This is a genomic window from Luteimonas sp. Soil_N_1 (assembly GCF_057656255.1).
On record NZ_JBDGKS010000001.1, the window covers coordinates 2,889,146 to 2,945,546 of the forward strand.

General features: G+C 68.3%; 51 protein-coding genes (2 of these 51 cut by a window edge). 18 read left to right on the plus strand and 33 right to left on the minus strand.

The features are described 5' to 3' along the window. Both yajC and tgt read right to left on the minus strand, forming a co-directional pair. A protein-coding gene (gene yajC, locus AC3A4E_RS13405) for a preprotein translocase subunit YajC (protein WP_332078594.1) crosses the window boundary here: on the minus strand, positions 1-191 show its 5' portion. It extends 148 nt beyond the left edge of the window; 191 of the gene's 339 nt are visible here — the first part of the coding sequence; the start codon lies at positions 189-191; its stop codon lies off the left edge, out of view. Positions 192-308: 117 nt separating this feature from the next. Continuing rightward, positions 309-1,445: a tRNA guanosine(34) transglycosylase Tgt gene (gene tgt / locus AC3A4E_RS13410; RefSeq protein ID WP_487631912.1), complete on the minus strand. Its 1,137-nt coding sequence runs from the start codon at positions 1,443-1,445 to the stop codon at positions 309-311. Between the two features lie 50 nt (positions 1,446-1,495). On the opposite strand from tgt, the gene AC3A4E_RS13415 reads away from it, so the two are divergent. After that, entirely contained in the window at positions 1,496-2,503 is a 1,008-nt protein-coding gene (locus AC3A4E_RS13415) for a lysozyme inhibitor LprI family protein (RefSeq protein WP_487631913.1), read from the plus strand. 30 nt (positions 2,504-2,533) lie between these two features. Here AC3A4E_RS13415 and queA read toward each other — a convergent pair whose 3' ends face one another. Next, positions 2,534-3,565, minus strand: a complete 1,032-nt coding sequence (gene queA / locus AC3A4E_RS13420; RefSeq protein WP_487631914.1) for a tRNA preQ1(34) S-adenosylmethionine ribosyltransferase-isomerase QueA — start codon at positions 3,563-3,565, stop codon at positions 2,534-2,536. A 161-nt stretch (positions 3,566-3,726) separates the two neighbouring features. Here queA and AC3A4E_RS13425 point away from each other — a divergent pair, with 161 nt between their 5' ends. Together AC3A4E_RS13425 and AC3A4E_RS13430 are read left to right on the plus strand one after the other, a co-directional pair. Next, positions 3,727-5,274: a DNA-3-methyladenine glycosylase 2 family protein gene (locus AC3A4E_RS13425; RefSeq protein ID WP_487631915.1), complete on the plus strand. Its 1,548-nt coding sequence runs from the start codon at positions 3,727-3,729 to the stop codon at positions 5,272-5,274. After that, positions 5,271-5,786: a methylated-DNA--[protein]-cysteine S-methyltransferase gene (locus AC3A4E_RS13430; RefSeq protein WP_487631916.1), complete on the plus strand. Its 516-nt coding sequence runs from the start codon at positions 5,271-5,273 to the stop codon at positions 5,784-5,786. Before AC3A4E_RS13425 ends, AC3A4E_RS13430 begins: the two co-directional genes overlap by 4 nt. Before the next feature lies 1 nt (position 5,787). Here the strand turns inward: AC3A4E_RS13430 and ubiM are convergent, their stop codons facing one another. From ubiM to AC3A4E_RS13455, 5 genes are all read right to left on the minus strand, one after another. Further along, positions 5,788-6,960, minus strand: coding sequence for a 5-demethoxyubiquinol-8 5-hydroxylase UbiM (gene ubiM, locus AC3A4E_RS13435; protein ID WP_487631917.1), 1,173 nt, complete (start codon positions 6,958-6,960; stop codon positions 5,788-5,790). A 91-nt stretch (positions 6,961-7,051) separates the two neighbouring features. Continuing rightward, positions 7,052-7,819, minus strand: a complete 768-nt coding sequence (locus tag AC3A4E_RS13440) for a LytR/AlgR family response regulator transcription factor (protein ID WP_487631918.1) — start codon at positions 7,817-7,819, stop codon at positions 7,052-7,054. Continuing rightward, positions 7,816-9,045, minus strand: a complete 1,230-nt coding sequence (locus tag AC3A4E_RS13445; protein ID WP_487631919.1) for a sensor histidine kinase — start codon at positions 9,043-9,045, stop codon at positions 7,816-7,818. Before AC3A4E_RS13445 ends, AC3A4E_RS13440 begins: the two co-directional genes overlap by 4 nt. Positions 9,046-9,055: 10 nt before the next feature. Next, positions 9,056-10,699 (minus strand): serine hydrolase, encoded by a 1,644-nt coding sequence (locus AC3A4E_RS13450; protein ID WP_487631920.1) that lies wholly within the window; start codon positions 10,697-10,699, stop codon positions 9,056-9,058. Positions 10,700-10,845: 146 nt separating this feature from the next. Continuing rightward, complete coding sequence (locus AC3A4E_RS13455; protein WP_487631921.1) at positions 10,846-12,093, minus strand: formimidoylglutamate deiminase; 1,248 nt, start codon at positions 12,091-12,093, stop codon at positions 10,846-10,848. Between the two features lie 61 nt (positions 12,094-12,154). On the opposite strand from AC3A4E_RS13455, the gene AC3A4E_RS13460 reads away from it, so the two are divergent. Then, positions 12,155-12,370, plus strand: coding sequence for a hypothetical protein (locus AC3A4E_RS13460; RefSeq protein WP_487631922.1), 216 nt, complete (start codon positions 12,155-12,157; stop codon positions 12,368-12,370). Next, the gene (gene hutI, locus AC3A4E_RS13465; protein ID WP_487632081.1) at positions 12,348-13,580 is read left to right on the plus strand and encodes an imidazolonepropionase; all 1,233 of its coding nucleotides are present in this window, start codon (positions 12,348-12,350) and stop codon (positions 13,578-13,580) included. The genes AC3A4E_RS13460 and hutI overlap by 23 nt, the downstream gene beginning before the upstream one ends. A gap of 69 nt (positions 13,581-13,649) precedes the next feature. Here the strand turns inward: hutI and AC3A4E_RS13470 are convergent, their stop codons facing one another. Together AC3A4E_RS13470 and AC3A4E_RS13475 are read right to left on the minus strand one after the other, a co-directional pair. Next, positions 13,650-13,832 (minus strand): 30S ribosomal protein THX, encoded by a 183-nt coding sequence (locus tag AC3A4E_RS13470; protein ID WP_232134518.1) that lies wholly within the window; start codon positions 13,830-13,832, stop codon positions 13,650-13,652. Positions 13,833-13,939: 107 nt separating this feature from the next. Further along, positions 13,940-14,335: a MerC domain-containing protein gene (locus AC3A4E_RS13475; protein WP_232134517.1), complete on the minus strand. Its 396-nt coding sequence runs from the start codon at positions 14,333-14,335 to the stop codon at positions 13,940-13,942. Positions 14,336-14,409: 74 nt separating this feature from the next. On the opposite strand from AC3A4E_RS13475, the gene AC3A4E_RS13480 reads away from it, so the two are divergent. The 3 genes from AC3A4E_RS13480 to AC3A4E_RS13490 all read left to right on the plus strand — a co-directional run bounded on the left by AC3A4E_RS13480 (position 14,410) and on the right by AC3A4E_RS13490 (position 18,469). Then, entirely contained in the window at positions 14,410-16,617 is a 2,208-nt protein-coding gene (locus tag AC3A4E_RS13480; protein ID WP_487631923.1) for a TonB-dependent receptor, read from the plus strand. Positions 16,618-16,790: 173 nt separating this feature from the next. After that, positions 16,791-17,240 (plus strand): MarR family winged helix-turn-helix transcriptional regulator, encoded by a 450-nt coding sequence (locus tag AC3A4E_RS13485; RefSeq protein WP_487631924.1) that lies wholly within the window; start codon positions 16,791-16,793, stop codon positions 17,238-17,240. Continuing rightward, positions 17,237-18,469 carry an MFS transporter gene (locus AC3A4E_RS13490; protein ID WP_487631925.1) on the plus strand — a complete coding sequence of 411 codons (1,233 nt, stop codon included), beginning with the start codon at positions 17,237-17,239 and terminating at the stop codon, positions 18,467-18,469. The genes AC3A4E_RS13485 and AC3A4E_RS13490 overlap by 4 nt, the downstream gene beginning before the upstream one ends. Positions 18,470-18,473: 4 nt before the next feature. Here the strand turns inward: AC3A4E_RS13490 and AC3A4E_RS13495 are convergent, their stop codons facing one another. Next, on the minus strand, positions 18,474-19,388 hold the full coding sequence (locus AC3A4E_RS13495; protein WP_487631926.1) for a LysR family transcriptional regulator: 915 nt from the start codon (positions 19,386-19,388) through the stop codon (positions 18,474-18,476). A 244-nt stretch (positions 19,389-19,632) separates the two neighbouring features. Between AC3A4E_RS13495 and AC3A4E_RS13500 the strand changes: the two genes are divergently transcribed. Beyond that, positions 19,633-20,823 (plus strand): MFS transporter, encoded by a 1,191-nt coding sequence (locus AC3A4E_RS13500; protein WP_487631927.1) that lies wholly within the window; start codon positions 19,633-19,635, stop codon positions 20,821-20,823. 42 nt (positions 20,824-20,865) lie between these two features. Here the strand turns inward: AC3A4E_RS13500 and AC3A4E_RS13505 are convergent, their stop codons facing one another. From AC3A4E_RS13505 to gltX, 3 genes are read right to left on the minus strand one after another with little or no spacing between them, the layout of a single operon-like run. Next, the gene (locus AC3A4E_RS13505; RefSeq protein ID WP_487631928.1) at positions 20,866-21,357 is read right to left on the minus strand and encodes a transcriptional repressor; all 492 of its coding nucleotides are present in this window, start codon (positions 21,355-21,357) and stop codon (positions 20,866-20,868) included. Between the two features lie 31 nt (positions 21,358-21,388). After that, positions 21,389-21,898 carry a P-loop nucleotide/nucleoside kinase family protein gene (locus AC3A4E_RS13510; RefSeq protein ID WP_487631929.1) on the minus strand — a complete coding sequence of 170 codons (510 nt, stop codon included), beginning with the start codon at positions 21,896-21,898 and terminating at the stop codon, positions 21,389-21,391. Positions 21,899-21,916: 18 nt separating this feature from the next. Beyond that, positions 21,917-23,317 carry a glutamate--tRNA ligase gene (gene gltX, locus AC3A4E_RS13515; protein WP_487631930.1) on the minus strand — a complete coding sequence of 467 codons (1,401 nt, stop codon included), beginning with the start codon at positions 23,315-23,317 and terminating at the stop codon, positions 21,917-21,919. A gap of 80 nt (positions 23,318-23,397) precedes the next feature. On the opposite strand from gltX, the gene lpxH reads away from it, so the two are divergent. Next, positions 23,398-24,144: a UDP-2,3-diacylglucosamine diphosphatase gene (gene lpxH / locus AC3A4E_RS13520; protein ID WP_487631931.1), complete on the plus strand. Its 747-nt coding sequence runs from the start codon at positions 23,398-23,400 to the stop codon at positions 24,142-24,144. 27 nt (positions 24,145-24,171) lie between these two features. Here the strand turns inward: lpxH and AC3A4E_RS13525 are convergent, their stop codons facing one another. The 6 genes from AC3A4E_RS13525 to AC3A4E_RS13550 form a co-directional block, all read right to left on the minus strand. Beyond that, complete coding sequence (locus AC3A4E_RS13525; protein WP_487631932.1) at positions 24,172-25,002, minus strand: ferritin-like domain-containing protein; 831 nt, start codon at positions 25,000-25,002, stop codon at positions 24,172-24,174. Then, on the minus strand, positions 24,999-26,465 hold the full coding sequence (gene purF / locus AC3A4E_RS13530; protein WP_232134509.1) for an amidophosphoribosyltransferase: 1,467 nt from the start codon (positions 26,463-26,465) through the stop codon (positions 24,999-25,001). The genes AC3A4E_RS13525 and purF overlap by 4 nt, the downstream gene beginning before the upstream one ends. A 75-nt stretch (positions 26,466-26,540) precedes the next feature. Beyond that, a complete protein-coding gene (locus tag AC3A4E_RS13535; RefSeq protein WP_487631933.1) occupies positions 26,541-27,566 on the minus strand; it encodes an SPOR domain-containing protein in 1,026 nt (341 codons plus the stop codon). A gap of 57 nt (positions 27,567-27,623) precedes the next feature. Beyond that, on the minus strand, positions 27,624-28,889 hold the full coding sequence (gene folC / locus AC3A4E_RS13540) for a bifunctional tetrahydrofolate synthase/dihydrofolate synthase (protein WP_487631934.1): 1,266 nt from the start codon (positions 28,887-28,889) through the stop codon (positions 27,624-27,626). Then, complete coding sequence (locus AC3A4E_RS13545) at positions 28,886-29,530, minus strand: histidine phosphatase family protein (RefSeq protein WP_487631935.1); 645 nt, start codon at positions 29,528-29,530, stop codon at positions 28,886-28,888. The genes folC and AC3A4E_RS13545 overlap by 4 nt, the downstream gene beginning before the upstream one ends. 167 nt (positions 29,531-29,697) lie before the next feature. Beyond that, positions 29,698-31,785 (minus strand): S46 family peptidase, encoded by a 2,088-nt coding sequence (locus AC3A4E_RS13550; protein WP_487632082.1) that lies wholly within the window; start codon positions 31,783-31,785, stop codon positions 29,698-29,700. Between the two features lie 236 nt (positions 31,786-32,021). On the opposite strand from AC3A4E_RS13550, the gene tdh reads away from it, so the two are divergent. The 3 genes from tdh (at position 32,022) to AC3A4E_RS13565 (ending at position 35,292) form a co-directional block, all read left to right on the plus strand. Then, entirely contained in the window at positions 32,022-33,056 is a 1,035-nt protein-coding gene (gene tdh / locus AC3A4E_RS13555; RefSeq protein WP_487631936.1) for an L-threonine 3-dehydrogenase, read from the plus strand. 634 nt (positions 33,057-33,690) lie between these two features. Then, positions 33,691-34,893 carry a glycine C-acetyltransferase gene (kbl, locus tag AC3A4E_RS13560; RefSeq protein ID WP_487631937.1) on the plus strand — a complete coding sequence of 401 codons (1,203 nt, stop codon included), beginning with the start codon at positions 33,691-33,693 and terminating at the stop codon, positions 34,891-34,893. Positions 34,894-34,896: 3 nt separating this feature from the next. Continuing rightward, positions 34,897-35,292: an HNH endonuclease gene (locus AC3A4E_RS13565; RefSeq protein ID WP_487631938.1), complete on the plus strand. Its 396-nt coding sequence runs from the start codon at positions 34,897-34,899 to the stop codon at positions 35,290-35,292. Here AC3A4E_RS13565 and AC3A4E_RS13570 read toward each other — a convergent pair. From AC3A4E_RS13570 to AC3A4E_RS13585, 4 genes are all read right to left on the minus strand, one after another. Next, positions 35,252-36,022 (minus strand): pseudouridine synthase, encoded by a 771-nt coding sequence (locus tag AC3A4E_RS13570; protein WP_487631939.1) that lies wholly within the window; start codon positions 36,020-36,022, stop codon positions 35,252-35,254. The genes AC3A4E_RS13565 and AC3A4E_RS13570 overlap by 41 nt on opposite strands. Before the next feature lie 58 nt (positions 36,023-36,080). Then, positions 36,081-36,581: a hypothetical protein gene (locus AC3A4E_RS13575; protein WP_487631940.1), complete on the minus strand. Its 501-nt coding sequence runs from the start codon at positions 36,579-36,581 to the stop codon at positions 36,081-36,083. 271 nt (positions 36,582-36,852) lie between these two features. Then, positions 36,853-37,926: an OmpA family protein gene (locus tag AC3A4E_RS13580; RefSeq protein WP_487631941.1), complete on the minus strand. Its 1,074-nt coding sequence runs from the start codon at positions 37,924-37,926 to the stop codon at positions 36,853-36,855. A 318-nt stretch (positions 37,927-38,244) separates the two neighbouring features. Further along, positions 38,245-39,156, minus strand: coding sequence for a LysR family transcriptional regulator (locus AC3A4E_RS13585; RefSeq protein WP_487631942.1), 912 nt, complete (start codon positions 39,154-39,156; stop codon positions 38,245-38,247). A 104-nt stretch (positions 39,157-39,260) separates the two neighbouring features. On the opposite strand from AC3A4E_RS13585, the gene AC3A4E_RS13590 reads away from it, so the two are divergent. Together AC3A4E_RS13590 and yczE are read left to right on the plus strand one after the other, a co-directional pair. Beyond that, on the plus strand, positions 39,261-40,280 hold the full coding sequence (locus AC3A4E_RS13590) for a zinc-binding alcohol dehydrogenase family protein (RefSeq protein ID WP_487631943.1): 1,020 nt from the start codon (positions 39,261-39,263) through the stop codon (positions 40,278-40,280). A 95-nt stretch (positions 40,281-40,375) separates the two neighbouring features. Beyond that, entirely contained in the window at positions 40,376-40,996 is a 621-nt protein-coding gene (gene yczE / locus AC3A4E_RS13595) for a membrane protein YczE (RefSeq protein WP_487631944.1), read from the plus strand. 117 nt (positions 40,997-41,113) lie between these two features. On the opposite strand, the gene AC3A4E_RS13600 is transcribed toward yczE, so the two are convergent. From AC3A4E_RS13600 to AC3A4E_RS13610, 3 genes are read right to left on the minus strand one after another with little or no spacing between them, the layout of a single operon-like run. Next, positions 41,114-43,924: an AAA family ATPase gene (locus AC3A4E_RS13600; RefSeq protein ID WP_487631945.1), complete on the minus strand. Its 2,811-nt coding sequence runs from the start codon at positions 43,922-43,924 to the stop codon at positions 41,114-41,116. Further along, positions 43,917-44,639 carry a hypothetical protein gene (locus AC3A4E_RS13605; protein ID WP_487631946.1) on the minus strand — a complete coding sequence of 241 codons (723 nt, stop codon included), beginning with the start codon at positions 44,637-44,639 and terminating at the stop codon, positions 43,917-43,919. The genes AC3A4E_RS13600 and AC3A4E_RS13605 overlap by 8 nt, the downstream gene beginning before the upstream one ends. Next, entirely contained in the window at positions 44,636-46,093 is a 1,458-nt protein-coding gene (locus AC3A4E_RS13610; protein WP_487631947.1) for a hypothetical protein, read from the minus strand. The genes AC3A4E_RS13605 and AC3A4E_RS13610 overlap by 4 nt, the downstream gene beginning before the upstream one ends. Before the next feature lie 126 nt (positions 46,094-46,219). Between AC3A4E_RS13610 and AC3A4E_RS13615 the strand changes: the two genes are divergently transcribed. The 3 genes from AC3A4E_RS13615 to AC3A4E_RS13625 all read left to right on the plus strand — a co-directional run bounded on the left by AC3A4E_RS13615 (position 46,220) and on the right by AC3A4E_RS13625 (position 49,805). Further along, the gene (locus tag AC3A4E_RS13615; protein ID WP_487631948.1) at positions 46,220-48,265 is read left to right on the plus strand and encodes an oxidoreductase; all 2,046 of its coding nucleotides are present in this window, start codon (positions 46,220-46,222) and stop codon (positions 48,263-48,265) included. Between the two features lie 372 nt (positions 48,266-48,637). Continuing rightward, positions 48,638-49,117 carry a cell wall hydrolase gene (locus AC3A4E_RS13620; RefSeq protein WP_232134491.1) on the plus strand — a complete coding sequence of 160 codons (480 nt, stop codon included), beginning with the start codon at positions 48,638-48,640 and terminating at the stop codon, positions 49,115-49,117. 73 nt (positions 49,118-49,190) lie between these two features. Beyond that, the gene (locus tag AC3A4E_RS13625; protein WP_487631949.1) at positions 49,191-49,805 is read left to right on the plus strand and encodes a glutathione S-transferase family protein; all 615 of its coding nucleotides are present in this window, start codon (positions 49,191-49,193) and stop codon (positions 49,803-49,805) included. A 67-nt stretch (positions 49,806-49,872) separates the two neighbouring features. Here the strand turns inward: AC3A4E_RS13625 and AC3A4E_RS13630 are convergent, their stop codons facing one another. The 6 genes from AC3A4E_RS13630 to prpB all read right to left on the minus strand — a co-directional run. Further along, positions 49,873-50,388 (minus strand): hypothetical protein, encoded by a 516-nt coding sequence (locus tag AC3A4E_RS13630; RefSeq protein WP_487631950.1) that lies wholly within the window; start codon positions 50,386-50,388, stop codon positions 49,873-49,875. Positions 50,389-50,538: 150 nt separating this feature from the next. Continuing rightward, a complete protein-coding gene (prpF, locus tag AC3A4E_RS13635) occupies positions 50,539-51,735 on the minus strand; it encodes a 2-methylaconitate cis-trans isomerase PrpF (protein ID WP_487631951.1) in 1,197 nt (398 codons plus the stop codon). 13 nt (positions 51,736-51,748) lie between these two features. Beyond that, positions 51,749-52,318 (minus strand): 2'-5' RNA ligase family protein, encoded by a 570-nt coding sequence (locus AC3A4E_RS13640; protein ID WP_487631952.1) that lies wholly within the window; start codon positions 52,316-52,318, stop codon positions 51,749-51,751. Positions 52,319-52,322: 4 nt separating this feature from the next. Continuing rightward, positions 52,323-54,920, minus strand: a complete 2,598-nt coding sequence (gene acnD / locus AC3A4E_RS13645) for a Fe/S-dependent 2-methylisocitrate dehydratase AcnD (RefSeq protein WP_487631953.1) — start codon at positions 54,918-54,920, stop codon at positions 52,323-52,325. Positions 54,921-54,993: 73 nt separating this feature from the next. Further along, positions 54,994-56,154, minus strand: coding sequence for a bifunctional 2-methylcitrate synthase/citrate synthase (prpC, locus tag AC3A4E_RS13650; RefSeq protein ID WP_487631954.1), 1,161 nt, complete (start codon positions 56,152-56,154; stop codon positions 54,994-54,996). 51 nt (positions 56,155-56,205) lie between these two features. After that, positions 56,206-56,401 carry the 3' portion of a methylisocitrate lyase gene (gene prpB, locus AC3A4E_RS13655; protein WP_487631955.1) on the minus strand. The gene runs 692 nt beyond the window's last position, so the window shows 196 of its 888 coding nt (coding positions 693-888); the start codon falls outside the window, past its right edge; its stop codon occupies positions 56,206-56,208.

Genomic DNA, 56,401 nt, shown 5'->3' on the forward strand with positions numbered 1-56,401 from the left:
TCGTCGCCGACCGACAGCTTCTCCAGCATCGCGCGGTGTTCCTTGGTGCGCTTCATCTGCGGGCGGATCATCAGGAAGTACATGATCGCGATCAGGATGATCGGGAAGGCCAGCGTCGACAGCATGCTGGGGCCGGCAGGTGCGGCGGCAGCGGCGTGGGCGGGGGCGATCACAAGGTCCAGCAGATTCATCGGGGCATCCATGGGTCGAAAACAGACAGCGGGCGATTATGGCACGGCCGGGCGCGGACGCAGGCCGGAGGGCGGGTGAATGGGTGGTGATGGGGCCTGAAACGCCCCGGGGGCGGATCAGGCGCCCGGGTTCCCCGTCCGGGCGCTGTAGAAAGACTCCCGGAATGCGGCAAAGGTTCCCGAGGCGATCGCGGCGCGCATGTCGGCCATCAGCTTCTGGTAGTACCAGAGGTTGTGCAGCGTGCCGAGCATCGGGCCGAGCATCTCGCCGCAGCGGTCCAGATGCCGGAGATAGGCGCGGGTGAAGCCGCCGCTGCAGGCCTCGCAGCCGCAGCCCTCTTCGATCGGCCGCAGGTCCTTCTCGAACTTCGCATTGCGGATGCGGATCACCCCGGTCGAGGTGAAGAAATGCCCGTTTCGCGCGTTGCGGGTGGGCATCACGCAATCGAACATGTCGACGCCACGCGCGACGGCTTCGACCAGGTCTTCCGGCCGGCCCACGCCCATCAGGTAACGCGGGCGGTCTTCGGGCAGCTGCGGCGCGGTGTGGTCGAGCATCGCGTTGCGCTCGTCCTCCGTCTCACCGACCGCGAGGCCTCCGATCGCGTAGCCGTCGAAGCCGATGTCCTTCAGACCCTCGGCCGAGCGCGTACGCAGATCGTGGTGCACGCCGCCCTGCACGATGCCGAACAGCGCGGCGTCGTTGCCCTCGTGTGCGCGCTTCGAACGCCCGGCCCAGCGCAGCGAGAGTTCCATCGATTTCTCGATGACGCGCGGATGCACCGGCTTGCCGTCGATCTGCACCGGCGGGCACTCGTCGAAGATCATCACGATGTCCGAATCGAGCACCTTCTGGATGCGCATGCTCTCCTCAGGGCCGAGGAACACCTTCGCGCCATCGGTCGGCGCGGCGAATGTCACGCCTTCCTCGGTGATCTTGCGCTTGTGCGCCAGCGAGAACACCTGGAAACCGCCGGAATCGGTGAGGATGGGCTTGTCCCAGCGCGCGAAGCCGTGCAGACCGCCATGCGCCTCGATGACGTCGAGACCCGGCCGCAGATACAGATGGAAGGTGTTGCCGAGAATGATCTCGGCGCCCAGCGCGCGTACCTGCTCGGGCAGCACGCCCTTGACGGTGCCGTAGGTGCCGACCGGCATGAAGGCCGGCGTCTCGATGGTGCCGCGCGGAAAGGTGATGCGGCCGCGGCGCGCTGCGCCATCGCGGCCGAGCAGTTCGAAGGTCATTCTGGACATCGGGATAGTATGACCGACCCTCCCTGCCCGCCGGCTCTCCTGGAGTCTCCATGCGTCGATTCGGAACGGTCTTCTGGATGCTGGGCCTGCTGCCCGCCGCAGTGGCGGCCACCGACGCGCCGCCGCGCGACGCGGTGTGCAATGCGTCGCTCGAAGTACCGCTGCCCGCCGCCGACACGGGCCGTGCGGCGGCGGACTGCAATGCGGCCAGGCTCTACTACGGCGCGGATGGCACGGGCGGCGACCCGGTTGCCGCGCGCCACTGCGCGTACCGGGAACGCGCCGAGGACCGTGCGGGCCCGCTGGGCGGCAGCGGTGTCCTGATGATGGTCTACGCCAATGGCCAGGGCGTGCCGCAGGACATCGCCCTCGCCCGCCGTTTCGCCTGCGAGTTCGACGGCGCGCCAGCGGAGATCGGTGCCCGGCTGGCGCATCTGCAACGCATCGCCGACGGCCACGACACCGCGCCGATGGACATCTGCGACGACATCACCAGCGGCCTGATGCAGGGCGTCTGCGCCAGTCGCGACGCCGGGTTCGCCAGCGTGGTGCGCGACCGTCACTGGCAGACGCTGCAGTCCGGCTGGACGCCGGCGCAACGCGACGCCTGGCAGGCGCTGCGCAAGGCGGCGGACGGCTACTTCGGACATGTCGGCAGCGACGAGATCGACCTCAGCGGGACGGGACGCGGTGCGTTCACCGCGCAGGCCCGCGAGACGCTGGAGATCCAGCTGATGGAGGACGTCCAGCGCTTCGAACGCGGCGCCCGCCCGGCGCAGACGGCCGCAGCGCTCATGCCTGCGGACCGGGCGCTCAATGCGACCTATCGCAGGGTGCGTGCCGAGTTGCAGGCCGGCGCAGCGATCCATCCCTACAGCCTCGCCGGCACCGTCAACGCGGATGGCGTGCGCGACACCCAGCGCGCGTGGCTGCGCTACCGCGATGCCTGGGTGGCGTTCGCCGCCACGCGCTGGCCCGATACCGCAGGCGATGCATGGCGGGCATGGCTCACGGAGACCCGCACGGCCGCGCTGGACGCGATCACCGGCGGGCCCTGAGGGGCGACCGCGCGGCGCAGTCGGCGCCCTTCAGCCGGGCTGCCCCCACAGCAGCATCGCGTCGCCATACGAGAAGAACCGGTATTCGGACTGCACCGCATGGTCGTAGGCCGCGAATACGCGGTCCTTGCCGGCAAACGCCGACACCAGCATCAGCAGCGTGGATTCGGAGAGGTGGAAATTGGTCACCATCGCGTCGACGCTGCGGATGCGGTAGCCGGGAAAGATGAAGATCTGCGTTTCGCCGGCAAACGGATGCAACTCGCCGTCGACGCTGGCGCTCTCGAGCGCACGCACGACCGTGGTCCCGACGGCGATCACGCGACCGCCGGCCTCGCGCGTGCGACGGATCTGCGCGACGAGTTCGGCGCCGACGTTGATCCACTCGCTGTGCATGCGGTGCTCGCGGACATCCTCGACCCGCATCGGCAGGAACGTGCCGGCCCCGACGTGCAGCGTGACGTGACCGAACTCGACCCCGCGCGTGCGCAGGCGCGTCAGCAGCGCATCGTCGAAGTGCAGGCCGGCGGTGGGCGCTGCGACCGCGCCGATCTCGCGCGCGAACACGGTCTGGTAGCGCTCGGCGTCGTCCTGGCCGGGCTCGCGGCGGATGTAGGGCGGCAGCGGCATGCGCCCCGCCTTGAGCAACCAGGACTCCAGCGTGTCGTCGAGTTCGAAACGCAGGTGATAGAAGCCCTCGTCGCGTGACAGCACCTCGGCACTGCCGCCGCCATCGAGCTGGATCCGCCCGCCCGGCTTCGGCGACTTGCTGGCGCCGATCTGCGCGCGCGCCTCGTTGCCCGGCAGCAGCCGCTCGATCAGGATCTCCACCCGGCCGCCGCTGTCCTTCTGCCCGAACAGACGCGCCGGAATCACCCGCGTGTCGTTGAAGATCAGCAGGTCACCCGCTTGCAGAAGATCCGGCAGATCGCGGACATGGCGGTCATCGAACGCAGCGGTGCCGGGCGGCACGACCAGCAGCCGGCTGGCGGACCGTTCGGCCAGGGGCGCCTGGGCGATCAGGGATTCGGGCAGATCGAAGTGGAAATCCGACTTTTTCAAGGCGAGGGACAGGTCGAGGGAGGCCGGTAGTGTAGTGAACCCGGCGGTCCAGACCGTCGCCCCGGCAAGCCGGCGCAGGTCGGCAGCCGGGTGTGGCGGCGCCCCACATCGATGTCCGAAACCGGCCAGTCCGGCCGGATCGCCGGTGCTAGCCTGCCCCCATGTCACCCGCGCCCGCCCTGCCCGACACCGCCACCTGCGAGCAGGCACGCCTGAGTCGGGACGCACGTTTCGACGGCCTGTTCTTCACCGCGGTGCGCACGACCGGCATCTACTGCCGCCCGGTCTGTCCTGCGCCCGCGCCGAAGCCGGCCAACGTCGACTACTACCCGACGGCGGCCGCGGCCGAGGCGGCGGGCTTCCGGCCCTGCCTGCGCTGCCGGCCGGAACTGTCGCCGGGCGACGGCCAATGGCACCGTGGCGACGACATCGTCGCCCGCGCGCTCGCGCTGATCGAAGCCGGGGCGCTCGACGCGCAGCCCCTGTCCGCCCTGGCCGGGCGCCTGCACATCGGTGAGCGCCAGCTGCGGCGGCTGTTCGTCGAGCGTCTGGGCGCTGCGCCGATCGGCGTCCACGGCACGCGCCGGCTGCTGTTCGCCAAGCAGTTGCTGACCGAGACCGCGCTGCCGATCACCGAGGTCGCGATGGCGGCCGGGTTCAACAGCCTGCGGCGCTTCAACGCGGTGTTCCAGGACGCCTACCGCATGCCGCCGCGCGATCTGCGCAAAGCGCCGCGCGAGGCATCCGGCGATGCGCTGACGCTGCGCCTCGGCTACCGGCCGCCCTATGACCTGACGTCGATGCTCGACTTCCTGCGCGGACGCGCCTTGCCCGGCATCGAAGTGGTCGACGACACCGCGTACACCCGCCTGATCGGCGATGCGGACCTGCCCGGCTGGGTCCGGGTCGACGCATGGCCGGGGACGCGCGGCGATCCGCAGCCCTCAGCGCTGCGACTGCAGGTGCACGGCTGTCCGCCGTCGCGCCTGCAGGACACGGTGCAGCGCGTACGCCGCATGTTCGATCTCGATGCGGATCCGGACACGATCGCCGCGCACCTCGCCCAGGACGCACGGCTGGCGCCGCTGCTGCGCACACGCCCCGGCCTGCGTCTGCCCAGCGGCTGGGACGGTTTCGAGATCGCCGTGCGCGCGGTCATCGGCCAGCAGGTCAGCGTCGCCGCCGCGCGTACGCTGACCGCACGGTTGTCGCAGCGCTTCGGTACGCCATTGCCGGAGACCTTCGCCGCGCAGGGCTTCGCCCATCTGTTTCCGACGCCGGACGCACTCGTCGACGCCGACTTCGACGGCCTCGGCCTGATCGGCAGCCGTATCGCGACGATCCGCGGTATCGCTGCCGCGCTGCTCGATGGCCGCGTGGACTTCGATCGCGCACGCACGCTCGACGACTTCGTCGAACGCTGGGTCGCCCTGCCCGGCATCGGTCCATGGACCGCGCAATACATCGCGCTGCGTGCGCTCGGTCATCCCGATGCGTTTCCCGCCGAGGATCTCGTGCTGCAGAAGATGCTGCCAACCGATGGCACACGTATGACCGCCAAAGCGCTGCGTGCGCACGCGGACGCTTGGCGTCCATGGCGCGGCTACGCAGTCTTCCATCTGTGGCGCGAATCTTCGGCGTCGACGCCCGCACGCATCGCGACACCAACGCGCCCGCGCGCCCGTTCCACCCGGAGTCCATCGCCATGAGCCCAGACACGACCACGGTCTTCACCCGCACCATCGACAGCCCGGTCGGCCCGCTGTTCCTCGCCGCATCCGACGCCGGGCTGCACGCCGTCGAATTCGCCGAACACCGGCATCCGGTGCCGCGCGGTGACGACTGGCGCGATGGTGCGCATCCCGTGCTCGATGCGACCGCGGAGCAGCTTGCCGAATATTTCACTGGCAAGCGCCAGACCTTCGACCTGCCGTTCGCCGCGCGCGGCACGCCATTCCAGAAACAGGTCTGGCAGGCATTGACGCGCATCCCGTACGGACACACCGCCAGCTACGTCGAACTCGCCAGCATGGTCGACAAGCCGGGCGCGAGCCGCGCGGTCGGCGCTGCGAACGGGCGCAATCCCCTGTCGATCGTGGTGCCCTGCCATCGCGTCATCGGCGCCAGCGGCGCGCTCACCGGCTTCGGCGGCGGCCTGCCGACCAAGGAATTCCTGCTGACGCTGGAAGGCGCATGGCCACGCGCGGATCGGCTTCTGTAGCTCAGCGCGCCTGGGTGAGATGTCCGGCGATCAGGCGCCGGAATGGCGCGATGCGCTGGGCGATGCGGAGCGTCGCACCCCGCAGCAATCGTGCCGGCGCGCGGTCGTCGGTGTAGAGGCTCGCGACGAGGCCGGTCGCCGTATACATCGGCCAGCTCGCCGCGCGATGTGTCCGCGCCCAGCGCTCCAGAAGTCCGGCACCGGCGATGTCGCGGCCGGCCGCATGCGCGTCGCGGAACGCCTGCGCCAACCGGTCGGCACCCTGCAGGCCCAGATTGAATCCGTGCGCGGTGACCGGATGCATGCCGACGGCGGCATCGCCCAGCAGTGCCCCGCGACCGGCGACGAAACGATCCGCGTAGACGCCGACCAGCGGATAGACATGCCGCGTGCCGATCGTCGTCATCGTGCCGAGCCGGTCGCGGAAACGGCGCTGCATGTCGGCGGCGAACGCGGCATCGTCGAGCGCTTCCACTTCGGCCATCTGCTGCGGCGGCAGCGTCAGTACGACCGAGGCGCGATTCCCATTGAGCGGCAGCAGGGCCAGCGTCTGTCCCTGATCGAACCACTCCCAGGCCGCGTGATGGTGCGGCTGCGTGTGCGCCACGCGGCACACCAGCATGCGCATGCCGAAATCGCGCGTCCGCGCGCCGATGCCGAGCATGCGTCGTACGGCCGAGAACCGGCTGTCGGCCGCGATCAGCAGACGCGTTTCGACGCGCGTGCCGTCCTCCAGTGCGAGCGTCACGCCATCGGCGCGCTGGACGACGTCGCGCACCGATGACGCACCATGCACGGTGATGTCGGGCGCATCGGCCACCACGTCGAACGCGGCCTGGCGGATGCGCTGGTTCGGCACCAGCCAGCCGAGCTGCGCGCTGCGGCCGTCGTGTGCGGTGATCGTGAGCCCGTCGGTGCGCTCGCCGTCGAAGATGCGCGCATCGCGCAGTTCGGAGATGTCCGCCGCGTCGAACCGCGCCCACAGTCCGAGCCGCTCGAGGATCGCGCGCGAGGCATGCGTCAACGCGATCTCGCGCCCGTCGAACGCCGGCTGCGCGATGGCCGCGTGCGCCTGCCGTTCGAACAGCGCGACCTTCAACCCGCTGCCCGCCAGCGCGCGGGCGAAGCACAGCCCGACCGGCCCGGCCCCGACGATGGCGATGTCGACCTGCATGTGCGACTCCTGACTGGATGCGCACAGGATAGTGGTCGGGGCGTTGCGGATGCGTTGGGCGCGGCCGTCCACGCACCGGTGCGCTGCGCGCCTACATCCCCCGGAAGCGGTGCACGAACGCCGCACTCACCGGCAGCGATTCACGATGACCGCGCAGTTCGATCCGCGCCTTGCCGAGTTCGTCGCGGCGCACGCGGTCGATCGTCGACACGCGAACCACGGTGCCGCGATGCACCTGCCAGAACACGTCGGGGTCGAGCCCCGCCAGCAGCTCTTTCACCGGCGTGCGGATCAGCGCCTCGCCATCGGCGGTGACCACGCGCACGTATTTGTCCTGCGCCTGGAAGAACAGCACCTCGTCGATGCCGATCATGCGCACGTGATCGCCGACGCTCGCGCTGATCCAGCGGATCTGGCGTTCTCCCTGCGGGCGCAGACGCGCCTCGAGATCCTCGACCAGCGCCTGCAGATCATCCGCTGCAGGCTGCGCGAGGCGTGCCTGCAGACGCTCGATCGCGAGACGCAGCCGCGCTTCGGTCACCGGCTTGAGCAGGTAATCGACGGCGCCCGCCTCGAACGCCCGGATCGCGTACTCGTCATAGGCCGTGGTGAACACCACCAGCCCGCCGCCGGCAACCACTGCGCGCGCAACATCGAGCCCGCCGACGCCGGGCATGCGGATGTCGAGGAACGCGACCTGCGGACGGTGTTCGGCTGCGGCCTGCAACGCCGCGATGCCGTCTTCGCAGGCGGCAATGACCTCCAGCGCGGGCCAGGCGGACGCCAGCATCTCCAGCAGCGCTGCACGCTGCGGCGCTTCGTCCTCGGCGATCAGCGCGGTGATGGCAGCGTCGTTCATGCGGGTCCGTCCATCGGTGTGCGGAGTTCGGCCTGCGCGCCGCCGCCTGCGGCACCGGTCAGACGCAGCGACGCGCGTAGACCGAAGCGCGTGGCGAGTTGATCGCGCACATTCGCCAGTCCCATGCCGCCACCGACACCCGGCTGCAGGCCTGCACCGTCGTCCGTCACCGACACATGCAGCGTGCCGTCCGTCGCCCACGCACGGATGACGACGCGTCCCGCACCGGGCTTGGGCTCGATGCCGTGCTTGATCGCGTTCTCGACCAGCGTGATCAGCAACAGCGGCGGATACGGCAACGCGCGAAGTGTGGCGTCGGCCTCGATGTCGTACCGCAGGCGATCGGCGGTGCGCAGACGCATCAGTTCCAGATAGTGCGCGCACAGGTCGAGCTGCTCGCCGAGCGTCGAGCGCAGCGCCGCTTCGCCATCGCGCAGCCGCGGAATGGTCGCGCGCAGATAATCGACCAGCGCATCGAGCGTGGCCTCCGCGCGCGATGCGTCCTGGCGTACCAGCGCACGCACCGAGGCCAGCGTGTTGAACAGGAAATGCGGCTCGACCTGCGCCTGCAGCGCACCGAGCCGCAGATCCGATTCGCGCTTCTGCGATTGAAGAGCAACGAGTTCGGTGCGGTGCCGGCTGTCGGCAATGCGACGCTGCTCGCTGAAGTAGGCGCGCAGCGCTGTGCCGCCGCCCAGCAGACCGTAGATGACCACCAGCGTCAGGATCTTGATGAAGACCGCACCGGCTTTCGCCGCGCCGCCCTCGTAGTGCGCACGCATCGCCTCGACGTCGTAAGGCCCCGTGCCCATCTCGTCGACCATGAAGCTTTCGATCCGGGCGCTCGCCCACCTGTCGATGCCCCAGGACAACAGGATGCCGACGCACAGCGACAGCACGACCCAGGTTCGCTCGCGGGGCAGCGACAGACGGCGATGACGCACCCCGGTCGCCAGCAACGGGCCGGCGGTGGTCATCAGCAGAAACGCGATGAACATGTAGCCGGATGCGGTGAACGCGCCGACGCGACTGACCGGCCCGACCAGCGCGCCCACCAGCGTCAGCAGCGAGAAGCCGAGGATCACGCTGCCGAACAGCAGCGTGCGTCCGGCGAGCCAGCGCGTACTGAAGACCGGATAGCGGCGATAGCGCGTCCACGGAAGTTCGCCGCCGACGACGACGTCGTCCGGCAGCGGCTGGCGCAGCGGTACGGAAGATGCGTGCATCGGCGCGTGCTCAGCCACGTGCGCCACGCAGCACCTGACCGGCCTGATGCAGTTCGAGTGCAGTCACCTCACCGTCGGCGCCGCGCTGGAAGCGCAGCTCGATGCCGAATGCCGGCGCAGCGAAGGTGTCGGCGCCGGTCGCATCCAGTGGAAACGCACCCTGCCCGGTCGCCTGCGCCCGTAGACGGCCCTCGGCGCTGTCGACCTTCAGCACGAAACCCGGCATCAGCGTGTAGTCGCCGGCGTAATCAGCGAGTGGCACGTCGGTCGCCGGCGCTGCCGTTGGCACAGCATCGGTCGCACGCGTTGCCGCGATCGCGCCGCCGCCCTGGTGCCAGACGAAGCTGTAACTGCCATGCACCGCGCGCTTCGGCGACAGCAGTGCGTCGAACTGCACGGGAAAGAAATCCCCTGCATCGTCGTAACCCAGTTCGAAGATCGGCTGGCCGGCAGGATGGATCGTCAGCGCGTCGCCCTTGCGCGCCAGCTCGACCTGCATGCCGGCGCCGAGCTGCCAGGTGCCCACCAGTCCATCGACGAGTTCAGCCGGCGGTGTCGCCAGTTTGCGCGGCTTGCCGACCGGCGCCGACGGATCCAGCAGATGCGCGCCGAGGCTGCCGAGACCGCCGAGCGCGGTCAGCGACGTGTCCGACAGGATCACGACACCGCGCTTGCGTGCGGGATCGATGCCGACCAGCGACGAGAAACCGCCCGTGCCGCCTTCGTGCATCAGCACACTTCGACCGGCCAGCGGCGCGATCATCCAGTTCATCGCCATCGGCGGCTGTTGCGAGACCGGTTGCTGCGTGGTCTGCAACGCTGCGAGCAACGGCGCGGCGGCCGAGCCATCCGCATGACCGAGCTGGGCCTGCACGTAACGCACCATGTCTTCGAGCGTGGCCCGCACGCCGCCGACGCCGGCCATGTCGCCGGGAATCGTCCACGCCGGCGTCTCGCTGCCGTTGGGCAGATGGCCCGCGGCAGCCCGCACGCCGTCAGGTCGCTGCGCGATGTAGGCGTGCGTCATGCCGAGTGGCGCGAACAGCTGCGCGTCGATCAGGGTCTCGAACGGCTGGCCGGCGCGCTGCGCGACTGCATACGACAGCAGCATCGACGCGAAGTTGGAGTACTCGAACTGCGCGCCGGGCGCGCGCGTCAGGGTGACGTCGCCCAGCGAAGCGAGCAACGCCTCCGGCGTCAGCGCAGCGTAGGGATCAGCCGGATTGGTGATCTGCATCCGCGCCGGCAATGCGGGCAGGCCGGACGTGTGGGTGACGACGTGGCGCAGCAGGATCGGCTGGCCCTCGAACGTCGGCACCGGCGTACCCGCAGGCAGATAGGCCGACAGCGGATCGTCGAGCGAGGCCCGGCCGTCGGCGATCAGCTGCGCGAGCAACGCCGCGGTCATCGTCTTGCTGACCGAGCCGATCTCGAACGCGCTGTCGGTGCCGATGCGCGGCGTCGCCGTGCCATCGGCGCAGCGATACGTCCGCGCCACGCTGTCGCCATCGATGAGCGCGACGGCGAAGCAGGCGCCGGTGCGGTCACCAGCCAGACGCTGGTCGACGATGCCGGCGAGTGCGGCGTCGGTCGTCGCGGATGCGCTGCCGCTGATGGCGAGCATCGCGGCGAGGGTCAAAGTGTTGGGCAACATGCGGATCTCCTGTCCATGGGAACGTCGCCATGCTGCGGCGGCGACGCGGCCTGTGCACGGGTGTGCGATGAAACGCCTGATCCGGCGGATGGACCGGTCTGCAGGCGCGCCGGACGGGTGAGGCGGTCCGATCGCGCGCCAGCGGCTCAATCGGCCAGCAGTCTCTGCATCGCATCCGCATAGCCGCGCGCGGCGTCCGCGTGCAATGCATGACGCCCCTCCGCAACGACCTGCCGCCCGGCCATCTGCACCTCGCGCACCAGCGGGCGGTTGCCGGCGAACAGCCAGCGGTCGAGTACGTCATGTTCCGTCGCGCCGGCCAGCAGCGGCGCATCCGCGTCCAGCACGACCGCGTCGTCGAGCGCGTCGAAACCGGTCGATGCTGCGGCGCTCGCCTGCACACCCGCAAACAGCGTAGCGCCAACGCTTGGCGTCGCCGCTGCGACCGCGATGTTGCGACGGTGCGTCACCAGACGCTGACCGTACTCGAGCCAGCGCAGTTCCTCGACCGGCGACACCGAGATGTGCGAGTCCGAACCGATGCCCCAGGCGCCGCCGGCATGGAGAAACGCGCGCAACGGAAACAGGCCATCGCCGAGATTGGCTTCGGTCGTCGGACACAGCGCGACGGTCGCGCCGCTGCGGGCGATGCCGGCCACTTCCGCAGCATCGAGATGCGTCGCATGCACGAGCGTCCAGCGGGCGTCGACCGGCGCGTTGTCGAGCAGCCAGGCGACCGGGCGCGCACCGCGCAGCGCGATGCATTCGTCGACCTCGGGAATCTGTTCGGCGATGTGGATGTGCATGCGTGCATCGCCTGGAAGTGCGGCCAGCACCGCGTGCATCGCATCGGACGGCACGGCGCGCAGGCTGTGCAGCGCGCAGCCGACGCGCAGCGTGTCGTCCTGGCGCGCGTGCAGATCGGCGAACAGCCGCAGATAGCCGTCGACGTCATGGCCGAAGCGTCGCTGGCGTTCGCCGAGCGGCCGCCCGTCGAACCCGCCGGCCATGTACAGCACCGGCAGCAGCGTCAGCCGGATGCCGGTGGCGCGCGCGGCGTCGATGAGCGCATCGGCCATCGCGCTTGGAGGCGCGTACGGCGCGCCGTCGGGCGCGTGATGGACGTAATGGAACTCGCAGACAGTGGTGTAGCCGGCTTCCAGCATCTCGACGTAGAGCTGCGTGGCCACGGCACGCAGGCTGTCGGGATCGAAGCGCCCGGCCATCCGGTACATGGTCTCGCGCCAGGTCCAGAAGGAATCGGCGGGATCGGTCTGCACTTCGGCCATGCCGGCCATCGCCCGCTGGAACGCATGCGAATGCAGGTTCGCGATACCGGGCAGACGCCAGCCTGCGGGCGTGCGCTCGGCGTGGATCGCGGGAACATCGTGCATCGGGCCGGCTCCTCGAAAACGTGTGCGGTAGGCTAGCCGGTCTTCCGCCCGGGAACATCCGATGAGTCCAACTTCGATCGCGCTGGTGTGCGCCCTGGTCGCCGTGGCCGGCGGTCTCGTGGCGGTGTTCGCCGGCGTGTCCGCGTCTCGCAAACGACAGTCCGACACGCCGTCCGGCGGCGATGGTGCCCTGGTCGAAGGGTCGAAACACGGACGCCATGACGGCGGTGATTTCAGCTCGGATGGCGGCGGCGATGGAGGCGGCGGTGGCGACTGAATCCTGGGACGGACTGCTGCTGGGCGCGACGCTTGCCACATTGGCGGACGACAGCGGTTACGGGCTGATCGAAGACGGTGCGCTCGGCTGGCGCGACGGTGTGATCGTCTACGCCGGTCCGCGCAGCGGACTGCCCGCGGACGCGGAAGCCAACGCCGATCTCGTCGTCGAAACCGATGGGCTGGTCACGCCCGGCCTGATCGACTGCCATACGCACGCGGTGTTCGCGGGCAACCGCGCTGCCGAGTTCGAACAGCGACTGCAGGGCGCGAGTTATGAAGAGATCGCGCGCGCCGGCGGCGGCATCGTGTCGACGGTGCGCGCAGTGCGCGAGGCCGACGAGGACACACTGCTCGCGCAGTCGTTGCTGCGCGCGCGTGCGCTGGTCGCCGACGGCGCGACGACGCTGGAGATCAAGTCCGGCTACGGCCTCGACTTCGACAACGAACGCAAGATGCTGCGCGTCGCGCGTCGGATCGGCGAGGTGCTCGGCACCACCGTACGCACCACGTTCCTCGGCGCGCACGCCCTGCCGCCGGAGTTCGCCGGCCGCGGTGACGCCTACATCGATGCGGTCTGCGAGTGGTTGCCGCGTCTGCACGAAGAAGGTCTGGTCGATGCCGTTGACGCATTCGCCGAACGCATCGCCTTCAGCGTCGATCAGACGCGCCGCGTATTCGAGGTGGCACGCACGCTCGGCCTGCCGGTGAAGCTGCATGCCGATCAGCTCAGCGATGGCGCCGGTGCCGCGCTGGTGGCGGAGTTCGGTGGCCTGTCGGCCGACCATGTCGAACACACCTCGCCGGCTGGCGTTGCTGCGATGGCCGCAGCGGGCACGGTCGCGGTGCTGCTGCCGGGCGCGTTTCACGTGCTCCGCGAAACCACACTGCCGCCGCTCGATGCGTTCCGCGCGGCCGGCGTGCCGATGGCGGTCGCGACCGACTGCAATCCGGGCACATCGCCGCTGTTGTCGCTGCGCCAAGCAATGCAGCTGTCGTGCACGCAATTCCGCCTGACGCCGGAGGAAGCCCTGCGAGGCGCGACCGTACATGCGGCACACGCGCTCGGCCTGTCGGATCGCGGACGTCTGGCGGTCGGCCAGCGCGCGGACTTCGCCTGCTGGCAGGTCGCGCAGCCGGCCGAACTCGTCTACTGGCTCGGCGGCCCGTTGCTGTCGATGTCGTTCGCCGGTGGCAAACGTCTGGCCTGAGGTCGTTCGCAGCCTGAAACGCGAAAGCCCCGCGGATGCGGGGCTTTCGACGCGCGGCGGGCCTGAAACTCAGGCCTTCTTCGCGACGGCCTTCTTCGCCGGTGCCTTGGCGACGGTCTTGCTGCCGGCGGCCTTCTTCACGACCGGTGCGGTCGCGGTGCCGGTGGCCTTGATCAGGCCCTTCGAGCGGCTGTTGCCGTAGCTCGAGTTGTAGCGCTTGCCCTTGAGGGTCTTGCGGTCGCCCTTGCCCATTACTGTGCTCCTGGAGTGCTGCGTGTTGAATTCGTTTGGCGCGTACGTGCGCCGCCAGGGCGCACAGGACCGCGGATTCTAGCACGCGGCCCGATCTGTGAAGCCGCTCAGCGCCCTGCGCGGGCGTGGGTCAGGCGCAGATTCAGCAGATGCGCACCCGCCAGCAGCAGGCCACCGATGGTCATCACCACGGCGTGGGTGATGGTGTGGTCGTGCAGGTGCGTGAACGAGCCGGCCCACACCAGCGCCAGGCCGGGAATCAGCAGCATCCAGGCGTGGAATGCGCGATGGCGGCGCCAGCCCAGCGTCAGCGTAGTCGCGCCCAGCAGCGTGGCGAACACGACGAAGGCCTGGTCGATGTCGACCCAGCCGCCCACGTTGAGACCGAACGCCGGCAGCAGTGCCAGCGCCACCGGCAACAGCGCGCAATGGACCGCACACAGGAACGACGCGGCGAAGCCGACGCGGTCTGCGCGCTGCAGGGTGGAATTGTGTGCAGGCATGTCTTTTGGGGGGTGCGGGGATTTGCGTAACATTATAACATTCCCTCTTCGCCCACCAGTGTACTGCATCCGCAATGACCAGAAGCCGCCGTTCCGCCCCCGTCCCGACCCGTCTCGCCATCGCCGTGGCCCTGCTGCTGCCGGCCGCCGCGTTCGCCCAGTCCACCAGCCAGACGCATGCGCATCCCACCACGCTCGACCGCGTGCAGGTCACCGCGACGCCGCTCGGCGGCGATGCCGAGAATCTCGCACACCCGGTGGAGGTGCTGTATGGCGACGCGCTGGAAGATCGCAAGTCCGGCAACCTCGGCGACACGGTGTCTTCGTTGCCCGGCGTGCAGAGCGGCTCCTTCGGCACCGGCGTCGGCCGACCGATCATCCGCGGCCAAGAGGGCCCGCGCGTGCAGGTGCTCTCGGGCGGCATCGGCAGCATGGACGCGTCCACGGTCAGCGCCGACCACGCGGTCAGCATCGAACCCTTCCTCGCCGATCAGATCGAGGTGCTCAAGGGCCCGGCCAACCTGTTGTATGGCAGCGGCGCGATCGGCGGCGCGGTGAATGTGGTCGACGGCCGCATCGCGCGCGAAGTGCCGGATCGTCCGATCAGCGGCCGCGCCGAACTGCGAGCGGCCAGCGGCAACGACGAGCGCAGCGGCATGTTCCGCCTCGACGGCGTGAGTGGCGACAACCTGGTGCTGCATGTCGACGGCCTGATCCGCAACACCGGCGATTTCGACATCCCCGGCTTCGCCCAGGTGCCTGAGGACCACGATCACGACCATGATCATGACCATGATCACGACCACGAACACGCGGACGAAGAGAACGCGTTCGGCACCCTGCCCAACAGTTCGATCCGCACGCGCGCCGGCGCCGTCGGCGCGACCTACTTCGGCGAGCGTGGGCATCTCGGCGTCGCGGTCAGCACCTACCGCACCAACTACGGCCTGCCGGACGGCGCGCATGTGCATGCCGAAGAAGGCGGCCATGACCACGATCACGACCATGATCACGAAGAGGAAGGTCACGACGAACACGGCTCGGTGCGCATCGACATGGTGCAGAACCGCGTCGATCTGAAGGGCGGCCTCTACGACCCGCTGCCGTTCCTCAGCGCCTTGAACGTGCGTGCGGCCTACAACGACTACGAACACGTCGAACTCGAAGGCGACACGCCGGCGACCCGCTTCACCAACAAGGGCACCGAGGCGCGCATCGAAGCGGTGCAGAAGACCTTCAACGGCTGGGACGGCGCGTTCGGCCTGCAGATCGGCCATGTCGATTTCGGCGCGGTCGGCGAAGAGGCCTTCGTGCCGCCGAGCGTGACCGACACCCTCGGCCTGTTCGTCGTGCAGGAGAAGGAATTCGGACCGGTGAAGCTCGAGTTCGGCGGCCGTCACGAGCGGGTGGAGATCGACCCGATCACGGGGAATTCGCGCAAGTTCGATGCCAGCAGCCTGTCGGGCGCGGCGATCTGGCATCTGTCGGACGTGTTCGACCTGCGCTTCGGCGCCGACGTCTCCGAGCGCGCACCGACCAACGAGGAACTGTTCGCGGCCGGCCCACACATCGCCACGCGCTCGATCGAGATCGGCGATGCGGATCTTGAAACCGAACGCGGGCAGCGTCTGGAACTGGGCCTGCACGCGCACACCGACCGCGTCGAGTTCAAGGCCGCTGTGTACCAGACGAAGTTCAAGCGCTTCACCTACCTCACCGACACCGGCGTCGCTGAGCAGGGCTTCCCGGTACGGCTGTGGACGCAGGGCGACGCGACCTTCCGCGGCGCGGAGGCCGAGGCGAAGTTCCACCTGCTGGAATCCGATGCCGGCGATTTCGACCTGCGCGTATTCGGCGATGTCGTGCGTGCCGAGCTCGACGGCAGCGGCACCCGCCACGTGCATTTCGACGTCCCGCACGGCGACCACAGCCACCACTACCACGCCGACATTCCGCTGGGCGGCGATCTGCCGCGCATCGCACCGTCGCGTATCGGCGCCGACATCAACTGGACCCTCGGCGGCTGGCGCGCGAACGTCGGCGCGGTGCGCCACCAGAAGCAGGACCGCGTAGCCGCGCTGGAGGATCCGAGCCCCGGCTACACGCTGGTCAACGCGGGCGTCGCCTGGCGCGTCGGCGAAGCGGACGGCACCCAGTGGGAACTGTTCCTCGACGGTCGCAACCTGACCGACGAAGAAGCCCGCCCGCACACATCGCTGTTGCGCGACTTCGCGCCGCTGCCGGGTCGCACCATCGCCGGCGGCATCCGCGTCTATTTCTGATCGGCGTGCGCTGACCGGTTTCCGTTCTCTCCAGTGACGCGTGCGTCACCGCCCCGCCCCGGTCTCCGGTGCGGGGCTTTTTTTATGGGCTTGTCGCTTGCTCGCTTCGCCGGATTCAGCGCTCGCGATGAATTAGATGTATATACATCCAAAATCCGATGCAGATACACGCAATGGCCGATGCCGCGCCCGACCCGCTCGATTCCCCCGCCTTCGGCTGCAGCTGCCATCGCCTGCGCAAGCTGAGCCGGATGATGACCCAGCGCTACGACCAGGCGTTGGCGCCGGCCGGGCTCAACGTCAACCAGTACGCGATCCTGCGCCGCGCGCAGATCCAGCCTCGCACCGTCGGCGAGCTTGCCACTACGCTCGGCATGGAGCGCAGCACGCTGAGCCGCGACCTCAAACATCTGGTCGCCGCCGGCTGGGTGCGTTTGCAGCGCGATCCGGACGATGCACGCCAGCGCCGGATCGAAGTTCTGGCCGCGGGCGCCGCGGTGATCGAACAGGCCGAGCCGTTGTGGCGCGCGACGCAGGTGCAGGTCGAAGCGCTGATGGGCGTCGACGAGGTCGGCCGTTTGCACGCTGTGCTCGACCGCGTGACCCGGAAGATCGCAGCATGAGCGCGCCCGTCACCTCGCGCTGGTGGCCGCTGGTGCTTGCCGCCACCGCGATGATGATGATCACGATGGGCATCCGGCAGTCGCTGGGCCTGTTCGTACAACCGATTGCCGCCGACACGGGGCTGGGCATCGCCGCGATCAGTTTCGCGCTGGCCGTCGGCCAGTTCGTCTGGGGCGCTGTGCAGCCGGTGTTCGGTGCCATCGCCGACCAGCGCGGCAGCGGCCGCGTGCTGGTGTTTGGCGGCGTGTTGCTGGTCACCGGCATGGCCGCTGCGCCGTTCTTCGCATCCGAATGGGGCCTGCTGCTCACCCTCGGTCTGATCAGCGCGGCCGGCGCGGGTGCGGGCAGTTTCTCGATCCTGATCGGCAGCACCGCGCGGGTGATTCCCGCGGAGAAGCGCTCGATGGCGTCGGGCGTGGTCAACGCCGGAGGCTCGTTCGGACAGTTCCTCTACGCGCCATTCGCAACCACGATGATCGGTGCATTCGGCTGGGCCGCCGCTGCATGGGCGATGGCGGCCACCGCGCTGGCGACGTTGCCGCTGGCCTGGCCGCTGCGTCGTCGCAAACTGCCGCCTGCTGCATCGGGCGCAGCCGTTCTGCCAATTGTGGACGACGACATCGGCCTGCGCGCGCAACTGCGCATCGCCCTGCGCGACCGCAGCTACTGGCTGCTGCACCTCGGCTTCTTCACCTGCGGCTTCCACATCGCGTTTCTGGTCACGCATCTGCCAACCGAGATCGCGATGTGCGGGCTGTCGGCCGGCGTGTCGGCGATGGCGCTGTCGCTGATCGGTCTGTTCAACATCGTCGGCAGCATCGGCGCGGGCTGGCTCGGCCAGCGCTACCGCATGAAGTGGCTGCTGACCGCGATCTACATCAGCCGCGCGGTGATGATCTTCATCTACGTGCTGTCGCCGCCGACGCCGACCACCTTCATGCTGTTCGCGATCGGCCTGGGCATGAGCTGGCTGGCGACCGTGCCGCCGACCGCCGGCCTCGTCGGCAAGCTGTTCGGCCCGCGCTATCTGGCGACGCTGTTCGGCCTGACCCTGCTCTCGCACCAGACCGGCGCCTTCTTCGGCGCGTGGCTGGGCGGCGTCGCGGTCGCGAAGACCGGCTCCTATCTGTGGGTCTGGTACGCCGACATGGCGCTGGCGCTGCTGGCGGCCGCGTCCAATCTGCCGATCCGCGAAGCGCGGCTCACGTTCGCGACGAAGGCGGCCTGACAGGTCACGCCGGTTCGGGCGCACCTGTCCCGCCGGCGACCATGTCCATCAGCCGCGTGCTGACGAAATCGATGAACACCCGCAGCTTCGGCAGCACATGCCGGCCGGATGGCCACAGCAGGTGGAAATTGCCGGCGGCATCGAGGTGCGCGTCCAGTACTGTCACCAGTCGCCCGTCCTGCAGGGCCGCGCGCGCCGAGTAGTCGGGGACGTAGGCGATGCCCTGCCCACGGATCGCGAAACACACGCGCGTCTCGACGTTGTTGCAGACCATCGATTCGGGCACGCGGAACTGCTCGGGCGCGTCGCGCAAGGGCCAGGTCTCGAGACGGCCGGTGCTGGGATAGCGGTATTGCAGGCAGAGGTGGTCGGCGAGATCGGCAGGTGTCCGCGGCGTGCCACGCACGCGCAGATAGTCGGGTGATGCGACCAGTCGCCGCTGGAACTGGCCGATGTAGCGCGCGGCCAGGCGCGAATCCGACGGCTCGCCGACACGCAGCACCGCATCGAATCCCTCTTCGATCACATCGACTACGCGATCGGTGAAATCGAGATCCAGCACGACGTCCGGATAGGCCGCCATGAAGTCGGCCAGCATCGGCAGCAGCGGCTCGCTGACCAGCGGCAGGCTGATGCGCAGGCGTCCCTGCACGCTGGCGCGTTGTGCGCTCAGTTCCCCCTGCGCCGCGTCGGCTTCGGCGAGGATGCGCCTGCAGCGCAGCAGGAACATCTGACCTGCGTCAGTGAGGGTCACGCTGCGCGTGCTGCGATGGAACAGCCGGACACCCAGCGCGCGTTCCAGCCGCACGATGCTCTTGCCGACCGCGGCCGCAGACACGCCGAGCACACGGCCAGCGTCGACGAAACTCCGCTGTTCCGCGGCATGGACGAACACATTCAGGCTGCCGAGGCTGTCCACGGGTCGACTCGCATTGCGGACATCGATGTCCACGGTGAGCGGAACTCTAGCCGTCTTTATCGGGCTTGGACGACGCAACACGATGACGCTGCTTTCCACCACTGGCCCAGCCCATGCCGTATCGCCGCCCCATCCGCTCCCGTTCTCTGCGTCCGCTTCCCTGCGGATCCAACTCCGCCGCCTGCCCACCTGCACGCGCAGGCAGTCCGCGCCCCGCGCTCGCGTCGCTTCGGCGCATCGCACCATGAGCACGTCCGGATGCACCATCGTCGACCCGCCCGCGGACACGCATGCGGCGCCCAGGCTTCCGCTTGCCGGCCTGCTGGCGCTGGCCTGCGCGGGCTTCGTCACGATCCTCACCGAAGTCCTGCCGGCGGGCCTGTTGCCGCAGATGGCGGCGGGCCTGGGCGTACGCCAAGCCTGGGTCGGCCAGCTGGTGACGGTCTATGCATTGGGTTCGCTGCTCGCCGCGATTCCGCTGGTGGTCGCCACGCGTGCCTGGCCGCGGCGCCGCTTGCTGTTGCTCGCGATTGCCGGCTTTCTGGCCGCCAATACGCTCACCGCCCTCTCGCCGGTCTATTGGCTGACGCTGTGCACGCGCCTCGTCGCTGGTGTCAGTGCGGGCCTGTTGTGGGCGTTGCTTGCAGGCTTTGCGAGTCGGCTGGTTCCGCCGGCGCAACAGGGACGGGCGATTGCAGTGGCGATGGTAGGCACCCCGCTCGCGCTGTCGCTCGGCATTCCGGCCGGCACACTGCTGGGCGAAGTCCTGGGCTGGCGCTGGACCTTCGGTGTGATGACGCTGCTGAGCCTGGGCTTGCTGGCCTGGGCGCGCCTGGCGTTGCCCGAGCTGCCCGGCGAGCACAGCCAGGGCGCGCCGCGACTGCGTGCGGTGATTGCGCTGCCCGGCATCGGACAGGTCCTCACGGTGATGCTGCTCTACGTGCTGGCGCACAACCTGCTCTACACCTACATCGCGCCGCTGATCGCGCTGTCGGACGGCGCGCTGCCGATCGCCCGTGCGCTGCTGCTGTTCGGCGTCGCGTCGCTACTGGGCATCTGGGCGGTCGGCGCCCTGATCGACCGCTGGATGCGGCCGCTGGTGCTGATCAGCGTGACTCTGTTCGTACTTGCCGCGGCGCTGCTCGCAATCTGGCCGGGGACGACCGTCGTCGTCGCTGCTGCAATCGGCATCTGGGGCCTGGCCTTCGGCGGCGTCGCCACGCTGTTCCAGACCGCACTCGCGCGGCGCGCGGGCGCCTCGGCGGATCTCGCGCAATCGCTGCTCGTCACAGGCTGGAACCTCGCCATCGCCGGTGGCGGCGTGCTCGGCGGCCTGCTGCTCGACCGTATCGGCGCGCAGAGTCTCGCGTTCGCGGCGTTGCCGCTGCTGCTCATCGCAGGGGTGGCGTCTTTGCCCCGACAGGGCTGGCGCTGACGAGGCAGCGGGCAGGCCAGGACGGCCGGCCCGCGGATCAGATCAGGCGTCCGCGCACTGCGCGCAGAGGCCGTGTACTTCCAGCGTCTGCGCCTGCGGCACGAACCCCAGCGCGCGGGCGCGCTCGTCGAGCGAGGCGACGACCGCCTCGTCTTCCAGCTCCACGGCGCTGTGGCAGCGGTCGCAGATCAGGAACGGAACCGAATGCTGCGCGGTGCTCGGGTGGTGGCAGGCCACGAATGCATTGACCGACTGCAGCTTGTGGATGAAGCCGTTGGCCAGCAGGAAATCCAGCGCGCGGTACACCGTCGGCGGCGCGGCCGCGCCCGGGCCGTCGCCCTCACGCACCTGGTCGAGCAGATCGTAGGCCTTGAGCGGCTTGCCGGCCTTGGCGATCAACCCGAGCACGTAGGCGCGGATAGGCGTCAGCCGCAGGCCGCGTTCGCTGGAGGCGTGCTCCACCGCGCGAATGAAGCTCGCGGCGTCATCGACGTGGTGATGCGGATCCGTGCAGGTGTGGTCGTGCTTGGCCATCCGTCCATGATGGGTGCGAGGGGGCTTGGACTCAACCCGGACGCGCGGCCACCACGCGCTGAAGCAGGATCGCGAGCGCGCTGTCGGGCCCGTCGGTTGTGTCGACACGTACGCCACCCACGGGCCAAGGCGTGTAGTCATGCGTCATGACCGACTGCCAGGTCGGCAGTACATGGCCCGGGATATCTGCAGCACGCTGTTCAACACGCTGCCGATGCACGCGTGGATCAGTGCAGACCACCTCCACCTCGACGAACCCCGCGCCCGCCTCGCGCGCAATCTGCCGCCAGGCGGCGCGGGACGCTGCGACCGGATTGACAGAGTCGGCAACCACGTCCCGTCCGATGCGCAGCTGATCAGCCGCAAGCGCTCCGCCAAGGTCATATCCCGTCGCGCCGATCGCAGCCGCAGACCAGCCCCGCGCACGCAGGGTCTGCTCGATCGTATCGATGCGGATCCAGGACGCACCCATCGCGACCGACAACCGTCGCGCCAGCACGCTTTTGCCGACGCCAGGCAGACCGGCCAACGCCAGCAGCACGGGCGCTCGCGTCACGGGTCAGTCCGCAATCATTCCGATCGCCACGTCGATCCGCGCGAGCGCTTCCTCACGCCCGGCCAGATACACCGTGTGCCCGATATCCGGACTCACCTGCGTGCCCGTGATCGCGACACGCAATGGCTGCGCGACCTTGCCCATGCCCAGACCCAGCGTCTCGACCGTCTCGCGGAATGCCGCGTCGATCGCCTCGACGTTCCAGTCCGGCAACGCGGCGAAACGCGCACGGACATCGGCCAGCGGCGCGCGTGCTTCGGCTTTCAGATGCTTGGCAACCGCCTTCTCGTCGTATGCAGCGATCGGGCGATACCAGACCGCCGCGCGCTCGGACATTTCCTTGAGCGTCTGCACGCGGTCGCGCAACGCGATGACGATATCGGCCGGCGCCGGACCTGCCGACAGGTCGTAACCGTCATTGCGCAGATGCCACTCCAGATGCGCGGCGACCGCAGCCGGCTCGTCGGACTTCAGGTACTGCTGGTTGAGCCAGCCCAGCTTGGCCAGGTCGAGGCGCGCGGCCTTGGCGTTGACGTCCTTGAGGTCGAACAGCTGCTGCATCTCGGTGATCGAGAAGATCTCCTGATCGCCATGCGACCAGCCCAGACGCACGAGATAGTTCAGCAACGCGTGCGGCAGATAGCCGGCGTCGCGGTACTGCATGACATCGGCGGCGCCGGTGCGCTTGGACAGCTTGGCCCCCTGCTCGTCGAGGATCATCGGCAGATGCGAGAACGCGGGCACTTCCGCGCCGAGCGCGCGGTAGATGTTGATCTGCCGCGGGGTGTTGTTGACGTGGTCGTCGCCGCGCACGACATCGGTGATGCCCATGTCCAGATCGTCGACGACGACGGCGAAGTTGTAGGTCGCGTAGCCGTCCGGGCGGAAGATCACCAGGTCGTCGAGTTCGCTGTTGGCGATCTCGATGCGGCCCTTGACCTTGTCTTCCCAGACCACGGTGCCTTCGAGCGGATTCTTCAGGCGGATCACGCGGTTGGGGTCGTCGCGCTTCGGTTCGTTGCGCTCGCGATAGGCGCCGTTGTAGCGCGGCTTGTCGCCCGCGGCCATCGCGGCTTCGCGCATCGCGTCGAGTTCGGCTTTCGACTCGTAGGCGTAGTAGGCCTTGCCGTCGGCAACGAGCTGCTCGGCGACTTCGGCATAACGGTCCAGGCGGTGCGTCTGGTAGATCGGGCCTTCGTCGTAGCCCAGGCCCAGCCACTCCATCGCCTCGAGGATCGCGTCGATCGCGGCCTGGGTGCTGCGCTCGCGGTCGGTGTCTTCGATACGCAGCACGAACTCGCCACCGCGACGCCGCGCCTCCAGCCAGCAGTACAGCGCCGTGCGCGCGCCGCCGATGTGCAGGTAGCCGGTGGGACTGGGGGCGAAACGGGTGCGGCAGGACATGCGCGGAACTCGGCGTGGGGACAGCGCGCATTCTAACCGGCGCGTCCAGCCGGCCCCGGCAGCCGGATTACAATGGCGCCATGACGACGCTTTTCATCTCCGACCTGCATCTGGATCCGGCGCGTCCGGAGATCACCGCGCTGTTCCTCGCGTTTCTCGATGGCGAGGCGCGCGGCGCCGATGCGCTGTACGTGCTCGGCGATCTGTTCGAGTCGTGGGTCGGCGATGACGATCCGTCCGAGGCCGGCGCGCAGGTCGCCGAGCGTTTGACCGCGCTGTCGAACGCTGGCGTGCCGGTCGCGTTCATGCACGGCAATCGGGATTTCCTCGTCGGCCACGACTATGCGCGACGCGCTGGCATGTCACTGCTGCCCGACCCTGCGGTGATCACGCTCTACGGCCGCCCGGTGCTGCTGACCCACGGCGATCTGCTGTGCACCGGCGATGTCGAATACCAGGCGGTGCGCAACCAGGTGCGCAATCCGGCGTGGCAGGCGCACATGCTCGCGCAGCCGCTGCCGGCGCGGCTCGCATTCGCCCAGCACGCACGCGACGCCAGTCAGGCGCGCGCGGCCACGCTGCGGGGCGACGGCACGATGGAAACGGTCACCGATGTGGCGCCAGCAACGGTCGAGGACTGGTTCACGCGTTACGGCGTCGACACGATGATCCACGGCCATACGCACCGCCCTGCGATCCACGACCTGCAGGTCGACGGCCGCGACTGCCGCCGCATCGTGCTCGGCGACTGGTTCGAACAGGGGTCGGTGCTGCGTGCGTATGCGGACGGGCGGCTGGAACTGTCGGCGCTGCCTACCGCGGTCTGATCGCGGCCCGCAGAAGCAGCGTTGTGGTCAGCGTTCGGCGATCGCCTGCAGCGCGGCCAGTTCTTCTTCGCTGAATCCCGCCGCGGCGCGTGCGTCGATATTGAACGGGCCGTGCAGCACGGCGCGCGCGTACTCGGACAGCAGATCGCGGAATGTCGATTCGGGCTTTACGCCACGGCGTTCGCAGAACCAGCGGAACCAGCGGCTGCCGGCGGCGACGTGCGCGACTTCCTCGCGCAGGATCACTTCGAGCACGGCGACGGTTTCGTGATCGCCGAGCGAACGCAGCTTGACGATCATGCCGGGCGTGACGTCCAGCCCGCGCGCCTCGAGCACACGCGGCACCAGCGCCATGCGCGCCATGCCGTCGTGCGCGGTCTTCTCGCACATTTCCCACAGACCGTTGTGCGCGTCGAAATCGCCGTAGTCGAACCCGAGGTCGCGCAGCCGGTCGCGCAGCAGCACGAAATGCCGAGCCTCGTCAGCAGCGACCGACACCCAGTCGGCGTAGTAGTCGGCGGGCAGATCGCGGAAGCGATAGACCGCGTCCCAGCCGAGATCGATCGCATTGAGTTCGATGTGCGCGATCGCGTGGATGAAGGCCGCGCGGCCTTCGTCGCTGCCGAGACCACGTCGTGGCAGCTCGCGCGGATGCACGAGTTTCGGGCGCTCGGGGCGTCCCGGCATGCCGATCGGCTCTGGCGCGGGTGCGTTCGTGTCGAGTGGCAGTTCGCCGTCGCGGAACCGGCGCGCGTAGGCGCCGGTCAGCGCGATCTTGTCATCGGGATCGCTCGTATCGAGGCAGTGGCGCGCGGCCGCGAACAGATCCGCGGCGTCCGCGACCACCGCCGTGCTCACGCGCGGCGCTTCTTCTTCGCGTCGTCGCTGCGCAGCTGCTGCAGGCGCTCGAAATAACCCGCCTCGATGCCAGTGACGTATTCACCACTGAAGCAGGAACTGTCGAAGCGGCGCTCGGGAAACTTCGGCCCGGCGACCGCGCTTTCGAGATCGGCGAGGTCCTGGTAGATCAACCAGTCGCAACCGAGGAATTCCTCGATCTCTTTCTCGGTGCGGTTGTGCGCGACCAGTTCATCGACCGACGGCATATCGATGCCGTAGATGTTCGGATGCCGCACCGGCGGCGCGGCCGAGGCGAGATAGACCTTCTTGGCGCCGGCGTCGCGCGCCATCTGCACGATCTGCTTGGACGTGGTGCCGCGCACGATCGAATCGTCGACCAGCAGCACCACGCGGTTGCGGAATTCCAGCGGGATGGGATTGAGCTTGCGCTTGACCGACTTCGCGCGCTCGCCCTGCCCCGGCATGATGAAGGTGCGGCCGACGTAGCGGTTCTTGATGAAGCCCTCGCGGTACTTCACGCCGAGCGTGTTGGAGATTTCCAGCGCGGCGTCGCGCGAGGTGTCCGGAATCGGAATCACCGTATCGATGTCATGGTCGGGTCGCAGGCGCAGGATCTTCTCGCCCAGCGTCACACCCATGCGCATGCGCGCCTTGTGCACCGAGATGTTCTCGATCATCGAGTCCGGACGCGCGAAGTACACGTATTCGAAGATGCACGGCGCGTGCGGCTGCTGCGGCGCACACTGGCGGTGATGCAGCTCGCCGCGCGGCGTGATCACGATGCCCTCGCCCGGCTCGACATCGCGCAGGTGTTCGAAACCGAGGATGTCGAGCGCGACCGATTCCGACGCCACCGCGTACTCGGTGCCCTCGGCGGTCTCGCGCTTGCCCAGCACCAGCGGGCGGATGCCGTGCGGATCGCGGAACGCGATCAGGCCCAGACCCAGCACCGTCGCGACCACGGCGTAACCGCCCTTGGCGCGGCGGTTCACGCCTTCGACGGCGCGGAACGCGGCCTCGGGCGTCAGCGCCTTCTCGCGGTCCAGCTCGTGCGCGAACACGTTGAGCAGGACTTCGGAATCCGAGTCGGTGTTGACGTTGCGGCGGTCGGTCTCGAACACCTGCTGGCGCAGCTGGTCGGTATTGACCAGGTTGCCGTTGTGGGCGAGCGCGATGCCGTAGGGCGAGTTGACGTAGAACGGCTGCGCCTCGTCGTGACCTTCACTGCCGGCGGTGGGATAGCGGCAGTGCGCGATGCCCACGCGACCCTGCAGCAGGTCCATCGCCTTGGTGTCGAACACGTCGCGCACCAGGCCGTTGCCCTTGTGCACGCGCATCACCGTGCCGCTGGAGACGGCGATGCCGGCTGCGTCCTGCCCGCGGTGCTGCAGCACCGTCAGGCCGTCATACAACGCGGCTGCGACTTCAGAGGTTCCGACAATTCCGACGATCCCGCACATGTTCGATTTCCAGTTCTGCTTGAGGCGCGCGGACGCGCCGGTATGAAGTGTGGGACGCGGTCTGCGCGGTGCCCGTCAGGGGTGCGCGCGGACCAGACCGTCGACGCCCACCGCACTGCGTGCGCGCGTCTTCAGCTGGTCGGCTTCGCCACGGGTTGCAACCGGACCGGCCTTGACCCGGGTCAGGCGGCCCTTGTCGGTATCGACCGAATCGGTGAACGCGGTGATGCCGGCGCCGCGCAGACGATCGCGCAGGCGGTTGGCTTCTGCGGCGTTGCTGAAGGCGCCCAGCTGCACGATGAAACCGGTGCCGGACGTCGGCGCCGCTGCGGGCGGCGCCGGCGGTGCCGGCGGCGGCGCGGGCGTAGCGGCAGGCGGTGTCTGCGCGGGCGGCGTACGCGCGACAGGCGCGTCTTCAGGCAGCTGTTCGGTGGTCGGCGTGGCAGGCGTCTGCGCGGCGGTCGGGCGCGAGGCGGCAGGTGCAGCCGCAGCCGGCGTTTCCGGGCGCGGCACATCCGGACGGGCGCCCGCGTCGAGCGCGACCACCCGCGGGGTCACGTCATCGCGCACCTGCGCCGCACGCACGCGAACGATCTCGGCATCGGCGCGGTTCGCATACGGCCCCAGGCGCACACGCTGCGCGGGCTTGCCGTTGAGGGTGAAGCCTTCGCGGAAACCGGTCAGACCGGACTGGCGGAGCTGCCGCAGGATCGCGTCGGCATCGGTTTCATTGGCGAACGCCGCGTAGTGCACCGCGTAGCCACCGCCCGCAGCTGTCGCCGGCAGCGGGGTCTCGTGCTCGGCGGTATCAACGGTCGGCAGCGCAGCACCATCGGGACGCGTGGCCGCCTGCGCAGCAGGCGCGGTCTCCGACACCGGCGTCGCACCCGCGAGTACGCCGCCCTCGCGCGCCGCTGGCGGCGTGACGAGCGGCAGATCCACGGTCCGGTATCCGCCTTCGGGCGCATCGGGCACCTGCAGCGGCATGTCGGGCAATCCGCTTTCCGGGGCAGGCCCCTTGACCAGCATCGGCAGGAAAATCACCGCCAGCGCGATCAGCACGGCGGCGCCGATCAGGCGTTGTTTCAATGCAGGCGTCATGCGGAATCCGTACACAGGCGGCCAGCGGAATTATACGCCCGGCTGCGGCGCTGCTTCTTAACGCCCACCCTGCAGCACGGCCAGTGCGGCGGCGGCCGTGTGGAAGGAGCCGAACACGAGTACGCGGTCGCCGGGATTGGCCGCTTCCAGCACTGCCGTCAGCGCGGTATCGACATCCGCGTGCAGCGTCATTCCGCCCGCAACCCCCGGCAGACGGTCGCGCAGGGCTGCGGCGTCCTGGCCGCGCGGGCCGGACAGGTCGGCGAGATGCCAGTGCGTGATGCGCGCTGCCAGCGCGTCCACCACGCCGACCACGTCCTTGTCCGCCAGAGACGCGTAGACAGCGAACGTGCGCCCCGGGACCGGCGCCACCGCCAGCCAGTCGGCCAGCGCCTGCGCTGCCTGGGGGTTGTGCGCCACGTCGACGACCACCTCGATGCCGTTGCGATCGAAGCGCTGCAATCGCGCGGCAGCCGTCGCACCGCCGACCCCTGTAATCAGGGCGGCGTCCTCGACTTCACGATCCAGCGCGCGCACCGCGGCGATCGCCACTGCGGCATTGCGCAGCTGCACCGGGGCCGCGAGCGCCGGCAACGGAAGTTCGACCTCGAAGCCGACCTCGCGCCAGGTCCAGCGTCCCTCGCCGGCCGGCGCGTACAGGAAATCGCTGCCGCCGCGGATCGCGACCGCGCCGATGCGGTAGGCGTGCCGCAGTACGCTCGCCGGCGGATCGGTATCGCCCAGCACGAGCGGCTTCCACGCCCGCGCGACGCCGGCCTTCTCGAGTCCGATCGTCTCGATGTCGTCGCCGAGCCAGTCCTGGTGATCGAGTCCGACCGTGGTGATCACGGCGACATCGGGCTCGACGATGTTGACCGCGTCGAGGCGGCCGCCGAGGCCGACTTCGAGTACCGCCAGGTCCAGCTCCGCGCGAGCGAACAGCCACAGCGCCGCCAGCGTGCCGGTCTCGAAGTACGTCAGCGGGGTATCGCCGCGCGCGGCTTCGACCGCCTCGAAGGCCTCGACCAGCGCCGCATCGTCGACATCACGACCCTCGATGCGCACGCGTTCGTTGTAGGCCAGCAGGTGCGGCGACGTGTAGGCACCGACACGCCAGCCCGCCGCGCAGGCGATCGACTCGACGAACGCGACCGTCGAGCCCTTGCCGTTGGTGCCGGCAACCGTGATCACCTGCGCCGCGGGTCGGCCACAGTCCATGCGCGCGTAGACCGCACCGACGCGGTCGAGGCCCATCTCGATCTCGGTGGGGTGGCGCGCCTCGATCGCCGACAGCCAGTTGGCCAGCGAACGGATGTTGCTCATAGCGCGCGGTGGACCGCCTCGCCGAAGAACGCGGTGTGGTGCGCGCAATCGTTGAGGCGCACCACGTCGAGATGGTCGACATCCGGGCCTTCGAGCAGGTTCAACGTCGTCGGCGCCTGGCGGAACGTCCACAGGCGCGACAACGGAATGCCGAGCACGCGGCACAGGATCACGCGGTTGACCGCGTCGTGGGCGACGATCAGCGCGGTGTCGTCCGGCCCGAGGCCGTCGACGGCACGCGCGAATGCAGGCCATGCGCGGTCGAACACCTGCTGCAGCGATTCGCCGCCCGGCATCTGCACGGTGTCAGGCGCGTCGCGCCAGGCGGTCAGGCGTTCGGGATCGCGCTCGCGGATCTCGCCGGCCAGCAGGCCTTCCCAGGTGCCGTGGGCGATCTCGGCGAGGCCGGGATCCGTCAACAGTGTGGACGCGCGTGTTTCGCCAAGCGCCAGACGCGCGGTGCGGTCGGCGCGCGACAGCGGAGACGCGACAGCGCGATCGATCTGCACATCGGCGAGACGTGCGCCGAGCAATGCCGCCTGGCGCTCACCGACCTCCGACAGCGGGATGTCTTCCTGTCCCTGGTAACGGCCTTCGGCATTCCATGGCGTTTCGCCGTGGCGGGCGAGCAGGATTCTCATCGCGCGGTTCCTCGAATGGGGGGCTCCGGCGATGCCGGCGCGTCAGTTTACGGGAGGCGATCGCGGTGGCGCCGCAAACACAGTGCTTTTGCATGCAGGCCAGTGCGATCGGACATGGGCGTGCCAGCGCGCCCCGGACACACGACCGGGGCACGCGGACAGACGACTCAACGCACGGACGCGCCCATTTCCTGCAGCAGACGTGGCGCAGGATCGACTTCCTGCATGACCCAGCGGATGTAACGCTGGTCGACCGAGATCGTGCGGGTCATCGCCGGGTCGAATACCCAGTTCGACACCACTGCTTCCCAGGTCATGTCGAACAGCAGGCCGGTCAGGCGACCGTCGGCGTCGAGCACGGGCGAGCCGGAATTGCCGCCGGTGACGTCGAGGTCGGACAGGAAGTTGACCGGCACGCTGCGCAGGCGACGGTCGGCCAGACCGCCGTCACGACGGGCAGCGATCGCATCGAGCTGGGCCTTGGGTGCGTCGAAAGGCTCGGCGCCGGTGGCCTTCGGCGGAATCTCTTCCAGCCGGGTGAACGGCGTCTGCTGGGCACCCGCGAGATTGGTGTAGCCCATGACGTTGCCGAAGGTGATGCGCAGCGACGAGTTCGCGTCCGGATACACCGCTTCGTTGCGGCCGGCGCGGTAATCGGCGACGGCCTGCAAGTAAGTCGGACGCAGCTGCAGCAGGTCGCCTGCGCGGGCCTTCGAAGCAAGTTCGATCTGCAGCAGTTCCGGCGTCACCGCGGCGGCGTACATCAACGCCGGATCGCGGCTGCGCAGGAATTCGTGACGGTCGGCGGCGAACCACTTCAGGCGTTCGTCGCTGTTGGCCAGCGCACTGCGCTGCAGCCGGTCGAGCGCACGATCGATCGCCGTCGCGTCGTTGCCACCCAGCCAGGTGTCGATCGCGGCAATGCGCTGCTCCGGCGGCAGTTGCACGTACTGCAGCAGCGCATAGCGCGTGAGTTCGCGGTCCATCGCCGGCACGAAACGACGGTCCATCTGCTTGAGGCTGCCTTCGATCGCCGGCAGGTCGCGCTGCTGGTAGCCCTGCTCGCGCATCGCGTCGGGCTTCTCCTTCTCCATCGACAGGCGGTACAGGCGATTGGCGGTCGAGAGCAGGCCGCTGTTGTCGAGCAGCGACAACACCAGATCACGCTCGCGCGTGGCCTTCGCCTGCGCATCGAGGGCGACGATCTTCGCGTGCGCATCGAGCGCGGCCGCGCCATCGCCGCCGCGGCTGCGGAGCCATTCGAGCACTGCCGCTTCCTCGGACTGCTTGCGGGTCAGCGCGCCGATGCGCTCGAAGCCCTGCAGCTGGCCTTCGTAATTCTTCAGCGTGTTCTGCCAGCCGCGCACCGCGCTGGCATAGCGCACGTCGATCTCGGGGTCTTCCTTGCCACGCGCTTCGACCAGATCGATCAGCGCGCGGTAATGACGGCCGATCTGCGGGTAGCGCCAGGAGACGGTCTCGGAGAATTCGTCGGCGAACGCGTAGCGGCTGGTGCGGCCCGGATAGCCGGCGACCATGACGAAATCGCTCTCGCGCAGCGGCTTGTCGGCCAGGCGCAGGAAACGCTGCGGGGTGTAGGGAATGTTGTCCTCGGCATACTCGGCCGGGCGGCCGTCGCGGCCGACATAGGCGCGGTAGAACGCGAAGTCACCGGTGTGGCGCGGCCACATCCAGTTGTCGACATCACCGCCGAAGCTGCCGATGCCGCCGGCGGGCGCATAGACCAGGCGCACGTCGCGGATTTCGAGGTTGCGGAACAGCCGGTAGCTGTTGCCGCCGAGGAAGCTGTACAGGCGGCAGCGATACGCGGCATCGGCCTCGCAACGCGCGACGAGGGTCTTCTCGATCGTGTCGAGTGCGGTCGTGCGGGCCAGGCCGTCGGGCGCGGCGTCGATCGCGCCGCGGACTTCGGCGGTGACGTCCTGGATGCTGTCGAGCGCGTAGATGCGCGCGTTCGGGCCGGCGGAAATCTCGTCGCCGATCGCCGCGGCATTGAAGCCGTCGCGCATCAGGTTGTTCTCGGGGGTCGAATTCAGCTGGATCGCGCCGTAGGCGCAGTGGTGGTTGGTCAGCACCAGACCCTGCGGCGAGACGAAGCTCGCGGTACAGCCGCCCAGCGAGACCACGGCGCCCAGCGGGTCGCCGGTCAGATCGGCCAGGCGGTTCGGATCCAGCTTCAATCCGGCCTTGCGCAGCGCCGGCGCGATGTCTGGCAACTGTTGCGGCACCCACATGCCCTCGCCCGCCACCACCCCTGGCGCACTGCAACTGAAGAAGACGCCCAGCAGCGTCGCGGCCAGTAACGGATGGCGCATGGTGGTCCTGTGGATCGTGACGGGGGGCCAAGTCTAGCCAACCCGCCCGCCCGGCGCAGGCCAACGCCGGCTGGCTGACGTGCGGGTGCAGCACGGCCGCGACGGGGCCGCGCCGTATAATCGCCGGCTCTTTCCGGCATCCGCAGACACGACACATGGCCCAGACAATGAAGGCGCTGGTCAAGCGCGAAGCGACAAAAGGCATCTGGATGGCCGAAGTGCCGGTGCCGGCGCCTGGCCCGAACGACGTGCTGATCCGCGTCGAGAAGGCTGCGATCTGCGGCACCGACCTGCACATCTACCTGTGGGACGAGTGGAGCCAGCGCACGATCACGCCGGGCCTGGTCATCGGCCACGAATTCGTCGGCCGTATCGTTGAACTGGGCTCGGCGGTCACCGGCTATGAAGTCGGTCAGCGCGTCTCGGCCGAGGGTCACCTGGTCTGCGGTCATTGCCGCAACTGCCGTGCCGGCCGCCCGCACCTGTGCCCGAACACCGTCGGCATCGGCGTCACCCGCAACGGCGCGTTCGCCGAGTACGTGGTGATGCCGGCGACCAACCTGTGGCCGATCCCCGACCAGATTCCGAGCGAGCTGGCCGCGTTCTTCGATCCCTACGGCAACGCCGCGCATTGCGCGCTGGAATTCGACGTCGTCGGCGAGGACGTGCTGATCACCGGCGCCGGTCCGATCGGCGTGATGGCGGCCGGCATCTGCAAGCACATCGGCGCGCGCAACGTCGTCGTCACTGACGTCAACGATTTCCGCCTCAAGCTCGCTGCCGACATGGGTGCCACGCGCGTCGTCAATGTGTCGAACACTTCGCTCAAGGAGGTCATGAAAGACCTCCACATGGAAGGCTTCGACGTGGGCCTGGAGATGAGCGGCAACCCGGCCGCGTTCAACGACATGCTCGACTGCATGTACCACGGCGGCAAGGTCGCGCTGCTCGGCATCCTGCCCAAGGGCGCGGGTATCGACTGGGACCGCATCATCTTCAAGGGCCTCACCGTGCAGGGCATCTACGGCCGGAAGATGTACGAGACCTGGTACAAGATGACCCAGCTCGTGCTGTCGGGTTTCCCGCTCGGCAAGGTACTCAGCCACCAGCTACCGGCCGACGAGTTCCAGAAGGGTTTCGACCTGATGGAATCGGGCAAGTCGGGCAAGGTCGTCCTCGACTGGCGTTGAGCCCGGCGCGACACGCGGCATCGCGCCGCGTGTCGCAATGACGTACAGCACCTCCGACGGCACTGCGCCGTGCCCGTGTCGACTGCTTGATCCCGTCGACAGGCCGGAACAGAACGGCCGCTGGACTGCTGACATGCGTCGCGACCGCGGCGCTCGCCGCGAGCACCGCATGCCCGCGCTGCCGGAAACGCCGCCGCTCCTGCGCTGCCTCGCCCGAGGGCTGGTTCTATGTGGCTGCGCCGGACACCGCGACGCAGATGGCGGAGGCCGGCGGCCGCATCCGCCACCGGGAGCTTCGCAACCTGCACTGGCCGGTTCGCGCCACGTGCCGCGCGCCGGTCCCCGACGGATCTGCAGGTGCCGGCATGAACGGGCTTGGTGGGGCAACAGCCGTGGCTCCGATCCGGCAGCACACTACGGCCTGCAGCGATCCGGCAATGTCGCGCAGCATCGCGGCGCGCCTGGCAGAGGGTGAACACACCCGGCACTACGGGTTGAAAGGCTCGGTGATCGGACTGGAGGCCGCGTGGACGCGTCGGTTCGATACGCGTTCGCCTCCGCCGACATCCGGCTCCGCGCAGGCTGCTGACGGCCGCTTGGTAGAATTGCGGCCTTCCCGTTTCCGGAATGCCCCATGGCCGCCGTCTCCAATACCCAGCGCTACGCCGACACCCTCGACGAGATCCGCGACGCCGGGCTGTTCAAGGCCGAGCGCGTGATCACCGGCCCGCAGTCGGCCGAAATCACGCTCGAAGACGGCCGCACGGTGCTGAACTTCTGCGCCAACAACTATCTCGGGCTGGCCGACCATCCGGACATCATCGCCGCGGCCAAGGACGCGCTCGATACGCACGGCTTCGGCATGGCGTCGGTGCGCTTCATCTGCGGCACGCAGGATCTGCACAAGCAGCTCGAGAAGACCATCGCGGACTTCTTCGGCAAGGAGGACACGATCCTCTACGCTGCCTGCTTCGACGCGAACGGCGGTCTTTACGAACCGCTGCTCGGCGAAGAGGACGCGATCATCTCCGACGCGCTCAACCACGCCTCGATCATCGACGGCATCCGCCTGTGCAAGGCCAAGCGCTACCGCTACGCCAACTGCGACATGGCGGATCTGGAGAAGCAGCTGCAGCAGGCCCGCGCCGATGGCGCACGCACCATCCTGATCTCGACCGACGGCGTGTTCTCGATGGACGGCTTCATCGCACCGCTCGACGAGATCACCGCGCTCGCCGCGAAGTACGACGCGCTGGTGCACATCGACGAATGCCACGCGACCGGATTTCTCGGCGAGACCGGCCGCGGCTCGGCGGAAGTGAAAGGCGTGCTGGAGAAGATCGACATCGTCACCGGCACGCTCGGCAAGGCGATGGGCGGCGCACTCGGTGGTTTCACGACAGCCAAGCGCGAAGTCATCGAACTGCTGCGTCAGCGCTCGCGCCCCTACCTGTTCTCGAACTCGCTGCCGCCGCACGTGGTCGCGGCGGGCATCAAAGCCTTCGAGATGCTCGACGCCGCCGGCGATCTGCGCACGCAGCTGGTCGAGAACACCCGCTACTTCCGCGAGAAGATGACCGCCGCCGGTTTCGACGTGCGCCCCGGCGTGCATCCGATCAGCCCGGTCATGCTCTACGACGCCAAGCTCGCGCAGCGTTTCGCCGAGCGGCTGCTCGAGGAAGGCATCTACGCGATCGGTTTCTTCTTCCCGGTCGTCGCGAAGGAGCAGGCGCGCATCCGCACCCAGATCAGCGCCGCGCATACACGCGAACACCTGGACCGTGCGATCGATGCGTTCACCCGCATCGGTCACGAGCTGGGCGTGCTGAAGGCCTGACCGATGCGCGCCGCGCTGCGACGGCGCTTGCTGCTCGCGGCGCAGACCGACGCTCTCGCCGTCCTCGACGACGGCGTCTGGTCGACGCGCTGCCTGCACTGCCGCAGCGCGTTGCAGGTGCGCGACGATGGCGAGCCTCTGGGCCTCGCGACGCTGGAGCATGTGCTGCCGCAGGCCTGGTTAGGTCGACGTGCGGCGGCTGCACTGACAGCCCAGGTCGGCGACGATGCGGATGACCCGCGCAACCTCGCGCTCGCCTGCGCACGCTGTAATCACGACAAGGGCAAGGGCCCCGATGCACGGGGTCCCGGCGACGTGCGCGCACGCGAAGTCGTCGAAGCCCTGCTCTTCAAGCGCCTCAGCCGATGGCGGGATCCGACGGCGTTGCCAGCGCGCTGATCTCGTCAGCGGACAACGGGCGCCACGCGCCCTTGGCGAGATCGCCCAGCACCAGATCGCCGATCGCGACGCGCACCAGCCGAAGCACGCCGAGATCGTGCGCAGCGAGCAATCTGCGGATCTGCCGGTTGCGCCCCTCGTCGAGCACGACCTCCAGCCATGCATTGCGTTCACCCTGACGCAGCGTGCGCACCGACGCGGCCTGCAGCCGCTCGCCGGAATCGACGACACCCTGCACCAGGGCATCGAGCAGCGCGGCATCCGGCAGGCCATCGACCTGGACGTGATAGGTCTTCTGCGGCCCCTGCGCCGGATCGGTCACCCGGGCGGCCCAGGCGGGATCGCTGGAGAACAGCAGCAGGCCTTCGCTCGCCTTGTCGAGCCGGCCGACCGGCGCGATCCAGCCGAGATCCGCGCCACTGAAGCAGTCATAGACCGTGTCACGACCGCGCTCGTCGCTTGCAGTGGTGACCAGACCGCGGGGCTTGTTGAGCAGCAGGTAGTGATGCGTGGTCGCGTGGGCCATGCCCCCATCGAGCACGATGTCATGAGCGTCGAGTGCAAGCGGAAATTCGGGATCACGCACGACCCTGCCCGCGACCCGTACGCGCCCGTCCCGTATCCGCCGCTCGGCCTCGCTGCGGGAACACAGCCCCCGCTTCGACAGCACGCGCGCCAGTCCGTATCGCGGCCCGCCTGCTTTCCTGCTCAAGACGCAGTACTCCCACATGCGAACGGCCCGCTTCCGCGGGCCGTCGCCAAACCGGGTTTCCGTCGGATGCCGGCAATCATTCGGTCGGCGGCGTCTCGCCGGGAGGCGCCGTCTCGGCCACCGGAGCAGCTGCAGGTGCATTCGGATCCACACGGCGACTGCCGACCGAATAGCCGTTGGCCTTGACCCATGCGTCGAAATCGTCGGCGGTCATGCGCTTGCCGCCCTGCGTCATGTTGAACCGGTAGGGCGTGTTGTCGAACTCGGTCTGCTTCACGTAGGCGGCAGGATCGCCCGCACTGACCGCACCTGCGGCGGGTGCCGCCATGGCGACATTCTGGCAGGCCTCGATCTCGAGGCGCAGCACCACCTGCTCGGCAGACTGGGCGTCGTCGTAAGCACGCGACAACACGGCGCTGCTGCCAAGGCGATAGCTGGGCGCAGCAAGCTCGGGTGAAACAGGCTCCAGGACCGTTGCCTGCAGCGGCCGCACCGTGCGTGTGTCGAGCGTCGCGCAATCCGCGGCGTGGCTCGCGAACGGCACAGCCAGCAGGGTGAACAGCAAGGTGGCACGCATGGCATCAATCCCGGGGTCGAATTCGCCTGAAGTGTAGGCGGCAAGTGCATGCCGGACAAGGAGAATGTCGATATTGACCTATTCACACATGACACGCGATCGAAGCGCGGCCGGGTCAGGACGTGCCGGCTGTCCTGATTGCAGTCTGCGGACGCTCAAGCCGATATCCATCACGCGTCCCGCGCTCGCACGAATCAGACGCGCCAAATCCGATTCACCAAAAAAAAGCCCGGCACAAGGCCGGGCTTTCTCGTACTACAACCGGACGTCCTTAGTTCTGGACGTTCAGCTCGGTGCGGCGGTTGCGCGCACGGCCTTCCGGGTTGTCCGAACCATCGGCGTTGGTGTTCGGCGCGATCGGGCGGCTTTCGCCGTAACCCACCGGGCCCACCAGACGGTCGGCGGTGATGCCGTTGTTGGCAAGGTGGTCATAGACCGCCTTGGCGCGACGCTCGGACAGACGCTGGTTGTAGGCGTCGGTACCGACCGAGTCGGTGTGACCGGCGACTTCAACGCGCAGCTCCGGGTAACGCTTCAGGATCTCGACGGCTTCGTTGAGGATCGCCACCGCGTCAGGACGCAGGGTCGAACGGTCGAAGTCGAAGTTCACGCCATTCAGATCGATGGTGATCGGAGCCGGCGGCGGCGGAGCCGGTGCCGGAGCCGGCGGCGGCGGCGGCGGAGCAGGCGGTGCCGGCGGGGTCGGCGGCGGGCCGAGCGGGATCACGACGCCGACCGAAGCCATCACGTCGCCGAAATAGCTCTCGTTCGAGTTGTGCGGGTAACGGTCCCAATCGTTCGGGCCGTTGGCAGCGAAGCTGCTGTCGTTGAAGTCGGCGCGGTACGCCACTTCAGCGCGCACGGCAACGCGGTTTTCGAACGTGGTCTGCAGGCCGGCACCGGCCTTGGCGGCAAAGTTGCCGTCCTTGTTCTTGCCCGGCGAGTTCGGGTTCGGGAACGCGTCGAACTCTTCTTCCGAACGCTGGTAACCAACGCCGAACAGCAGGTAGGGGTTCCAGCCACGCGCTTCATTGATGAAGTGGTAACGGAAGTCCACCGAGACGCCGTACTGGCTCCAGTTCAGGTCCGGGTTGGCGCCTGCGACCGAGCTGTCAAAGCCCGGGTTCTGGTAGTTCAGCTCACCGTCGACCGACCAGTTGGGGCTGATGAACTTACCCATGCCCAGCGTGACGAACGGGGTGTCGTCCGTACGACGGTCATTTGCCTGGAAGTTGTAGCCCGTCGAACCGGTGAGGTACCAACGGTCGTCGAACTCCTGGGCGCTGGCGTGACCCGCCAGACCAAGACCGCCGAGCAGCGCGGCGCAGAGGAGTTTCTTGTTCATGTTTTTTCAGCTCCTAGAAAAGGGGGAATGCGTCGTGGCATCGGATGAGGCGTCAAACGCAAACGCCTTGCACATAGCCTAAAGTCAGCAGCGTGAAGACGTTGTTAACGCTAACATAACGGTTGAGAGCTTCCTACACCACCCTGGCCGGGTATTCATCTTGGCTTTGGTTTGGTCAGGAACCTCAACGCGACGGAATTGTCGTGAAGATGATGTGCGCGTGGCGTCAAGAACGTTTCGGCGCTCTTAACCGTCGCTTTATGTGGAATTGACGTTTGCGCATTCCCGCCTGCGTGCGGCTTAACGATTATTCGCTGGCTACGTGTGCCAGTGGGGCGCCGATCCGAATTCCGTTTGCAGAAACGCAACGAATGCACGCGTGCGCGGGGGCACGAATATGCGATCGGGCATCACCGCGTGAATGCCGGTTTCCGGTGGCGCATGGCCCGGAAGAACCCGCACAAGGCGCCCTGCCCTTAGATCGCCCGCCACATGCCACAGCGCATGCATCGCGATGCCCGCCCCTTCCAGCGCTGCGTCACGCAGGACTTCACCGAGATTGCTTTCCAGTGGCCCGGTCACGGTGATGGTCGACTCGCCGCCCACGCCGTCGAGCAGTTGCCAGCGATCCTGGCGGCCACGACTGCCGACGAGCACCAGACAATCGTGCGCAGCCAGATCGTCAGGTGCTGCAGGGATGCCACGACGGGCCAGGTAATCGGGCGACGCCACGAGGACGCGCGGATTGGCTGCAATCTGCCGTCCGACGAGCTGCGAGTCATCGAGATCGCCGATCCGGATCGCGAGATCGAAGCCTTCACGCACGAGATCGACCTGCTGGTCACTCATATGCACGCTGAGCTGCAGGCCCGGATGCGCGGCGAGAAAGCGCGGCAGGCGCGGCGAGATGTGCTGGCGGCCGAACGACGCCGACATCGTGACCCGCAGCGTGCCGCCGACCGCCTGGCCGCCGCTTTCGCGCAGGCTGCCGGCGAGGCCGTCGAGTGCTTCGACCAGCGTGCGTCCCTCGCCGGCCAGTCGCAGGCCTTCGGGCGTGGGATGCAGACGCCGGGTGGTCCGGTGCAGCAGCCGCACGCCCAATGCGTCCTCAAGCCGCTTCAAGCGCTGGCTCGCCAGGGCCGGCGACAGATCGAGGCTGCGCGCGGCGGCGCTGATCGAGCCGGTGTCGAGCACGCGCAGGAACAGGGCGATGTCGCCGATCCGGTCCATCGATTCGAAAGAATCCCTTGAAGGTGATTGGCGATCCTATCGCTGTTCGACCGGAACGCGTGGGGTCGACAATGCGCAGGCCGCTTCACTCTTCAAGGACTCCCATGAAAGCCGTCGCCCTGACCCGCTATCTTCCGATCGACGATCCGCAGTCGCTGCAGGATGTCGAACTCGATCTGCCCGAGCCCGGCCCGCACGACCTGCGCGTGCGCATCAAGGCGGTGTCGGTGAATCCGGTCGATACGAAGGTGCGCGCGCCGAAGCCGCAGACCGAAGCGAATCCGAAGGTGCTCGGTTACGACGCGGCCGGCGTGGTCGACGCGATCGGCAGCGAGGTCACCGGTTTCGAGGTGGGCGACGCCGTCTATTACGCGGGTGATATCACCCGCTCCGGCAGCAACGCCGAATTCCAGCTGGTCGATGCGCGCATCGCTGCGAAGAAGCCGAATTCGCTGGACTTCGCCCAGGCCGCCGCCCTGCCCCTGACCGCGATCACCGCGTGGGAGCTGCTGTTCCAGCGCATGCCCTTCGACATCGGCGGCGGCGGCGCGGGCAAGACCCTGCTGGTCATCGCCGGCGCAGGCGGTGTCGGGTCGATCGCGATCCAGCTCGCAAAGCTCGCCGGCTTCACCGTGATCGCGACCGCCTCGCGCATGGAGACCATCGCGTGGTGCCGGATCATGGGCGCCGACCACGTCATCGACCACCGCGAGGATCTGGCGCCGCAGCTCAAGGCGTTAGGCTTCGAGACTGTGGACGCGGCGCTCAATCTCGCCGACACCGATCGTTACTGGACCGCGCTGGGCGAACTGCTTGCGCCGCTGGGCCATGTCGGCCTGATCGTGGAGCCGGCCGGCGCGCTGAAGATCGGTGATCCCTACAAGGCCAAGAGCATCGGCATCCATTGGGAAATGATGTTCGCGCGGCCGCGCTTCCGCACCGCCGACATGGACGAACAGGGCAAGATTCTCGCGCGCGTCGCAGAGCTGATCGACACCGGTTCGCTGCGTGGCACGCTGTCGGACATGCTGTCGCCGATCAATGCGGAGACCTTGCGCGAAGCGCATCGCCGCCTCGAATCCGGCAGCACGATCGGCAAGCTGGTCGTCGCCGGCTGGGCATGATCCGCACGGTCTGACCTTCAAGCACAGTTGTTGGGATCACGCGTCCGGCCCGTTTGAGGGCCGGACGTTTTTTCGTAGCCGCCTTTGGAACCCGGATGCCCGCAGCACATCCCTCGCGCGTCGAACGTCTGGCCCGCCTGCTGACCGGCCTGTTCTTCTACGGTATCGGCATCAGCCTGATGGTCCGCGCCGGCATCGGCGTCGCGCCCTGGGACGTGCTGACCCAGGGCATCTCGTTGCAGAGCGGCCTGTCGTTCGGACTGGTAACGAACCTGATCGGTATCGGCGTGCTCGTGCTGTGGCTGCCGCTGCGGCAGAAGCCGGGCCTCGGCACCCTGCTCAACGTCCTGCTGATCGGCCCGAGCGCGCAGCTCGGCCTGTGGCTGCTGCCCGACATCCATGGCGTCGTGCTGCAGGTCTGCGTGTTCGCCGCAGGGCTTGTGCTGCTGGCGCTGGCAACGGGGCTCTACATCGGCGCGCAGTTCGGCGCCGGGCCACGCGATGGTCTGATGACCGGCCTGCATGCGCGGACCGGTGTGCCGATCTGGATCGCGCGGACGCTGGTCGAAGCGCTGGTGCTGACGACCGGCTGGTGGCTGGGCGGCAACGTCGGCTGGGGCACGCTGGCATTCGCGTTGCTGATCGGCCCGCTGTGCGGGCGCACCCTGCCCCTGTTCGCACCGCGCAGCGTCGCGCCGCCAATCGCACCGCTTTAATTCCGGTGCGGTCTGCATCGCGACCTGCAGGACTTCAACCCGCCGCTCTCCGCAGAACTCAGCCGTGATGGACGCGTGCAGCTCCGAAACGCCTCCATCATGGCAACGCGCCCGCGATCATGCCGCGGTGTCCACCGCCTCCGTCCGATCGCGCTTGAGCACGGCGACCGGTTCCGCCCACGCACTGCCTGCGCGCCGCTTGCTGGTGGCCAGCACCAGATCCGATGGCTCGAACACGTTGAGGTTGTGGGTGATCGGCGTGGTCAGGATGTACTGCGCGTCCGTGCTGCGCAGGAAACGGCCGACCTTCTCGATGTTGGCGACGTCGAGATGCGCGAACGGTTCGTCGATGAAGACGAAGCCGCCCGGCTGGTCCTCGTCGCGCAGCAAGGCAACCAGCAGCAGCAGCGACTTCATCACCTGCTGGCCGCCGGACGCCTCGCCGTCATCGAGGCCGATCCAGCCCTTGCGGTCGAAGTCGAACCGCACGGTGAGCCCGGCCTGCGCGAGCGCGACATCCTCGTTCGCCAGTTCCGGCATGCCGACATCGACACCGATGCCGGCGAGTTCACCGAGCGCGGTGAGGTTCTTGCGGTAGCGGCGCACGGTCGCGCGCAGCACGTTGATGTAGGCGCCACGCGCGTCCTCGGTGAGACGGCGCGCGCGGTGCAGATGCGCCTCGCGCTTGCCGATCGCCGCTTCGAGTGCGTCGTGGTCGGCGGCGAACTTGTCGCGCATCGCCACGCAGGCGGCGTCCTCGACGAAGCTGCCGCGTGCGAGCCGCTCGTCGATGCGCTCGAGTTCGCGCCGAACCGCGCCTGCGCTCTCATAGGCATCGCGCGCCTCGCGCAGCGCGTCGCGCGTGCGCCATGCGGCCGGCATGCGCGCGCGGCGCCTGCGGAAATCCACCAGGCGCTGCACCAGCACCACGCGCTCCTGCGCGATCTGGCTGCCGCGGTCGCGCAGTTCCTGCGCCAGCGTGCGCAGTTCGCCCGCGCGCGTGGCGGCGGCAATGCTGTCGTCCTTGTCGAGCCGCTCGCAGGCATCCAGCGCAGCGCGCGCGTCGGTCAGCGATTCGGCGGCGGCCTGCGCGGCCTCGGCCAGCGCCGGCAGGCGCGACTGCGCATCGGCGAATTCGGCCGCGCGCGTCACCAGCTCCTGGCCGGCATCGAGACCGAGCAGGCGCGACTGCGCCGCATCGACCTCGCGCCCCAGTGCAGCCAGCGCGTCTTCGCGTGCCTGCGCGCGCTCCTGCAACGCAATGGCTTCGGCATGCAGCGACGCGAGCCGCGCCTCGCGCGCGCCGCTGCCGAAATGATGCTGGCCGCCGCCGATGTGCCGGCCGCCGCGATGCTCACGCAGGTAGCCCTGCGCGGTGATCCAGTCCTGACCCTTGGGCAGGCGCTGACCAACTTCGACGTCTGCCACGCGCTGCACGCGATCGAGCTGGCGCGGCAGCCACGCGGGCGGATCGGCATTGAAGCGCACGACCTCGAGCAGCGAGCCACGCGTCGGCGGACCGGCCGGCGCGCGTTCGGCGACAACGAAATGCCGGTATTGCATGCACTCGCCGAGTTGCCAGGCCTGGCGCGCGTCCTTCGCCGTGTCGAGCACCAGGAGATGCCGGTACGGTGCAAGAACGGCCTCGAGCGCGACCGCCCATTGCGGATCGGCGATCTCGACCAGTTCGGTGAGCACCGCATGGCCGATGTCGGCACGATCCAGCGCGGCGCGGAACTCGCGCTCGAAGGGTTCGACGACGCGGCCGCCGCCGCGCAGCGCGGCCACCTGGGCAGCGACCTCGCTACCCCGCGCGCGGTCGCGCTCGGCCTCGAGGCGCAGCTCGGCCTGACGACGCCGGCCCTGCTCGACCTCGCGGCTGAGCGCATCGACATCCGCGCCGCCGCGTTCGGCCTGGAGACGCGCAAGTTCGTCATGGCGACGCACCAGCTGCTCGGCGTCACGCGCCTGATCGCGCACGCCGGTGAACCGCGTCTCGGCCGACTTCAACGCCGCGCGCGCATCGGCGATCGACTGCTGCAGGCCAGCGCGCGCGTCAATCGACGCCGCGTCTTCGGCCTGCAGTGCGTCGTGTGCCTGGCTGCGTTCGCGCAGGCCACGACGCAGACCGGTAAGTCGAGGCTTTGCGCCATCGATGGTCGCGCGCAGATCGGCCAGTTCGACCTTGGGCGCGATTTCCGCTTCCAGAATCTGCCGCTGGTTGCGCAGCGCCATGCCGTCCTCGTAGGAACGCACATCGGCGCGCGACGATTCCAGCCGCATGTGCAGCTCGGCGAGTCCCTGCTGCAGTTCGGCGATTTCCTTGTCGATGTCGAACTGCTCGGCGCGGGCGCGCTGGTAGTCGTCCATCACCGCCTTGTCCTCGAACACGTCGAAGACGAGTTGCAGCAGTTCGCGCGGCGACAGCTGGCACAGCTTGTCGGTGGCGCCCTGCTCCAGCGTCAGCACGCGACAGATCGCGCGGCTCAGGCCGGCGCCGGCGAGACGCACGCGATAGTCGCGCACGCCCAGCCATTCGCCACCCGCGTCGAGCGCTTCCACCGGCACGTCGCCGGCGACGACCTGGTAATCGCGGGTCCAGTCGCCACCGCGCTTGCGCACGCGGCAGGCGATCGTCACCTGCTCGTCCATGCACGGGAAGAATGCGCGGCGGCCGCGTCGATCGACCGGGTTGCTGACCACCGCGCGCAACCACGCGAACGGCTTGCCGTTGTGGCGCAGATAGGTCTTGTAGTCGCGCGCCATGTCGCGATCGTCGATCGCCAGCAGCGTGCGCAGCGCATCGAGCAGCGTGGTCTTGCCGGAGCCGTTCGGGCCGACGACGGTGATGATCGAGGCATCCAGCGGCAGCGAATAACGCTGCCAGTAATCCCAGTGCACGACTTCGAGACTGCGGAATTCAAACATCGGCCTGCGCCTCTTCGGTCATGTCGGCGTCGTGGGCCGTGTCGTCCAGTCCATCAGCGTCTTCCACGTCCAGTCCTCGGCCCACACGACTCTCGGCGATCACGTGCGCCAGTGCGCCGTCCATCACGCGACTGGCGATGCGTTCGTAGTCGAAGGCGAGATCGAGCAGCGGGCCTTCGTGGATCCGCTCCTTGCGCCGCGCGATGAATCCCTGCCGCTGCAGCGTGCCGAGATTCATGTGGATGCGGCCCTTGCCGCCGAGCTGCGCGCCGAAGTCTGCGAGCAGGGTTCGTTCGTTGACCGGCTCGACGACTTCCGCGCCGACCGGCACCGGCTTGAGCTCGGCGAACATCTGTTCCTGGTCCTGCGACAGATCGGTCTGCTGGCGCGCGATCTGCCGCTGGCGCTTGGGCAGCACCAGCAGCGACCACAGCACCACGAGCAGCGCGAGCGCGTCGCGGCTGAGCTGCAGGTTGCTCGCGGCCCAGGCATCGCCGTGGCCGAACACGTCGGCCTCGTGCTGGCGCGCAATGCCGACCGCGACATGCGCCGCATAGGGATGTTCGAGCAGGCGCAGGCCGGCGGCAGCGAGGCGGCGGTCGATGTCCTCGCGCAGCTCGGCATCGACGAGCATCTGGCGCACGGCGCGGTCTTCGCGCGCCAGCCAGCGCTCGGCCAGCAGCCGCGCGATCAGGGAAGCAGTGGAGTCGGTCATGCGGTCTTCTTGCGTCGTGCGGGTGCCGGCGAGGTGCCGGTCTCCGCGGAAGGTGTGGCGGCGCGGCGACGGCGCGCGACGGGCGCAACGGCATCGTCGATGTCGACGTCGTCGGTGACGCCGTGCGCGGTCATGTCGGGCATCTCGATGTCGGGCGCGGCCGCGTCGTCAACGCCCGCGGGCAGCAGGCGCCCGCGGCTCATCAGGGCGACGCCGGCGCGATCGATGCGTTCGAACGCAGAATCGACGCACCACCGCATCGGCAGTTGCGCGAGTTGCGCACTGACGCCGCTGCGGTTCTCCGCGCCGGCATCGCCGATCAGGCCCAGCAGCGACAGGCGGTACGCACTGACCGCGAAGCTGTCCTGCGGCACCCAGTCGCCGAGCGGCGCGGCCGTATCGAGTGCGCGCAGCTGGTCGAGCCATTGCGCGGCGTGCGCATAGTCGTCGGCGGCGACCGGGGCCTGCAGATCCACGGGCGCCTCGCGCGGCGGCGGCAGGCCGGCCTCGTCGGCGGCTTCGCGCTCGCGTTCGACGAGTTCGTACTCGGCGACATCCAGCGCGATCGGCCCGAGTACGAACGCCGGCTGCGGCGCGATGGTCAGCGCGTCGGTCGCCATGTCGGCGAGCGCGGCCGGATCGCAGGCGCGCAGGAAGCGGTTGACGTCCGACGACGACAGCCCGCTCGCGCCCAGATGCACGCGATGCCGGTCGAGCTGGTTCAAGGCGCGCTGGAACACCGACGCCTGGCGCAGCATCGCGCTCTGCGCGCGGCCGATCTGCTGCGCGACGCGATGCGTGGCGACGTCGAGATCGTCGTCGGCCGCGATCGCGCGGATCAGCTCGGTGCCCTTCTCCACCCAGTGCCAGACCGACTGCAGCGTGTCGGCCGCCTGGCGGATGCGGTGCTCCGAACCGCTGAGCACGGCCTGGTCGAAGTCCTCACGCAGCTCGTTGAGCCGCGACAGCAGATGCTGCAGGTCGGCGGCGCCGACCTTGCCGACTGCCTGGCCGGCGGCGAGCTGCGCAGTGACATAGGCCAGCTCGTCACCTTCGGCATTGAACTGCACCAGCAGGCCCAGCGCCGACAGCGCCTGACGGCCGACCGGACTGATGCGGTAACGCTGGCTGTGCGCGTCCCAGGCCAGCAGGCCGTTGTCGCGCAGACGGCCGATCACCGTGTCGAACTTGACCGGATCGAGCCAAGCGAAGTGCTCGCGCAGTTCCTGCGGCGACCAGTCCGGCGCGTCGCCACGTTCGCCGATCGCGCGCAGCACCAGCAGCCGCACCATCACGATCTCCTCGCCGCCATGGAACAGCGTCGAGAACGCGCGCAGCTGTTCGCGCGCCGCCAGCAGCGGATGCAGGTCCGGCAGATCGGCGGCGACGATGCCGTCGCGCAGGTAATCCTGGAAAGGTTGGATGGCAGCCGTCCCTGGTGCGGGGCGCGACATGTTCAGGGCGCGGCCCGGCACTGGCAACTCTTGACAGCCCGCGCGTCGCCGCTTGCGTCCGCCGCGCTTGCCCGGACGTGGCTTTCCCGGCACGCTGGGCGATCCATACGCACGCGTATCCTGATCATGACGCCAGCCTCCGGCCAGCCCGTCGCCACTCCCTATCCGCATCTGCTGGCGCCGCTCGATCTGGGCTTCACCACCTTGCGCAACCGCGTGCTGATGGGCTCGATGCACACCGGCCTCGAAGACCGCGCGACGGATTTCCCCAAGCTTGCGCGCTATTTCGCCGAGCGCGCCGAAGGCGGCGTCGGCCTGATCGTCACCGGCGGCTTCTCCCCCGATATCGCCGGCTGGCTCAAACCCTTCGGCGGCAAGCTGTCGTGGCGCTGGGAAACGCGCCGGCACCGGCAGGTCACCGAGGCCGTGCACGGCCACGACGCGAAGATCTGCCTGCAACTGCTGCACGCCGGCCGCTACGGTTATCACCCGCTGCAGGTCGCGCCGAGCCGGATCAAGGCGCCGATCAATCCGTTCACCCCGCGGGCGCTGTCGGCGCGCGGCGTCGAACGCACGATCGATGCCTACGCGCATGCCGCGAAGCTCGCCCGCGAGGCCGGCTACGACGGCGTCGAAGTGATGGGTAGCGAGGGCTATCTGATCAACCAGTTCCTCAGCCGGCGCACCAATGCGCGCGACGACGCCTGGGGCGGCGACACCGCGCAACGCATGCGCTTCGCGACCGAGATCGTGCGCCGCGTGCGCGCGGCCGCGGGCGACGATTTCATCATCGTCTACCGCCTGTCGATGCTGGAACTGGTGCCGGACGGCTCGGCCTGGGACGACATCGTGCAGCAGGCCCGCGCGGTTGAAGCGGCCGGCGCGACGCTGATCAACACCGGCATCGGCTGGCACGAGGCGCGCGTGCCGACGATCGCGACCTCGGTGCCGCGCGCCGCGTTCGCCAGCGTCACCGCCAAGCTGCGCCCGCACGTGACGCTGCCGCTGATCGCGACCAACCGCATCAACATGCCCGACGTCGCCGAACGCATCCTCGCCAGCGGCGCGGCGGACATGGTGTCGATGGCGCGGCCGCTGCTGGCCGATCCGCAATGGGTTGCCAAGGCGCGCGCGGGCACACCCGAGCGCATCAATACCTGCATCGCCTGCAACCAGGCGTGCCTCGATCACGTATTCGCGAACCGCACTGCGAGCTGCCTGGTCAATCCGCGTGCCTGCGCGGAAACCGAACTCAACTACTTCCCGGCGGCGACGCCGCTGCGTGTCGCCGTGGTCGGCGCCGGCCCGGCGGGCCTGGCGTGCGCGACCGTCGCCGCGCAGCGCGGGCACGCGGTGACGCTGTTCGATGCGGCGGCCGACATCGGCGGCCAGTTCAATCTCGCCCTGCGCATTCCGGGCAAGGAAGAGTTCGACGAGACGCTGCGCTACTTCCGCACACGGCTGGTCGAGACCGGCGTCGACGTGCGCCTGTCGACACCGGTTACTGCAGACGATCTCACCGGGTTCGACGCCGTGGTGCTGGCTACCGGCGTGGTGCCGCGCGTGGTCGACTTTCCCGGCCGCGACCATCCCAAGGTGGTCGGCTATGTGGACGTCATCGAAGGCCGCGTCGTGCCGGGCGCGCGCGTGGCGATCATCGGCGCCGGCGGCATCGGTTTCGATGTCGGCGAGTTTCTGGTCGAACATGCCGGCCAGTCGCCGAGCCTCGATACCGGCACCTGGATGCGCGAATGGGGCATCGACCCGACCTTTGAACAGCCCGGCGGCCTGGTGCCTGCCGCGCCTGCGCCGCCCGCAAGACAACTGTGGCTGCTGCAGCGCAGCCCCGGCCGCCCGGGTGCGCGGCTCGGCAAGACCACCGGCTGGATCCATCGCAGCACGCTCAAGGCCAAAGGCGTGACGATGCTGGGCGGTGTCGAATATCTCGGTGTCGACGACGCCGGCCTGCGCATCCGCGTCGATGGCGCGGAGCAGACGCTGGACGTCGATCACATCGTGATCTGCGCCGGCCAGGAGCCGCGTCGCGACCTGTTCGACGCCCTGCAGGCGAGCGGCACGGTCGTGCATCTGGTCGGTGGTGCCGACGTGGCCGCGGAACTCGATGCCAAGCGCGCGATCGCGCAGGCGAGTCGTCTGGCCGCCCATCTCTGAAGAAAACGTCGTCCTGTTCAGGTTTCGGATTCGACGACCGGGCGATGGGCTTGAGCGCCACGCGACCGCGATAAACCTGAATAGGCACTGCGAGATCTTCGGCCCAGCCACACAAATCCCCCGGGCGCCAGTGCCCCGCATTCATCTGTGATTCGAAAAACCGGGGCTACCGTGCCGTCACTTCGTTCCGCCACCTTCGGCGGGACACCGGCCCGACCCGCCTTCTGCGGACTTCGGTGCCCGGGCGATCAAGCGCACCACAGAGTCCGCCGCCCTCCCCAATACGCCATGCCGGTTCCTGCAGTTGCCTGCGTTCTTCTCAAACAGAGGACGGCGACGTGCGGCCCGGCGCAACGCAGCAAGGAGTCGTTGATGAAACTTGAATGGGTGATGTGGCTGGCCTCCGTGCTGCCGCCCCCCGCCGCCGATTCGCTCTGTCTGAGCACGACGGTGTATCTGGAAGCCCGCGACCAGTCCGTCCGTGGACAGGAAGCCGTCGCCGAGGTGGCCCTGCGCCGCCAGGAGAGCGGTCTGTGGGGCGAGTCGATGTGCGAAGTGGTGACCGCGCGCAAGCAGTTCGCGCCGACGATCCTGTCGCCGAACACCAAGCTCGCCAACACCAATGCCTGGACCCGCGCGGTCAGCGTGGCGCTGGAGTCGGAGCGCAACTGGTCACTGCCGCCCGAGCAACGCCGTCAGGTGGTGCCCGGTGCGAGCCATTTCATGGCCCATGCGATTGCCGCGCCGGCCTGGCGCAGCGCGCACCAGGTGGCGACGATCGGCGATCACACCTTCCTGCGCGTGCAGTCGCTGCGTCCGGCGCGTCCGACGACCGACAGCGAACGCGGCTGACCGCCCGCGTCGCCGGCTTCCCCGCCCGCGACGCCCGGCGCATGATGGCGGCCCGTCCAACCCTGGGACCGCCATGCGCATCCTCCATACCAAGCCCGGCGCCTGTTCGCTGGCCGACCACATCGTGCTGCAGTGGATCGGCGCGCCGTTCGAAGCGCGCGTCGTCGACGCGACGCAGATGAAGGAACCCGCGTTCCTCGCACTCAATCCCGCCGGCGCGGTGCCGGTGCTGGTGGAAGGCGACTGGGTGCTGACCCAGAACGCCGCGATCCTCAACTATCTGGCCGACCGCCATCCCGACGCGAAGCTCGGGGGCGACGGTTCACCGCAGAGCCGCGCCGAGGTCAACCGCTGGCTCGCATTGCTCAATGCCGATCTGCATCCGTCGTTCCATCCGCTGTTCGGCAGCACCAAATATCTGGAAGACGCGGATGTCGTGGATCGCACGCGCAAGCACGCGATGCAGAAGATCCGCGGCCTGTATGAGCGCATCGACGCACAGCTCGCCGGCCGCGACTACCTCACGGGCACTCGTTCGATCGCTGATCCGTATCTGTTCGTGACCCTGCAGTGGGCCAAGCGCCTGAAGCTCGATCTCGGCGGGCTCGACAACCTGCACGCGTTCGACGCGCGCATGCTCGCCGACGACGGCGTCCGCGCCGCGATGACGGCCGAAGGCCTGATCTGATCGATCCGTCCGACCGGCGCGTCGTGTCAAGGCGGCGCGCTGGTTCGATGTATTTCGGCGGGCTTGCTTACGCAGCGCCCGCGCCGGTGTCTGCCGCGGCGCGTATGCCTGCAATGATCTCCGCGGCCACGCGCGCATCGCGCGCCTTGGTGAGCGCCGTCTGCAGCATCGGCAACAGTGCTTCGAGCGCGGCCGCATCGTCGGCGCGCTCCAGCTTGAGCTGGGTGAGATATCCGCCGACGAGCCCGAGATGCGCGCGCGTCGCATCGTTCATCAATGCGTAGAGAATCAGATGGCGTTGCGCATCACTGTCGCTGCGCGCTTCGTGGATCGAAGTTGCGGCATCGGCCGGATGCGGGACGCCTGCGCCCGATGCGGTGACCAGCCCGAGCGCCGCCAGTTGTTCGAGTGCATTGGCCGGCGCATGCAGCCGGCGCGCGATGGCATCGAGTTCCAGCGCGCCGCGTTGACCGTCGACGAGCAACAGCAGCGAGCGCAGTGCAGCCGGCAGGCGCTGCGCACGCGTTTCGATTTCCGCCCGACCCGCGTCGGTCTTCGCGGGTATCGCGATCGCGATCTCCATCGCTTCGTCCCCTTCCACTGACGGCGTGGCCGTCCCCCGCATGGACCCTTGCACGCGGGGAGGCCTGGAACCAGTCAGACCAAGGTCGAAACCGCGACGCGCGACACGTTGGCGATGAAGGGCCGTCGATGGAGTTGCGTCGCTGCGGGATCAGCCCAGCGTGTCGCCCGGCACGCGGATCGCACCCTCCATCAGCACGCGTGCCGAACGCGACATGATCGCCTTGGCGACGGTCCACTGGCCGTCGACTTCCACCGCTTCGGCGCCCACACGCAAGGTGCCGGACGGATGCCCGAAGCGCACCGAGCTGCGAGCGCCGCCGCCCGCGGCCAGATTCACCAGCGTGCCGGGGATCGCCGCCGCCGTGCCGATCGCGACCGCGGCCGTGCCCATCATCGCGTGGTGCAGCTTGCCCATCGACAGCGCGCGCACCAGCAGATCGATATCACCAGCGGCGAACGCCTTGCCGCTCGACACCACGTGATCGCGCGGCGGCGCGACGAATGCGACCTTGGGCGTGTGCTGGCGCTTTGACGCCTCCGACACATCTTTGATCAACCCCATGCGCACCGCGCCGTGTGCGCGGATCGTCTCGAACATCGCGAGCGCTTTCGCGTCGCCGTTGATCGCGTCCTGCAGCTCGGTGCCGGTGTATCCGATCGACGCGGCGTCGACGAAGATCGTCGGGATGCCGGCATTGATCAGCGTCGCGCGCAGCGTGCCGACGCCCGGCACGTCGAGATCGTCGACGAGATGGCCGGTCGGGAACATCGCGCCGCCGCCATCACCCTCGCCTTCGTCGGCGGGATCGATGAATTCCAGCACGATCTCCGCCGCCGGGAACGTCACGCCGTCGAGTTCGAAATCGCCGGTTTCCTGCACATGCCCGCCCGCGACCGGCACGTGCACGATGATCGTCTTGCCGATGTTCGCCTGCCACACGCGCACCGCGACGGTGCCATCGTGCGGAATCCTGGATGCATCGATGAAGCCGTTGGCGATCGCGAACGGACCGACCGCGGTGCTGAGGTTGCCGCAGTTGCCGCTCCAGTCGACGAACGCGCTGTCGATCGAGACCTGTCCGTAGAGATAGTCGACATCGTGATCCGGCACCGACGCGGGCCCGATGATCACGCACTTGCTGGTGGACGACGTCGCGCCGCCCATGCCGTCGGTGTGCTTGGCATAGGGATCGGGCGAACCGATCACGCGCATCAGCAATGCATCGCGTGCGGCGCTGGGCACCTGTGCGGCGGCAGGCAGGTCTTCGAGGCGGAAGAACACGCCTTTGGAGGTGCCACCGCGCATGTAGGTGGCGGGGATGCGGAGTTGGGGGATGTAAGTCATCGTCGTTCCGTGCTCAGAAAAGCGGTGCTTGAATCACGGCGCCTCGCAAAGCGGGCAGCAAAGGCCAACTCGCGAGCGTCTCGTAGCGGTAAGGGTGCTCCATCCGACGGACGAGCTCTACTCGATCGACCGTCCAAGCGACGGCAGGGAAGTGCAGCGTCCGCAGACGCTCAGGCGCGCCATAGGCAAACGTGACGTGAGGCGCATGCTGCACCTCGTCCTGGATGCCATCCACACAGTCGAACGCCGCGCGCACCGCCCTCAGCATTGCGTCGAACTCCGGCGTCCTTCCTTTCGAGGATTCGAACCGCCAGTCGATCCGATCTTTGACCGTACTGACAATGCGATCGAGCGAAAGATCGAACGCGTGCGCCTGAATCGCATTTCCCACCGCAATCATGCGCGCCAACTCGACCGCGTCGTCTTTGTGCCTGTTGGAGAACGACTGATGCGAATTGGCAGGATCGAAATAGCGGCGCCCTAGACGCTGCACGAGTCCAGCGGCCTCCACGATGTCAGTCAGCTGCCTGACGACATCCGGTGGAGGTCGCCCCATCAGCATCAAGAAAGGTTCTTTCGTCACGGCGTCACGCGACCTTCGAAGACTCCAGAAAATCCTGCGCGAACCGCTGCAGCACACCACCGGCTTCGTAGATCGAGACTTCTTCCGCGGTGTCGAGGCGGCAGATCACCGGCACCGACAGCTGCGTGCCGTCGTGACGGTGGATCACCAGCGTCAGCATTGCGCGCGGGGTGCGCTCGCCGGTGACGTCGAAGGTTTCGGTGCCGTCGATGCCGAGAGTCAGGCGGGTGACGCCGGGTTGGAATTCGAGCGGCAGCACGCCCATGCCGATCAGGTTGGTACGGTGGATGCGCTCGAAGCCTTCGGCGACGATCGCTTCCACGCCCGCCAGACGCACGCCCTTGGCCGCCCAGTCGCGCGAGCTGCCCTGCCCGTAATCGGCGCCGGCGATGATCACCAGCGGCTGCTTGCGCTCCATGTAAGTCTCGATCGCTTCCCACATGCGCACGACCTGGCTTTCCGGTTCGATGCGCGCCAGCGAGCCCTGGCGCACCGTGCCGTCGACGATCGCCATTTCATTGACGAGTTTCGGATTGGCAAACGTGGCGCGCTGCGCGGTCAGATGATCGCCGCGATGGGTCGCGTAGGAATTGAAGTCCTCTTCCGGCACGCCCATCTTCGCGAGGTACTCGCCGGCTGCGCTGTCGGCCATGATCGCGTTCGACGGTGACAGGTGATCAGTGGTGATGTTGTCGCCGAGCACCGCGAGCGGGCGCATGCCGGTCAGCGTGCGCGCGCCGGCCAGCGCACCTTCCCAGTACGGCGGGCGGCGGATGTAGGTGCTCATCTCGCGCCAGTCGTACAGCGGCGCGACGCGTTCGCCGGTATCGACGTGCAGCTTGAACATCGGGCCGTAGACGGCGCGGAACTGCTCCGGCTTGACGCTGGCCTTGACCACCGCGTCGATCTCCTCATCCGACGGCCAGAGATCCTTGAGCGTAACCGCGTTGCCATCGTGGTCGATGCCCAGCACGTCCTTCTCGATGTCGAAACGCACGGTGCCGGCAATCGCATAGGCGATCACCAGCGGTGGCGACGCGAGGAAGGCCTGCTTGGCGTAGGGATGGATGCGGCCGTCGAAATTGCGGTTGCCGCTGAGCACGGCGGTCGCGTACAGGTCGCGGTCGATGATCTCCTGCTGGATTGCCGGATCCAGCGAGCCGCTCATGCCGTTGCAGGTGGTGCAGGCGAAGGCAACGATGCCGAAGCCGAGCTGTTCGAGATCCGGCAGCAGGCCGCTTTCTTCGAGATACAGCTGCACGGCCTTGGAGCCCGGCGCGAGCGAGCTCTTGACCCATGGCTTGCGCGTGAGGCCGCGCGCGTTCGCGTTGCGCGCCAGCAACGCAGCGGCGATGACGTTGCGCGGGTTCGAGGTGTTCGTGCAGCTGGTGATCGCGGCGATGATCACCGCGCCGTCGGGCATGGTGCCGTCGGTCGGCATCTCCCATGCGCCGGCGATGCCGCTGGCGGCGAGATCGCTGGTCGCCACACGCTTGTGCGGATTCGACGGGCCGGCCATGTTGCGCACCACGCTCGACAGGTCGAAATGCAGCGTGCGCACGTACTCGGCGCGGGCCAGCGAATCGGCCCACAAGCCGGCGGCCTTCGCATAGGTTTCGACCAGCGCGACCTGGGTGTCTTCGCGGCCGGTCAGGCGCAGGTAGTCGAGCGTGTTGTCGTCGATGAAGAACATCGCCGCGGTCGCGCCGTACTCGGGCGCCATGTTGGAGATCGTCGCGCGATCGCCGACCGACAGCGCAGCCGCTCCGGGTCCACGGAATTCCAGATACGCACCGACCACCTTGGACTTGCGCAGGAATTCGGTGAGCGCCAGCACGACATCGGTCGCGGTGATGCCGGGGCCAGGACGGCCTGACAGTTCGACGCCGACGATCTCCGGCGTGCGCATCCACGACGCGCGGCCGAGCATGACGTTCTCGGCTTCCAGCCCGCCAACGCCGACCGCGATCACGCCCAGCGCATCGACGTGCGGCGTGTGGCTGTCGGTGCCGACGCAGGTGTCCGGAAACGCGACGCCGTCCTGCACGTAGACCACCGGTGACATCTTCTCCAGATTGATCTGGTGCATGATCCCGTTGCCCGGCGGAATCACCTCGACGTTGTGGAACGCGAGCTTGGTCCAGTCGATGAAGTGGAAACGGTCGGCGTTGCGACGGTCTTCGATGGTGCGGTTCTTCGCGAATGCATCCGGGTCATAGCCGCCGCATTCCACCGCCAGCGAGTGATCGACGATCAGCTGCACCGGCACCACCGGATTGACCTTCGCCGGATCGCCGCCCTGGTCGGCGATCGCATCGCGCAGACCGGCAAGATCCACCAGCGCGGTCTGGCCGAGGATGTCGTGACAGACCACGCGCGCCGGATACCACGGAAAGTCGATGTCCTGCCGCAGTTCGATCAGCTGCCGCAGCGCGTTGTCGAGCTGCGCCGGCTCGCAGCGCCGCACCAGATTCTCGGCGTGCACGCGCGCGGTGTAGGACATGCGGTCGTACGCGCCGGGCGCGAGCGCGTCGACGGCCGCGCGCGCGTCGAACCAGTCGAGCTTTGTGCCGGGAAGGGGTTTGCGGTGCTGGCTGTTCATGGCTGGCTTCAACAATTCGAAAGGAGCGGAAACGCGAGGTCCCCGCGCGTGCGGGGACCGGTGCAGGACGGCCTTACTTGCGTTCTGCGATCGGCACGAATGCCTGGTCTTCAGGACCGGTGTACTGCGCGCTGGGACGGATGATCTTGCCGTCGATGCGCTGCTCGATGACGTGCGCGCTCCAGCCGGCGGTGCGGGCGATCACGAACAGCGGCGTGAACATCGCCGTCGGCACGCCCATCATGTGGTAGCTCACCGCGCTGAACCAGTCGAGGTTCGGGAACATCTTCTTGATGTCCCACATCACCGTTTCCAGGCGTTCGGCGATGTCGTACATCTTGCGGCTGCCCGCCTCGTCCGACAGTTCCTTCGAGACCTGCTTGATCACTTCGTTGCGCGGATCGCTGACGGTGTAGACCGGATGGCCGAAACCGATGATCACTTCCTTCTTCTCCACGCGCGCCTTGATGTCGGCTTCCGCTTCGTCCGGCGTGTCGTAGCGCTTCTGCACTTCGAACGCGACTTCGTTCGCACCGCCGTGTTTGGGGCCGCGCAGCGCGCCGATGCCGCCGGTGATCGCGCTGTGCATGTCGCTGCCGGTGCCGGCGATGACGCGGCAGGCGAAGGTCGATGCGTTGAACTCGTGCTCCGCGTACAGGATCAGCGAGGTATGCATCGCCTTGACCCAGGACTCGCGCGGCTCATGCCCGTGCAGCAGATGCAGGAAGTGCCCGCCGATCGAATCGTCATCGGTTTCGACGTCGATCGCGCGACCGTTGTGGCTCCAGTGGTACCAGTACAGCAGCATCGAACCGAGGCAGGCCATCAGCTTGTCGGCGATGTCGCGCGCGCCCGGATGGTTGTGGTCGTCCTTCTCCGGCTGCACGCAGCCGAGCACCGACACGCCGGTGCGCATGACATCCATCGGGTGCGCCGACGGCGGCAGTTCTTCCAGCGCGGCCTTGACTGCCGCCGGAATGCCGCGCAGCGACTTCAGCTTGGCCTTGTAGCCGCGCAGTTCCGCTTCGGTCGGCAGCTTGCCATGGACCAGCAGATAGGCGATTTCCTCGAACTCGCTGGTGCGCGCGAGATCGAGAATGTCGTAGCCGCGGTAGTGCAGATCGTTGCCGCTGCGGCCGACGGTGCACAGCGCGGTGTTGCCGGCGGCCGTGCCGCTCAGCGCGACGGATTTCTTCGGCTTGAAGCCAGGGGCGGTGGTGGCGGTGTCGCTCATCTGGAATCTCCGTTGGATGCCCGCAGGCACGGATGAAAGATCAGGGGTCGCTTAGTTTTTATTGGACGCGAACAGCGCGTCGAGCCGCTGTTCGAACGCGTGATAGCCGATGCGCTCGTAGAGTTCCTCGCGGGTCTGCATCGTGTCGACGACGGCCTGCTGCGAACCGTCGCGACGCACCGCGGTGTACACCGCTTCGGCGGCTTTGTTCGCCGCGCGGAACGCCGACAGCGGGAACAGCTGGATC

Bases quoted from the DNA above. Each gene is read 5' to 3' on its own strand.
- tgt (WP_487631912.1), bottom strand. From the start codon at position 1,445: ATGTCCAGAATGACCTTCGAACTGCTCGGCCGCGATGGCGCAGCGCGC.
- AC3A4E_RS13415 (WP_487631913.1), top strand. From the start codon at position 1,496: ATGCGTCGATTCGGAACGGTCTTCTGGATGCTGGGCCTGCTGCCCGCC.
- AC3A4E_RS13425 (WP_487631915.1), top strand. From the start codon at position 3,727: ATGTCACCCGCGCCCGCCCTGCCCGACACCGCCACCTGCGAGCAGGCA.
- AC3A4E_RS13430 (WP_487631916.1), top strand. From the start codon at position 5,271: ATGAGCCCAGACACGACCACGGTCTTCACCCGCACCATCGACAGCCCG.
- ubiM (WP_487631917.1), bottom strand. From the start codon at position 6,960: ATGCAGGTCGACATCGCCATCGTCGGGGCCGGGCCGGTCGGGCTGTGC.
- AC3A4E_RS13440 (WP_487631918.1), bottom strand. From the start codon at position 7,819: ATGAACGACGCTGCCATCACCGCGCTGATCGCCGAGGACGAAGCGCCG.
- AC3A4E_RS13445 (WP_487631919.1), bottom strand. From the start codon at position 9,045: ATGCACGCATCTTCCGTACCGCTGCGCCAGCCGCTGCCGGACGACGTC.
- AC3A4E_RS13450 (WP_487631920.1), bottom strand. From the start codon at position 10,699: ATGTTGCCCAACACTTTGACCCTCGCCGCGATGCTCGCCATCAGCGGC.
- AC3A4E_RS13455 (WP_487631921.1), bottom strand. From the start codon at position 12,093: ATGCACGATGTTCCCGCGATCCACGCCGAGCGCACGCCCGCAGGCTGG.
- AC3A4E_RS13460 (WP_487631922.1), top strand. From the start codon at position 12,155: ATGAGTCCAACTTCGATCGCGCTGGTGTGCGCCCTGGTCGCCGTGGCC.
- hutI (WP_487632081.1), top strand. From the start codon at position 12,348: ATGGAGGCGGCGGTGGCGACTGAATCCTGGGACGGACTGCTGCTGGGC.
- AC3A4E_RS13470 (WP_232134518.1), bottom strand. From the start codon at position 13,832: ATGGGCAAGGGCGACCGCAAGACCCTCAAGGGCAAGCGCTACAACTCG.
- AC3A4E_RS13475 (WP_232134517.1), bottom strand. From the start codon at position 14,335: ATGCCTGCACACAATTCCACCCTGCAGCGCGCAGACCGCGTCGGCTTC.
- AC3A4E_RS13480 (WP_487631923.1), top strand. From the start codon at position 14,410: ATGACCAGAAGCCGCCGTTCCGCCCCCGTCCCGACCCGTCTCGCCATC.
- AC3A4E_RS13485 (WP_487631924.1), top strand. From the start codon at position 16,791: ATGGCCGATGCCGCGCCCGACCCGCTCGATTCCCCCGCCTTCGGCTGC.
- AC3A4E_RS13490 (WP_487631925.1), top strand. From the start codon at position 17,237: ATGAGCGCGCCCGTCACCTCGCGCTGGTGGCCGCTGGTGCTTGCCGCC.
- AC3A4E_RS13500 (WP_487631927.1), top strand. From the start codon at position 19,633: ATGAGCACGTCCGGATGCACCATCGTCGACCCGCCCGCGGACACGCAT.
- AC3A4E_RS13505 (WP_487631928.1), bottom strand. From the start codon at position 21,357: ATGGCCAAGCACGACCACACCTGCACGGATCCGCATCACCACGTCGAT.
- gltX (WP_487631930.1), bottom strand. From the start codon at position 23,317: ATGTCCTGCCGCACCCGTTTCGCCCCCAGTCCCACCGGCTACCTGCAC.
- lpxH (WP_487631931.1), top strand. From the start codon at position 23,398: ATGACGACGCTTTTCATCTCCGACCTGCATCTGGATCCGGCGCGTCCG.
- purF (WP_232134509.1), bottom strand. From the start codon at position 26,465: ATGTGCGGGATCGTCGGAATTGTCGGAACCTCTGAAGTCGCAGCCGCG.
- AC3A4E_RS13535 (WP_487631933.1), bottom strand. From the start codon at position 27,566: ATGACGCCTGCATTGAAACAACGCCTGATCGGCGCCGCCGTGCTGATC.
- folC (WP_487631934.1), bottom strand. From the start codon at position 28,889: ATGAGCAACATCCGTTCGCTGGCCAACTGGCTGTCGGCGATCGAGGCG.
- AC3A4E_RS13545 (WP_487631935.1), bottom strand. From the start codon at position 29,530: ATGAGAATCCTGCTCGCCCGCCACGGCGAAACGCCATGGAATGCCGAA.
- AC3A4E_RS13550 (WP_487632082.1), bottom strand. From the start codon at position 31,785: ATGTGGGTGCCGCAACAGTTGCCAGACATCGCGCCGGCGCTGCGCAAG.
- tdh (WP_487631936.1), top strand. From the start codon at position 32,022: ATGGCCCAGACAATGAAGGCGCTGGTCAAGCGCGAAGCGACAAAAGGC.
- kbl (WP_487631937.1), top strand. From the start codon at position 33,691: ATGGCCGCCGTCTCCAATACCCAGCGCTACGCCGACACCCTCGACGAG.
- AC3A4E_RS13565 (WP_487631938.1), top strand. From the start codon at position 34,897: ATGCGCGCCGCGCTGCGACGGCGCTTGCTGCTCGCGGCGCAGACCGAC.
- AC3A4E_RS13570 (WP_487631939.1), bottom strand. From the start codon at position 36,022: ATGTGGGAGTACTGCGTCTTGAGCAGGAAAGCAGGCGGGCCGCGATAC.
- AC3A4E_RS13575 (WP_487631940.1), bottom strand. From the start codon at position 36,581: ATGCGTGCCACCTTGCTGTTCACCCTGCTGGCTGTGCCGTTCGCGAGC.
- AC3A4E_RS13580 (WP_487631941.1), bottom strand. From the start codon at position 37,926: ATGAACAAGAAACTCCTCTGCGCCGCGCTGCTCGGCGGTCTTGGTCTG.
- AC3A4E_RS13585 (WP_487631942.1), bottom strand. From the start codon at position 39,156: ATGGACCGGATCGGCGACATCGCCCTGTTCCTGCGCGTGCTCGACACC.
- AC3A4E_RS13590 (WP_487631943.1), top strand. From the start codon at position 39,261: ATGAAAGCCGTCGCCCTGACCCGCTATCTTCCGATCGACGATCCGCAG.
- yczE (WP_487631944.1), top strand. From the start codon at position 40,376: ATGCCCGCAGCACATCCCTCGCGCGTCGAACGTCTGGCCCGCCTGCTG.
- AC3A4E_RS13600 (WP_487631945.1), bottom strand. From the start codon at position 43,924: ATGTTTGAATTCCGCAGTCTCGAAGTCGTGCACTGGGATTACTGGCAG.
- AC3A4E_RS13605 (WP_487631946.1), bottom strand. From the start codon at position 44,639: ATGACCGACTCCACTGCTTCCCTGATCGCGCGGCTGCTGGCCGAGCGC.
- AC3A4E_RS13610 (WP_487631947.1), bottom strand. From the start codon at position 46,093: ATGTCGCGCCCCGCACCAGGGACGGCTGCCATCCAACCTTTCCAGGAT.
- AC3A4E_RS13615 (WP_487631948.1), top strand. From the start codon at position 46,220: ATGACGCCAGCCTCCGGCCAGCCCGTCGCCACTCCCTATCCGCATCTG.
- AC3A4E_RS13620 (WP_232134491.1), top strand. From the start codon at position 48,638: ATGAAACTTGAATGGGTGATGTGGCTGGCCTCCGTGCTGCCGCCCCCC.
- AC3A4E_RS13625 (WP_487631949.1), top strand. From the start codon at position 49,191: ATGCGCATCCTCCATACCAAGCCCGGCGCCTGTTCGCTGGCCGACCAC.
- AC3A4E_RS13630 (WP_487631950.1), bottom strand. From the start codon at position 50,388: ATGGAGATCGCGATCGCGATACCCGCGAAGACCGACGCGGGTCGGGCG.
- prpF (WP_487631951.1), bottom strand. From the start codon at position 51,735: ATGACTTACATCCCCCAACTCCGCATCCCCGCCACCTACATGCGCGGT.
- acnD (WP_487631953.1), bottom strand. From the start codon at position 54,920: ATGAACAGCCAGCACCGCAAACCCCTTCCCGGCACAAAGCTCGACTGG.
- prpC (WP_487631954.1), bottom strand. From the start codon at position 56,154: ATGAGCGACACCGCCACCACCGCCCCTGGCTTCAAGCCGAAGAAATCC.